The organism is Enterobacter cloacae complex sp. 2022EL-00981, assembly GCF_028737495.1.
Lineage (GTDB): Bacteria > Pseudomonadota > Gammaproteobacteria > Enterobacterales > Enterobacteriaceae > Enterobacter > Enterobacter cloacae.
This window is the reverse complement of the sequence record NZ_JAQZRK010000013.1, coordinates 57,115-112,072: the sequence shown is the minus strand read 5'-3', so window position 1 is coordinate 112,072 and position 54,958 is coordinate 57,115. Positions and strand designations below refer to the sequence as shown.

Annotated in this window: 63 protein-coding genes and 1 pseudogene (2 of these 64 running past the window's edge); 42 read left to right on the top strand and 22 right to left on the bottom strand. The window is 53.4% G+C overall.

Translation table 11 applies throughout. The annotated features are described in order from the left end of the window. The 4 genes from PUZ33_RS13440 to fimA form a co-directional block, all read right to left on the bottom strand. On the bottom strand, window positions 1–93 hold the start of the coding sequence (locus tag PUZ33_RS13440; protein ID WP_013095933.1) for a fimbrial biogenesis usher protein. Its footprint begins 2,472 nt before the window's first position; the window shows 93 of its 2,565 coding nt (coding positions 1–93); it begins with the start codon at window positions 91–93; its stop codon lies beyond the left edge, outside the window. Window positions 94–107: 14 nt separating this feature from the next. After that, on the bottom strand, window positions 108–800 hold the full coding sequence (gene fimC, locus PUZ33_RS13435; protein WP_013095932.1) for a type 1 fimbria chaperone FimC: 693 nt from the start codon (window positions 798–800) through the stop codon (window positions 108–110). A gap of 34 nt (window positions 801–834) precedes the next feature. Next, the gene (gene fimI, locus PUZ33_RS13430) at window positions 835–1,380 is read right to left on the bottom strand and encodes a type 1 fimbrial protein subunit FimI (protein WP_013095931.1); all 546 of its coding nucleotides are present in this window, start codon (window positions 1,378–1,380) and stop codon (window positions 835–837) included. 68 nt (window positions 1,381–1,448) lie between these two features. Continuing rightward, entirely contained in the window at window positions 1,449–2,012 is a 564-nt protein-coding gene (gene fimA, locus PUZ33_RS13425) for a type 1 fimbrial major subunit FimA (protein WP_013095930.1), read from the bottom strand. 310 nt (window positions 2,013–2,322) lie between these two features. Here fimA and folD point away from each other — a divergent pair, with 310 nt between their 5' ends. The 5 genes from folD to PUZ33_RS13400 all read left to right on the top strand — a co-directional run bounded on the left by folD (window position 2,323) and on the right by PUZ33_RS13400 (window position 6,834). Further along, window positions 2,323–3,189, top strand: a complete 867-nt coding sequence (gene folD / locus PUZ33_RS13420; protein ID WP_013095929.1) for a bifunctional methylenetetrahydrofolate dehydrogenase/methenyltetrahydrofolate cyclohydrolase FolD — start codon at window positions 2,323–2,325, stop codon at window positions 3,187–3,189. Between the two features lies 1 nt (window position 3,190). Further along, window positions 3,191–3,403, top strand: coding sequence for a ribosome-associated protein YbcJ (ybcJ, locus tag PUZ33_RS13415; protein WP_013095928.1), 213 nt, complete (start codon window positions 3,191–3,193; stop codon window positions 3,401–3,403). A 235-nt stretch (window positions 3,404–3,638) separates the two neighbouring features. Continuing rightward, window positions 3,639–5,138, top strand: a complete 1,500-nt coding sequence (locus PUZ33_RS13410) for a PTS transporter subunit EIIC (RefSeq protein ID WP_014830936.1) — start codon at window positions 3,639–3,641, stop codon at window positions 5,136–5,138. An 83-nt stretch (window positions 5,139–5,221) separates the two neighbouring features. After that, complete coding sequence (gene malI / locus PUZ33_RS13405) at window positions 5,222–6,238, top strand: Mal regulon transcriptional regulator MalI (RefSeq protein WP_058681159.1); 1,017 nt, start codon at window positions 5,222–5,224, stop codon at window positions 6,236–6,238. Window positions 6,239–6,312: 74 nt separating this feature from the next. After that, window positions 6,313–6,834, top strand: coding sequence for a metal-dependent hydrolase (locus PUZ33_RS13400; protein WP_029882624.1), 522 nt, complete (start codon window positions 6,313–6,315; stop codon window positions 6,832–6,834). 87 nt (window positions 6,835–6,921) lie between these two features. Here the strand turns inward: PUZ33_RS13400 and cysS are convergent, their stop codons facing one another. After that, on the bottom strand, window positions 6,922–8,307 hold the full coding sequence (gene cysS / locus PUZ33_RS13395; protein WP_040021481.1) for a cysteine--tRNA ligase: 1,386 nt from the start codon (window positions 8,305–8,307) through the stop codon (window positions 6,922–6,924). A gap of 174 nt (window positions 8,308–8,481) precedes the next feature. Here cysS and ppiB point away from each other — a divergent pair, with 174 nt between their 5' ends. From ppiB to mnmH, 7 genes are all read left to right on the top strand, one after another. Continuing rightward, window positions 8,482–8,976, top strand: a complete 495-nt coding sequence (ppiB, locus tag PUZ33_RS13390; RefSeq protein WP_020685026.1) for a peptidylprolyl isomerase B — start codon at window positions 8,482–8,484, stop codon at window positions 8,974–8,976. A gap of 3 nt (window positions 8,977–8,979) precedes the next feature. Further along, window positions 8,980–9,702, top strand: coding sequence for a UDP-2,3-diacylglucosamine diphosphatase (gene lpxH / locus PUZ33_RS13385; protein ID WP_029882625.1), 723 nt, complete (start codon window positions 8,980–8,982; stop codon window positions 9,700–9,702). A 140-nt stretch (window positions 9,703–9,842) separates the two neighbouring features. Further along, complete coding sequence (locus PUZ33_RS13380; RefSeq protein WP_013095921.1) at window positions 9,843–10,052, top strand: YdgH/BhsA/McbA-like domain containing protein; 210 nt, start codon at window positions 9,843–9,845, stop codon at window positions 10,050–10,052. Window positions 10,053–10,117: 65 nt separating this feature from the next. Continuing rightward, entirely contained in the window at window positions 10,118–10,303 is a 186-nt protein-coding gene (locus PUZ33_RS13375; protein ID WP_020685024.1) for a hypothetical protein, read from the top strand. A gap of 161 nt (window positions 10,304–10,464) precedes the next feature. Beyond that, window positions 10,465–10,974: a 5-(carboxyamino)imidazole ribonucleotide mutase gene (gene purE / locus PUZ33_RS13370; RefSeq protein ID WP_040021485.1), complete on the top strand. Its 510-nt coding sequence runs from the start codon at window positions 10,465–10,467 to the stop codon at window positions 10,972–10,974. Beyond that, window positions 10,971–12,038 carry a 5-(carboxyamino)imidazole ribonucleotide synthase gene (gene purK / locus PUZ33_RS13365; protein ID WP_038418826.1) on the top strand — a complete coding sequence of 356 codons (1,068 nt, stop codon included), beginning with the start codon at window positions 10,971–10,973 and terminating at the stop codon, window positions 12,036–12,038. Before purE ends, purK begins: the two co-directional genes overlap by 4 nt. 95 nt (window positions 12,039–12,133) lie before the next feature. Beyond that, entirely contained in the window at window positions 12,134–13,204 is a 1,071-nt protein-coding gene (mnmH, locus tag PUZ33_RS13360; protein ID WP_058681161.1) for a tRNA 2-selenouridine(34) synthase MnmH, read from the top strand. A 123-nt stretch (window positions 13,205–13,327) separates the two neighbouring features. On the opposite strand, the gene PUZ33_RS13355 is transcribed toward mnmH, so the two are convergent. From PUZ33_RS13355 to ybbA, 3 genes are all read right to left on the bottom strand, one after another. After that, window positions 13,328–14,473 carry a porin gene (locus PUZ33_RS13355; RefSeq protein ID WP_045292835.1) on the bottom strand — a complete coding sequence of 382 codons (1,146 nt, stop codon included), beginning with the start codon at window positions 14,471–14,473 and terminating at the stop codon, window positions 13,328–13,330. Between the two features lie 182 nt (window positions 14,474–14,655). Continuing rightward, window positions 14,656–17,070, bottom strand: a complete 2,415-nt coding sequence (gene ybbP, locus PUZ33_RS13350) for a putative ABC transporter permease subunit YbbP (protein WP_058681162.1) — start codon at window positions 17,068–17,070, stop codon at window positions 14,656–14,658. After that, a complete protein-coding gene (gene ybbA / locus PUZ33_RS13345) occupies window positions 17,067–17,753 on the bottom strand; it encodes a putative ABC transporter ATP-binding protein YbbA (protein ID WP_013095914.1) in 687 nt (228 codons plus the stop codon). Before ybbA ends, ybbP begins: the two co-directional genes overlap by 4 nt. Between ybbA and tesA the strand changes: the two genes are divergently transcribed. From tesA to PUZ33_RS13330, 3 genes are read left to right on the top strand one after another with little or no spacing between them, the layout of a single operon-like run. Further along, window positions 17,724–18,347: a multifunctional acyl-CoA thioesterase I/protease I/lysophospholipase L1 gene (tesA, locus tag PUZ33_RS13340; protein WP_058681197.1), complete on the top strand. Its 624-nt coding sequence runs from the start codon at window positions 17,724–17,726 to the stop codon at window positions 18,345–18,347. The two genes, ybbA and tesA, sit on opposite strands and share 30 nt — an antisense overlap. Window positions 18,348–18,375: 28 nt before the next feature. Then, window positions 18,376–19,146, top strand: a complete 771-nt coding sequence (locus PUZ33_RS13335; protein ID WP_058681163.1) for an SDR family oxidoreductase — start codon at window positions 18,376–18,378, stop codon at window positions 19,144–19,146. A 58-nt stretch (window positions 19,147–19,204) separates the two neighbouring features. Next, window positions 19,205–20,059, top strand: coding sequence for a co-chaperone YbbN (locus tag PUZ33_RS13330; RefSeq protein ID WP_058681164.1), 855 nt, complete (start codon window positions 19,205–19,207; stop codon window positions 20,057–20,059). Window positions 20,060–20,107: 48 nt separating this feature from the next. Here the strand turns inward: PUZ33_RS13330 and fetB are convergent, their stop codons facing one another. Further along, window positions 20,108–20,890 carry an iron efflux ABC transporter permease subunit FetB gene (fetB, locus tag PUZ33_RS13325; protein WP_020685020.1) on the bottom strand — a complete coding sequence of 261 codons (783 nt, stop codon included), beginning with the start codon at window positions 20,888–20,890 and terminating at the stop codon, window positions 20,108–20,110. Continuing rightward, entirely contained in the window at window positions 20,883–21,554 is a 672-nt protein-coding gene (gene fetA, locus PUZ33_RS13320) for an iron efflux ABC transporter ATP-binding subunit FetA (RefSeq protein ID WP_058681165.1), read from the bottom strand. The genes fetB and fetA overlap by 8 nt, the downstream gene beginning before the upstream one ends. A gap of 155 nt (window positions 21,555–21,709) precedes the next feature. On the opposite strand from fetA, the gene PUZ33_RS13315 reads away from it, so the two are divergent. Then, window positions 21,710–22,624, top strand: coding sequence for an SPFH domain-containing protein (locus PUZ33_RS13315; RefSeq protein ID WP_008499312.1), 915 nt, complete (start codon window positions 21,710–21,712; stop codon window positions 22,622–22,624). After that, window positions 22,621–23,073 carry an NfeD family protein gene (locus tag PUZ33_RS13310; RefSeq protein ID WP_020685017.1) on the top strand — a complete coding sequence of 151 codons (453 nt, stop codon included), beginning with the start codon at window positions 22,621–22,623 and terminating at the stop codon, window positions 23,071–23,073. Before PUZ33_RS13315 ends, PUZ33_RS13310 begins: the two co-directional genes overlap by 4 nt. Here PUZ33_RS13310 and cueR read toward each other — a convergent pair. The 3 genes and pseudogenes from cueR to PUZ33_RS13295 all read right to left on the bottom strand — a co-directional run bounded on the left by cueR (window position 23,070) and on the right by PUZ33_RS13295 (window position 24,956). Beyond that, window positions 23,070–23,480, bottom strand: a complete 411-nt coding sequence (gene cueR, locus PUZ33_RS13305; protein WP_013095907.1) for a Cu(I)-responsive transcriptional regulator — start codon at window positions 23,478–23,480, stop codon at window positions 23,070–23,072. The two genes, PUZ33_RS13310 and cueR, sit on opposite strands and share 4 nt — an antisense overlap. A gap of 86 nt (window positions 23,481–23,566) precedes the next feature. Further along, window positions 23,567–24,587: pseudogene (locus PUZ33_RS13300) on the bottom strand (phage integrase). 69 nt (window positions 24,588–24,656) lie between these two features. After that, window positions 24,657–24,956, bottom strand: coding sequence for a helix-turn-helix transcriptional regulator (locus tag PUZ33_RS13295; RefSeq protein WP_069733243.1), 300 nt, complete (start codon window positions 24,954–24,956; stop codon window positions 24,657–24,659). Between the two features lie 123 nt (window positions 24,957–25,079). On the opposite strand from PUZ33_RS13295, the gene PUZ33_RS13290 reads away from it, so the two are divergent. The 7 genes from PUZ33_RS13290 to PUZ33_RS13260 all read left to right on the top strand — a co-directional run bounded on the left by PUZ33_RS13290 (window position 25,080) and on the right by PUZ33_RS13260 (window position 31,741). Then, window positions 25,080–25,541, top strand: coding sequence for a hypothetical protein (locus PUZ33_RS13290; protein WP_224787880.1), 462 nt, complete (start codon window positions 25,080–25,082; stop codon window positions 25,539–25,541). A 214-nt stretch (window positions 25,542–25,755) separates the two neighbouring features. Continuing rightward, window positions 25,756–26,037 (top strand): hypothetical protein, encoded by a 282-nt coding sequence (locus PUZ33_RS13285; protein ID WP_250129079.1) that lies wholly within the window; start codon window positions 25,756–25,758, stop codon window positions 26,035–26,037. Window positions 26,038–26,117: 80 nt separating this feature from the next. Next, window positions 26,118–26,285: a hypothetical protein gene (locus PUZ33_RS13280; protein ID WP_191621069.1), complete on the top strand. Its 168-nt coding sequence runs from the start codon at window positions 26,118–26,120 to the stop codon at window positions 26,283–26,285. Further along, a complete protein-coding gene (locus tag PUZ33_RS13275; protein WP_274205338.1) occupies window positions 26,278–27,264 on the top strand; it encodes a DNA adenine methylase in 987 nt (328 codons plus the stop codon). The genes PUZ33_RS13280 and PUZ33_RS13275 overlap by 8 nt, the downstream gene beginning before the upstream one ends. 182 nt (window positions 27,265–27,446) lie before the next feature. Further along, a complete protein-coding gene (locus PUZ33_RS13270; RefSeq protein WP_274205337.1) occupies window positions 27,447–29,894 on the top strand; it encodes a replication endonuclease in 2,448 nt (815 codons plus the stop codon). A 193-nt stretch (window positions 29,895–30,087) separates the two neighbouring features. Continuing rightward, a complete protein-coding gene (locus PUZ33_RS13265) occupies window positions 30,088–31,233 on the top strand; it encodes a helix-turn-helix domain-containing protein (RefSeq protein WP_274205336.1) in 1,146 nt (381 codons plus the stop codon). Then, window positions 31,223–31,741: a hypothetical protein gene (locus PUZ33_RS13260; RefSeq protein WP_155022254.1), complete on the top strand. Its 519-nt coding sequence runs from the start codon at window positions 31,223–31,225 to the stop codon at window positions 31,739–31,741. The genes PUZ33_RS13265 and PUZ33_RS13260 overlap by 11 nt, the downstream gene beginning before the upstream one ends. A 220-nt stretch (window positions 31,742–31,961) precedes the next feature. Here PUZ33_RS13260 and PUZ33_RS13255 read toward each other — a convergent pair whose 3' ends face one another. From PUZ33_RS13255 to PUZ33_RS13245, 3 genes are all read right to left on the bottom strand, one after another. Then, window positions 31,962–33,326, bottom strand: coding sequence for a KAP family P-loop NTPase fold protein (locus PUZ33_RS13255; protein WP_274205335.1), 1,365 nt, complete (start codon window positions 33,324–33,326; stop codon window positions 31,962–31,964). Window positions 33,327–33,902: 576 nt separating this feature from the next. Continuing rightward, on the bottom strand, window positions 33,903–34,961 hold the full coding sequence (locus tag PUZ33_RS13250) for a phage portal protein (RefSeq protein WP_274205334.1): 1,059 nt from the start codon (window positions 34,959–34,961) through the stop codon (window positions 33,903–33,905). Further along, window positions 34,961–36,691: a terminase large subunit domain-containing protein gene (locus PUZ33_RS13245; RefSeq protein WP_274205333.1), complete on the bottom strand. Its 1,731-nt coding sequence runs from the start codon at window positions 36,689–36,691 to the stop codon at window positions 34,961–34,963. Before PUZ33_RS13245 ends, PUZ33_RS13250 begins: the two co-directional genes overlap by 1 nt. A 159-nt stretch (window positions 36,692–36,850) precedes the next feature. On the opposite strand from PUZ33_RS13245, the gene PUZ33_RS13240 reads away from it, so the two are divergent. The 17 genes from PUZ33_RS13240 (at window position 36,851) to PUZ33_RS13160 (ending at window position 48,093) form a co-directional block, all read left to right on the top strand. Next, entirely contained in the window at window positions 36,851–37,687 is an 837-nt protein-coding gene (locus PUZ33_RS13240) for a GPO family capsid scaffolding protein (RefSeq protein ID WP_175086644.1), read from the top strand. Between the two features lie 23 nt (window positions 37,688–37,710). Then, window positions 37,711–38,760: a phage major capsid protein, P2 family gene (locus PUZ33_RS13235; RefSeq protein WP_274205332.1), complete on the top strand. Its 1,050-nt coding sequence runs from the start codon at window positions 37,711–37,713 to the stop codon at window positions 38,758–38,760. A gap of 45 nt (window positions 38,761–38,805) precedes the next feature. Continuing rightward, window positions 38,806–39,663 carry a phage terminase small subunit gene (gene gpM / locus PUZ33_RS13230; protein ID WP_274205331.1) on the top strand — a complete coding sequence of 286 codons (858 nt, stop codon included), beginning with the start codon at window positions 38,806–38,808 and terminating at the stop codon, window positions 39,661–39,663. 98 nt (window positions 39,664–39,761) lie between these two features. Next, window positions 39,762–40,286, top strand: a complete 525-nt coding sequence (locus PUZ33_RS13225) for a head completion/stabilization protein (RefSeq protein ID WP_094948283.1) — start codon at window positions 39,762–39,764, stop codon at window positions 40,284–40,286. Beyond that, window positions 40,286–40,486: a tail protein X gene (locus tag PUZ33_RS13220; protein ID WP_045292873.1), complete on the top strand. Its 201-nt coding sequence runs from the start codon at window positions 40,286–40,288 to the stop codon at window positions 40,484–40,486. The genes PUZ33_RS13225 and PUZ33_RS13220 overlap by 1 nt, the downstream gene beginning before the upstream one ends. Next, window positions 40,477–40,779 carry a phage tail protein gene (locus PUZ33_RS13215; RefSeq protein WP_097471238.1) on the top strand — a complete coding sequence of 101 codons (303 nt, stop codon included), beginning with the start codon at window positions 40,477–40,479 and terminating at the stop codon, window positions 40,777–40,779. The genes PUZ33_RS13220 and PUZ33_RS13215 overlap by 10 nt, the downstream gene beginning before the upstream one ends. After that, window positions 40,763–41,308 carry a lysozyme gene (locus tag PUZ33_RS13210; protein WP_274205330.1) on the top strand — a complete coding sequence of 182 codons (546 nt, stop codon included), beginning with the start codon at window positions 40,763–40,765 and terminating at the stop codon, window positions 41,306–41,308. Before PUZ33_RS13215 ends, PUZ33_RS13210 begins: the two co-directional genes overlap by 17 nt. Beyond that, a complete protein-coding gene (locus tag PUZ33_RS13205) occupies window positions 41,305–41,742 on the top strand; it encodes a DUF2570 domain-containing protein (RefSeq protein ID WP_274205329.1) in 438 nt (145 codons plus the stop codon). Before PUZ33_RS13210 ends, PUZ33_RS13205 begins: the two co-directional genes overlap by 4 nt. Beyond that, window positions 41,639–41,851 (top strand): Rz1-like lysis system protein LysC, encoded by a 213-nt coding sequence (lysC, locus tag PUZ33_RS13200; protein ID WP_072189927.1) that lies wholly within the window; start codon window positions 41,639–41,641, stop codon window positions 41,849–41,851. Before PUZ33_RS13205 ends, lysC begins: the two co-directional genes overlap by 104 nt. A 101-nt stretch (window positions 41,852–41,952) precedes the next feature. Continuing rightward, entirely contained in the window at window positions 41,953–42,423 is a 471-nt protein-coding gene (locus PUZ33_RS13195; protein WP_046888922.1) for a phage tail protein, read from the top strand. Next, window positions 42,416–43,054 (top strand): phage virion morphogenesis protein, encoded by a 639-nt coding sequence (locus PUZ33_RS13190; RefSeq protein ID WP_274205328.1) that lies wholly within the window; start codon window positions 42,416–42,418, stop codon window positions 43,052–43,054. Before PUZ33_RS13195 ends, PUZ33_RS13190 begins: the two co-directional genes overlap by 8 nt. Further along, window positions 43,051–43,632, top strand: a complete 582-nt coding sequence (locus PUZ33_RS13185) for a phage baseplate assembly protein V (protein WP_274205327.1) — start codon at window positions 43,051–43,053, stop codon at window positions 43,630–43,632. Before PUZ33_RS13190 ends, PUZ33_RS13185 begins: the two co-directional genes overlap by 4 nt. Beyond that, on the top strand, window positions 43,629–43,997 hold the full coding sequence (locus tag PUZ33_RS13180; protein WP_094948286.1) for a GPW/gp25 family protein: 369 nt from the start codon (window positions 43,629–43,631) through the stop codon (window positions 43,995–43,997). The genes PUZ33_RS13185 and PUZ33_RS13180 overlap by 4 nt, the downstream gene beginning before the upstream one ends. Next, window positions 43,984–44,880: a baseplate assembly protein gene (locus PUZ33_RS13175; RefSeq protein ID WP_274205326.1), complete on the top strand. Its 897-nt coding sequence runs from the start codon at window positions 43,984–43,986 to the stop codon at window positions 44,878–44,880. The genes PUZ33_RS13180 and PUZ33_RS13175 overlap by 14 nt, the downstream gene beginning before the upstream one ends. Continuing rightward, window positions 44,873–45,400 carry a phage tail protein I gene (locus PUZ33_RS13170; protein WP_274205325.1) on the top strand — a complete coding sequence of 176 codons (528 nt, stop codon included), beginning with the start codon at window positions 44,873–44,875 and terminating at the stop codon, window positions 45,398–45,400. The genes PUZ33_RS13175 and PUZ33_RS13170 overlap by 8 nt, the downstream gene beginning before the upstream one ends. 11 nt (window positions 45,401–45,411) lie before the next feature. Continuing rightward, window positions 45,412–47,664, top strand: a complete 2,253-nt coding sequence (locus PUZ33_RS25235; RefSeq protein WP_274205324.1) for a phage tail-collar fiber domain-containing protein — start codon at window positions 45,412–45,414, stop codon at window positions 47,662–47,664. A 9-nt stretch (window positions 47,665–47,673) separates the two neighbouring features. Then, the gene (locus PUZ33_RS13160) at window positions 47,674–48,093 is read left to right on the top strand and encodes a tail fiber assembly protein (protein ID WP_218307564.1); all 420 of its coding nucleotides are present in this window, start codon (window positions 47,674–47,676) and stop codon (window positions 48,091–48,093) included. A 154-nt stretch (window positions 48,094–48,247) separates the two neighbouring features. Here PUZ33_RS13160 and PUZ33_RS13155 read toward each other — a convergent pair whose 3' ends face one another. Genes PUZ33_RS13155 through PUZ33_RS13130 form a run of 6 tightly spaced genes read right to left on the bottom strand, consistent with a single transcriptional unit; the run spans window position 48,248 to window position 53,949 of the window. Then, entirely contained in the window at window positions 48,248–48,736 is a 489-nt protein-coding gene (locus tag PUZ33_RS13155) for a phage tail protein (protein WP_218307563.1), read from the bottom strand. A 14-nt stretch (window positions 48,737–48,750) separates the two neighbouring features. Further along, complete coding sequence (locus PUZ33_RS13150; protein ID WP_274205323.1) at window positions 48,751–51,738, bottom strand: phage tail tape measure protein; 2,988 nt, start codon at window positions 51,736–51,738, stop codon at window positions 48,751–48,753. Continuing rightward, entirely contained in the window at window positions 51,725–51,880 is a 156-nt protein-coding gene (locus PUZ33_RS13145; RefSeq protein ID WP_032424037.1) for a GpE family phage tail protein, read from the bottom strand. Before PUZ33_RS13145 ends, PUZ33_RS13150 begins: the two co-directional genes overlap by 14 nt. A gap of 5 nt (window positions 51,881–51,885) precedes the next feature. Next, window positions 51,886–52,203 (bottom strand): phage tail assembly protein, encoded by a 318-nt coding sequence (locus tag PUZ33_RS13140; protein ID WP_045292898.1) that lies wholly within the window; start codon window positions 52,201–52,203, stop codon window positions 51,886–51,888. 48 nt (window positions 52,204–52,251) lie between these two features. Further along, on the bottom strand, window positions 52,252–52,767 hold the full coding sequence (locus PUZ33_RS13135) for a phage major tail tube protein (protein WP_181242292.1): 516 nt from the start codon (window positions 52,765–52,767) through the stop codon (window positions 52,252–52,254). Continuing rightward, on the bottom strand, window positions 52,768–53,949 hold the full coding sequence (locus tag PUZ33_RS13130; RefSeq protein ID WP_274205322.1) for a phage tail sheath family protein: 1,182 nt from the start codon (window positions 53,947–53,949) through the stop codon (window positions 52,768–52,770). It lies immediately after the preceding gene. Between the two features lie 153 nt (window positions 53,950–54,102). Here PUZ33_RS13130 and PUZ33_RS13125 point away from each other — a divergent pair, with 153 nt between their 5' ends. Further along, a protein-coding gene (locus tag PUZ33_RS13125; RefSeq protein WP_274205321.1) for a phage late control D family protein crosses the window boundary here: on the top strand, window positions 54,103–54,958 show its 5' portion. The gene runs 281 nt beyond the window's last position; only the first 856 of its 1,137 coding nucleotides appear in the window; it begins with the start codon at window positions 54,103–54,105; its stop codon lies beyond the right edge, outside the window.

The window sequence follows — 54,958 nt, the reverse complement described above, 5'->3', positions numbered from 1 at the left end:
GTTAAAGTAGCTTTCGCTCCAGCCCGACTGCGGCCAGAGCGTTGCCATCAGCGCCAGTGCAACCGGGCAGTAACGCCATTGATGATTATTCATCGCCCTGACTCTGCTCACAGGTTGACGCTACGCGCCGGAGTAATGGCACCGTAGTCATTGACGCTCTGCCAGGAGAGCGTACCGCCCGCACCAGCCGGCAGCGCCTGCTGTGCCGAATTTTTTGGCGCAATCATGATGTTATCCAGCGTCTGTCCGCCCAGCTTCAGATTGACCAGCGTGATGTAATACGGTGAGGCGTTGCTGATCTTCAGATGCGAGCCAACGCGCTCAAAGCGCAGCTGAGAGAGCGCCTCTTCCGGCTGCATTGCCAGGTTATTCGGGCGCACAAAAAGCTTGATACGCGACAGGATGGCCAGTTGCAGCACGTTGTTGTTTTCGGTTTTGGCTTTGTTCACTGACGGGATCGCTTTCACGTTCATGTAAAACAGCGATTCACGATCGGCGGGCAACGCAGGCCCGGCGTAAATAATGCGCAGCGTGTTTTCGCTGTCCGGCTCGCTGACAAACAGGGGTGGCGTGACGGCAAAGGTTTTTTCTTTTTGCCCGTTTGCGTTTTCGATCCACGCGTTAATTAAATAGCGTTCTTGCTTGTTACTGTTGGTGATCGCCAGTGAAGTTTGTTTAGCATCTGCCGGATAAATAACGCGCGTGGCTCCAAGTGCAATACCGCCGGACGCATTCGCGCTTGCAGAAACCATCATTAAAATAAACGATAAAATCAGTCCTGGTTTAATTAGGGTATTCATCAAAACCGTACCTTTAATAATGTGTTCGCAGGTGTTATGGATAAATCAACGTAAACCAGACATCCGACTGAATATTGCCTGGCACAAGGTGTTCGGAAATAGCCCGATATCGGGCGCTAAAATGAAACGCAAGCTCGCGGGTATCAATGGGCAGCCAGCTGACCGCCGTGGCGTTGGGGATTATCTGACGCTGCTGTTCGTCAAAGAGAGCCAGCCCCACCCCGCTGCTGATGGGTGTTTCACCGGGGCGCGATGTTGCCAGAAAAACCTGCGGGTCTTCCGCGGGCGTGATGCCCTGGAACTGGATCCCGACGGTGCGTGAGACATCCACGCTGCAATCCAGCAGCCGCACGGTAAAAGGCACATTAACGGTGGAAAAACTGCCCACCCCGGAAAACGAGTTGGTCCGGTATTGTCCCATATCGATGCGCATATTCTGGCTGTCCGGCGCCACGGCGCAGCCGCCGTTCACCAGTTCACCCCGGAGGTGTACTTTGCCGCCGTCAATCACCACCGTATGGGCGAATGCCTGGGAAGCCATCGCAAGGGTTAACAGCAGTAGTGTTCCTGTCCTTGTCATCCTTCGTTCCTGGCCTGAGCGTATGACGGGCCTCATCCCTGAGGCCAAAACATCCCTGTACGGAGGAATTATTCGTATTTCATAACGAAAGTGGCGTCAGCGTTTGCCTGGCCTGGTTCAGTGGTCGCAGCAGTGGCTTTATAACGCGCGCTGAAGTTCAGGGTGTTGGTGCCCTGGATCAGGTTCTGCGCAGCAGAGAAAGTGGCACCGTCTGGCGTCAGAACGCTGGATTTGCTGTCGAGGATCTCGATACCAACACCTTTCGCGGTGTTGTCGTTGCTACCTGAAGTCACTGCCAGCAGGGTTTTGTCAGTTGCGTCGATCTGACCGGTGAACGCCACAGCAGCCGTTTTCGCCACCAGCGGATCGCAATCGTTCAGTTCGATGGTGAATGGAATATTGGTGGTGGTATCACCCACTTTGGTGAATTTCGCGGTACGGTACTGACCGAGATTAACAGTCTGCTCGGAAGAATCGGTATTTACTGAACATGCAGCATTAACCAGTTCACCTTTAAAATGCACGGTACCGCCATTTACGGAAACTGGCGTAACCGGATCGGCAGCGTGAGCGGCACCCGCGACCAGGGCCAGTGAAGCAATAACAGTAGAAGCAATGTTGCTGAGTTTCATGTCTATTCCTTTAAAATGTAAATAACCCTTCCCGCGAATAATCGGGAATAAGAAATACGTTCAATTGAAAAATTGAAAGCTTATTTCGGAGGAGACAAAGTAGCTCAGGAAACTATTTTTAAATATGTCAAAACGCTGCCATTTTACCAGGTCACATCCTAATCCTGCCTAAGAAATTGACCATCATCCGGGAAGGGTCTTTACGCCCGCCGGAGGAAAACTCGCAAAGGGTGACTGACAGCGGCGCTCGCTTCTGACAAAATACAGGCCATCCCCCCTTTCAAACGTTACAGACGGAATCTTCTCTCTGATGGCAGCAAAGATTATTGACGGTAAAACGATTGCGCAGCAGGTGCGCTCTGAGGTCGCGGAAAAAGTGAAGGCGCGTAAAGCGGCTGGATTTCGCGCACCAGGGCTCGCCGTTGTGCTGGTTGGTAGCAACCCGGCATCGCAGATTTATGTCGGCAGCAAACGCAAAGCGTGTGAAGAGGTGGGGTTCGTCTCCCGCTCTTACGATTTGCCAGAAACCACCACCGAAGCAGAATTGCTGGAACTTATTGACACCCTGAATGCCGATAAAGAGATCGACGGTATTCTGGTCCAGCTGCCGCTGCCGGCAGGCATCGACAACGTGAAGGTACTGGAGCGTATCGCGCCGGATAAAGACGTGGACGGTTTCCACCCGTATAACGTTGGCCGTCTGTGCCAGCGCGCGCCGCGCCTGCGTCCCTGCACCCCACGCGGCATCGTGACGCTGCTGGAGCGTTATAACATTGACACCTACGGACTGAACGCCGTAGTCATTGGCGCCTCCAACATCGTGGGCCGTCCGATGAGCATGGAGCTGCTGCTGGCCGGTTGCACCACCACCGTGACCCACCGCTTCACCAAAAACCTGCGTCATCACGTCGAGAATGCCGATCTGCTGATCGTCGCGGTCGGTAAGCCGGGCTTCATTCCCGGGGAATGGATTAAGGAAGGGGCGATTGTCGTGGACGTCGGGATTAACCGTCTGGAAAACGGCAAAGTGGTTGGCGACGTGGTTTATGAAGATGCCGCAGCGCGTGCCTCTTACATCACCCCGGTACCGGGCGGCGTAGGCCCAATGACCGTAGCAACCCTGATTCAGAATACCTTGCAGGCATGCGAGGAGTATCACGACGTAGAGGACGCGTAACATGGCGACATTTTCATTAGGTAAACATCCACACGTTGAGCTGTGCGATCTGCTGAAGCTGGAAGGCTGGAGCGAGAGCGGTGCGCAGGCCAAGATTGCCATTGCCGACGGGCTGGTTTTCGTCGACGGCGTGGTAGAAACGCGTAAGCGCTGCAAGATTGTTGCCGGTCAGACCGTCAGCTTTGAAGGTCAGAGCGTGACCGTTACGGCCTGAGCCGTCTGATGCCCTCACCCTAACCCTCTCCCGGCCGGGAGAGGGGATAACAATCCCCGCACACCTATCACGGTTAATTATCGATCAACTTCAAATAATCACTATTTCATCTGTTGAAAAGTGAAAATTGAGTTGCGCGTTTTTCACGCTTTGCCCACGATAAGTAGAACGTTCTACTAAAACGTTCTACTTACAATAACAGCGCCAAAAAAAGCGCTTCTCGGGGGAAATCAGCATGAGTCTGATATCAGGGTTTGTTAAATCGCTGTCTAAGTTATCGATGATTGGTCGCGCCTTAATGCTGCCAATTTCACTGCTTCCCGCTGCGGGCCTGCTGCTGGCCTTTGGCGATAAGTTTCATCTGCCGCTGATGATGAACGCGGGTGGGGTTATCTTTGATAACCTGCCAATGCTGTTTGCCATTGGCTCCGCCGTGGGTCTGGCATCGGAATCCGGCATTGCCGCACTGTCTGCCGCCGTCTCGGTGTTTGTTACTAATATCACCATCAGCACCGTGCTGAGCATTACGCCGGAAATGGCCTCTCAGGGAGGCAAATACGCCATGGTGGTCGGCATCCCGACGCTGCAGATGGGCGTCTTTGGCGGGCTTATCTGCGGTATTCTGGCGGCGTGGTGCTATAACCGTTTCCACACCATGCAGCTGCCGGAGTTCCTTGGCTTCTTCTCCGGCAAACGCTTTGTGGCGATTGCCACGGCGTTTCTCTCGTTCCTGCTCGGTCTGCTGCTGCCCTACGTCTGGCAACACATTCAGGCAGGCATCGACGCGCTCTCCGTGGTGGTGAACGGCGATAATCAGGCCGCCTCAACCTTTATCTTCGGTCTGGTCGAACGCGCCCTCATCCCGCTCGGTCTGCACCATATCTGGTATCCCTCTTTCTGGTATTCATTTGGTGATTACACCACTCAGGCGGGCCAGGTGATCCACGGCGACCAGACCATCTGGTTCAAGATGCTGGAAGAAGGGGTGAAATCCTTCAGCAGCGACACCTACCAGAACGCCGGTAAGTTCATGCAGGGTGAATTCCCGCTGATGCTGTTTGCCCTGCCTGCGGCGTGTCTGGCGATGTATCATGAAGCGCATACCAAAAATAAAAAAATCGCGGCCGGTATTCTGTTCTCGGCGGCACTCACCTGCTTCCTGACGGGGATCACCGAGCCGGTGGAGTTCACGTTCATCTTCGTCGCGCCGATCCTCTACGTCTTTAACGCCATTATGGCGGGCCTGGCGTACATGACCATGTATCTGCTGCACGCCCATATCGCCAAGTCGTTCTCGGCAGGCTTTATCGATTATCTGTCATTCGGGATCCTGCCGTCATTCAACGGCTATCAGACCAACTTCCTCAATGCCATTATCATTGGTATTCCGATGGGCCTGATTTATTACTTCACCTTCCGTTTCGTGATCCGTCGCTTTGACGTGAAAACGCCGGGCCGTACCGAAGTGACCGCCAGCGCGGATGATAAATCCGATTCTGAACTCGCCACCGAAATCATTACCCTGCTGGGCGGTGCGCACAACATCGATTCCGTTGGCTCCTGTATCACCCGTCTGCGCCTGGAAGTGGCAAAAAGTGATGCGGTGGATAAAGATGGCCTGAACGGACTCGGCGCTCGCGGCGTGGTCTTCGTGGGTGATAACGGAATTCAGGTGATTTTCGGTGCCAGAGCACAGTTTATCGCCCAGACCATGTCCACCATGATTGGCAAATAATAAGATGCCGGAACGACACGTCTCCTGTAGGCTGAGAGACGTGTCGTATCTGGCTGATAATCGGTAAATTTCAGGGAGCGGTTTTGAAGAAAGTCAGCATCATTGATGTCGCAAAGCACGCGGGTGTGTCGGTCTCTACCGTATCGCTGGTGCTGCGCCAGAAAGGGAAAATCTCCGAAGCAACGATCGAGAAGGTCAATGCCGCCATCACGACGCTGGGCTATGTTCATAACGTTGCCGCTGCTAACCTTCGCGCCAACACCTCCAACCTGATCGGCCTGATCCTGCGTGATTTCAGCGACAGTTTTTCCATCAAAGTCATGGCGAGTATCGTCCAGGAGCTGGAGAAGCAGGGCTATATGGTTTTTCTCGGCCAGCCGCTGAACGATCGGGAGCATTTAGAGCGCACCCTGCTCTCCTTTAAGCAACAGGGCGTGGCGGGCGTGATCTATCTCGCGTCGGATACGCGCTCCCCAACCCTGCCGGAGCAGATCCGCCAGTGTCCTCTGCCGCTGGTGGTGGTCTCGCAGTCTCTGCTGGATGAAAAATGCAACCTGGTGATGCGCGATAACCGTCAGGCGGCGAACCTGGCCGCACGCTATCTTATCGAGCGCGGGCACCGCAACATCGCCTACATTGGCGGACGGGAAGGCTGCCTTATTCGCGAACAACGCCTGCTTGGATTTCGCAGCGCAATGACCCAGAACGGGCTGGTGTGGCGCGATGAAAGCTCCCCGGCCTGCAGCGATGACACGCAAGCCGCCGCAATGGCGACCCGCCAGCTGCTTGAGAAAAACAACACCATCACCGCCCTGCTCTGCCATTCACCGGATGCGATGATCGGCTGCATTAGCGGCATTCATCAGGTGGGCCGTACCGTGGGAAAAGACGTGTTTCTGACGCAGCAGGTCGCGCTGGTGGGCTTTGAAGATATGCTGCACGTCAACCTGACCTCGCCGTCGTTTACCTATGTCTCCTCCGCCAGTGACGAGACAGGCCGCCAGGCGGCGGGTCTTATCATCCGTAAGCTGAAAGAGCCAGAGCTGCAGACGCAGCGCATTACCCTCTCCGGCCAGCTTATCGCGCGGGAATCGGCGTAAAAATCGGAATTTAGCACAGGTCAGTTTCAGCGAAATCGCTGCTATATTCCCATGATTTGTCATGGAAAATTACGATGCCTACCGTTATCACTCACGCTGCTGTTCCGCTTTGCCTGGGCTTAGGCCTGGGAACCCGGGTTATTCCTCCCCGCCTGCTTTTCGCCGGTGTCGTGCTCGCGATGCTGCCCGATGCCGACGTGCTGGCGTTTAAGTTCGGCGTTGCTTACGGCAATGTTTTCGGCCATCGCGGCTTTACCCATTCACTGCTGTTTGCCTTCGTGGTGCCGATACTCTGCGTACTGGTCGGGCGACGATGGTTCAGGGCAAGTTTGACGCGCTGCTGGCTGTTTTTAACCGTGTCGCTGCTGTCGCACAGCCTGCTGGATTCCGTCACCACCGGCGGCAAGGGCGTCGGCTGGCTGTGGCCGTGGTCAGATGAACGGTTCTTTGCGCCGTGGCAGGTGATTAAGGTCGCCCCGTTTGCCCTGTCGCGCTATACCACGCCGTACGGGCATCAGGTGATTATCTCTGAACTACTGTGGGTGTGGCTGCCGGGAGTGGTGCTGATGGGGTTGTTGTGGTGGCGACGGAGGTAAAAAAGCCGGGTGGCGGCTACGCCTTACCCGGCCTACGGTCGTGCTTTTGTAGGCCCGGTAAGCGAAGCGCCACCGGGCGTTGCGGACTTACTTACGGCGCCAGGTGGTCCCCTGTGGGCCATCTTCCAGGATGATCCCCATCTCGGTCAGGCGATTGCGCGCCGCATCCGCTGCCGCCCAGTCTTTCGCCTGACGGGCTTCCAGACGCGCGTTAATCAGCGCTTCAATCTCTGCCACTTCGCCGTCATCCGCCTGCGCACCGCTCTGCAGGAAGGTATCCGGCTCCTGTTCCAGCAGGCCAAGCACGGAAGAGAGTTTACGCAGGTGAGAAGCCAGCGCATTCGCCGCCGCCATATCTTCTGACTTCAGACGGTTGACTTCACGCGCCATATCGAACAGCACCGAGTAGGCTTCCGGGGTGTTGAAATCATCGTTCATCACCTCAACAAAGCGGGCCTCAAACGCCTCGCCGCCCGCGGCCTCCACGGACTTGTCGGTACCGCGCAACGCAGTGTACAGACGCTCCAGCGCAGAGCGTGCCTGTTTCAGGTTCTCTTCACTGTAGTTCAGCTGGCTGCGGTAGTGGCCTGACATCAGGAAGTAACGTACGGTTTCCGCATCGTAATACTTCAGCACGTCACGCACGGTGAAGAAGTTGCCCAGCGATTTAGACATCTTCTCGCGGTCAACCATCACCATCCCGGAGTGCATCCAGTAGTTCACATACTCGCCGCCGTGCGCACAGGTGGACTGCGCGATTTCGTTTTCGTGGTGCGGGAACATGAGGTCTGAACCGCCGCCGTGAATGTCAAAATGTTTGCCCAGCTGTTTGCAGTTCATCGCCGAGCACTCAATGTGCCAGCCCGGACGCCCTTCTCCCCATGGAGATGGCCAGCTTGGTTCGCCCTCTTTGGACATCTTCCACAGCACGAAGTCCATTGGGTTACGCTTCACGTCAACCACGTCAACGCGGGCGCCAGCCTGCAGTTGGTCAAGATCCTGACGGGAAAGCGAGCCGTAGGTAGGATCGGTTGGCACTGAGAACATCACGTCGCCATTGTCCGCAACGTATGCGTGGCCGCGTTCAATCAGCTTTTCCGTGATCTCGATAATTTCGTGAATATGGTGGGTCGCACGCGGCTCGCTGTCCGGGCGCAAAATGTTTAACGCGTCGAAATCCTTGTGCATCTCAACGATCATACGATCCACCAGTGCGACAAAGCTTTCGCCATTTTCATTAGCGCGCTTGATGATTTTGTCGTCAATATCGGTGATGTTACGCACGTACTTCAGGTTATACCCGAGGAAACGCAGGTAACGCGACACGACATCGAATGCGACAAAGGTACGGCCATGGCCGATATGACAGAGATCGTAAACCGTAATACCACACACGTACATGCCGACTTCCCCGGCATGGATAGGTTTAAATTCCTCTTTCTGGCGCGTCATTGTATTAAAGATTTTTAACATCGAAGATTCCATGTAAACACGTGTGTGGACGAAAACCGGGTATTCTACCCGTAATTCAAACCCGAAGCAGCACACAATGCAAGGTGATCGCATCCTGTGGTTATGCTATAACAGGCCCCTATATCTGACCCGAACGCGGGTCGACGTACCACAATAACGGAACAGGATGCAAAAATGGTTACTTTCCACACTAATCATGGCGATATCGTAATCAAAACCTTTGATGACAAAGCGCCTGAAACAGTTAAAAACTTCCTGGACTACTGCCGCGAAGGTTTCTACAATAACACCATTTTCCACCGTGTGATCAACGGCTTTATGATCCAGGGCGGCGGTTTTGAACCGGGTATGAAGCAGAAAGAAACAAAAGAAGCGATCAAAAACGAAGCCAATAACGGCCTGAAAAACACCCGCGGCACGCTGGCGATGGCGCGTACTCAGGCACCTCACTCTGCCACCGCGCAGTTCTTCATCAACGTGGCTGACAACGACTTCCTGAACTTCTCCGGCGAAAGCCTGCAGGGTTGGGGCTACTGCGTATTCGCAGAAGTGGTTGAAGGCATGGACGTGGTCGACAAGATCAAAGCTGTTTCCACCGGCCGCAGCGGCATGCACCAGGACGTTCCAAAAGAAGACGTTGTGATTACCAGCGTGACCGTCAGCGAGTAATTCGTGGCGACACTCTTTATTGCAGATTTGCACCTGCAAACAGAAGAACCGGCGATCACCGCCGGTTTTCTGCGTTTTTTAGCGGGTGAAGCCAGACACGCCGACGCGCTTTACATCCTTGGCGACCTGTTTGAAGCCTGGATCGGCGACGACGACCCCAACCCGCTGCACCGTGAAATGGCTGCCGCCATTCACGCGCTGGTCACCTCCGGCGTTCCCTGCTACTTCATTCACGGCAACCGCGATTTTCTGGTCGGCCCTCGCTACGCCCGGGAAAGCGGCATGACGCTGCTGCCAGAAGAACAGGTGCTTGACCTCTATGGTCGAAAAGTCCTGATCATGCACGGTGACACGCTCTGTACGGACGATACCGGCTATCAGGCGTTTCGCGCGAAGGTCCACACCCCGTGGATCCAAAAGGTGTTCCTTGCCCTGCCGCTGTTTATCCGTAACCGTATCGCCGCCAGAATGCGCGCGGGCAGTAAAGCCGCCAACAGCAGTAAGTCGATGACCATCATGGACGTCAACCCGCAGGCAGTGGTCAACGTGATGGAGAAACACCACGTCCAGTGGTTAATCCACGGTCATACCCACCGTCCCGACGTGCATACGTTGGTCGCCAACGGCGAACCGGCTCACCGTGTGGTACTGGGCGCGTGGCACAGCGAAGGATCGATGGTGAAAGTCACGCCTGAAGGTGTGGAACTGATCGCTTTCCCGTTTTAATCTCTCCCGCAAAACTCATTCTATTTTTTTGAACAATATCGGCAAATTGTTTCGATTTTAATCAGCCCGTGGTCGGCCTATCATTTATCACATCAGGGCAACACGCCCTATCCCAAACAAAACACTTAAGGATTACGACCATGAAATCTATCAAAACTTTCGTTGCAGTTGCCGCTCTGTCTCTGATCTCTTTCGGTTCTTTCGCACAAAGCGTTAGCGCGACAGCCTCAACTCTGGATCGTGCAGAAGCGAAAATTGCCGCTCAGGCTGCTGAACAGGGCGCGTCTTACAAAATCACCAGCGCACAGTTCAATAACCGCGTGCACATGACTGCAGAACTGACTAAATAAGATCGCCGTTTGCCGTGCCGCCAGTAGATCCGCGACAGCGACAAGACGATGAGTAAGGAAAGAGAATGAAAAAAATCAGCATCGTAAGTGCCCTGCTGCTGGCCGCTGGACTGTCCGCTGGCGCGATAGCAGCAGAGAATGGCTTCTGTGTACCGGAAGCCGGCTCGAATATCGACACCAGCATGGTGAATCATATTGATGTCAGCCACGCATTCGACAAAGAGAACCTGACCGCAGGGGATCTTCAGTAACCTCTCAAAACAGACCGCCTGAATGCGGTCTGTTTTGTTATTCCCTGTGCACCACAACGGCTCGGTTTTTAACCGCGCAACCGTTTTCCTTGCCCGTATTACATGCTATTCTCTGTGCCCTCGAAAGCAGTGTGTTTCGCACCACAGGAGTTTTAAGACGCATGTCTTCCCGCAATAATCCGGCGCGTGTCGCCATCGTGATGGGGTCCAAAAGCGACTGGGCTACCATGCAGTTCGCCGCCGAAATCTTTGAAATCCTGAATGTTCCTCACCACGTTGAAGTGGTTTCCGCACACCGCACGCCGGATAAACTGTTCAGCTTTGCCGAAAGCGCGCAAGAGAACGGTTACGAGGTGATCATTGCTGGTGCGGGTGGCGCAGCACATCTGCCGGGCATGATTGCCGCCAAAACGCTGGTGCCGGTACTGGGTGTTCCGGTGCAGAGCGCCGCACTGAGCGGTGTCGACAGCCTTTACTCCATCGTGCAGATGCCGCGTGGTATTCCTGTGGGTACGCTGGCCATCGGCAAAGCGGGCGCGGCAAACGCGGCTCTGCTGGCGGCGCAGATCCTGGCGACGCACGATAAAGCCTTACTTCAACGTCTGGCGGACTGGCGTAAAGCCCAGACCGACGAAGTGCTGGACAACCCGGACCCGCGGGGTGCGGCATGAAGCAGGTTTGCGTCCTCGGTAACGGTCAGTTAGGCCGCATGCTGCGCCAGGCCGGTGAACCGCTGGGTATTGCCGTCTGGCCGGTCGGTCTGGATGCCGAACCCGAAGCCGTGCCGTTCCACCAGAGCGTCATTACCGCTGAGATTGAACGCTGGCCGGAAACCGCGCTGACCCGCGAACTGGCGCGCCATAACGCTTTTGTGAACCGCGACGTGTTCCCGATCATTGCAGACCGTCTGACGCAAAAACAGCTGTTCGACAAGCTCGGACTGGCGACCGCGCCGTGGCAGTTGCTGTCTGATAAAAGCGAATGGAACGATGTCTTCGCAATGCTGGGCGAACTGGCGATTGTAAAGCGTCGCGTCGGCGGTTATGACGGCCGCGGACAGTGGCGTTTGCGCGCGCACGAAACCGCCGAACTGCCGGAAGAGTGCTACGGAGAGTGCATCGTTGAGCAGGGCATCAACTTCAGCGGTGAAGTGTCGCTGGTTGGCGCTCGCGGCCACGACGGGCGTACCGTATTTTATCCTCTGACCCATAACCTGCATCAGGACGGGATCTTACGCACCAGCGTCGCCTTCCCGCAGGCCAATGCTGAACAGCAGGCCCAGGCGGAAGAGATGCTCTCGGCCATTATGCATGAACTGGGTTATGTGGGCGTGATGGCGATGGAGTGTTTTGTAACGCCGTCTGGTCTGCTGATCAACGAACTGGCACCGCGCGTTCACAACAGCGGTCACTGGACGCAAAACGGCGCATCAATCAGCCAGTTTGAGCTGCACCTGCGCGCCATTACTGACCTGCCGCTGCCGCAGCCGGTGGTTAATAGCCCTTCAGTGATGCTCAACCTGATCGGTACCGACCTGAACTACGACTGGCTGAAGCTGCCGCTGGTGCACCTGCACTGGTACGACAAAGAGGTTCGTCCGGGGCGTAAAGTGGGTCACCTGAACCTGAACGACAGCGACGCAGGCCGCCTGAGCGCTACCCTGGAAGCGATGATCCCTCTCCTGCCGCCGGAATACGCAAGCGGGATTGTCTGGGCGCAATCAAAGCTCAAATAAGCGATAATTGCCGGGGAGTTGATCTTCCCCTTCCCCGGCCTCTCCTCACGCGCGTAAAATCCCCCTCCATTGCTGTTTTGATTTCTGGAATAACCATGAACGATGGAACGGATTATCGCGCGATACTCGCGTCCGATACCCCTTTGATTGACGTTCGCGCGCCGATCGAATTTGCGCAGGGTGCGATGCCTGCGGCAATCAACCTGCCTTTAATGAACGACGACGAACGCGCCGCCGTGGGGACCTGCTACAAACGCCAGGGGCCCGACGCTGCGCTGGCGCTCGGCCATAGTCTGGTGAACGGCGACACGCGGGAGGCCCGGATCAACGCCTGGCGCGAAGCCTGTCTTGCCCGTCCTGAGGGCTTTATCTGCTGCGCGCGCGGCGGACAGCGCTCGCATATCACGCAGGCCTGGCTGAAAGAGGCGGGCGTGGATTACCCGCTGATCCGCGGCGGCTATAAAGCCCTGCGTCAGACGGCGATTCAGGTCACCATTGAGCAGTCACAAAAACCGATGGTGCTTATCGGCGGCTGTACCGGAAACGGTAAAACGTTGCTGGTGAAGCAGCACGCGCAGGGGATCGATCTGGAAGGGCTGGCGCACCATCGCGGCTCGTCGTTTGGCCGCACGCTGACGCCACAGCTTTCCCAGGCAAGCTTTGAAAATCATCTGGCCGTCGAGCTGTTGAAAAAAGATGCCGCACGTTGGGTGCTGGAGGATGAGGGCAGGATGATTGGCTCTAACCATCTGCCGGAATGCCTGCGCGACCGGATGGCCGAAGCCCCTATCGTGGTGGTAGAGGATCCGTTTGACATTCGTCTTGAGCGCCTGCGCGAAGAGTATTTCGACCATATGTGGGCCGATTTTTCTGCCGCCTACGGCGAAGAGGCAGGCTGGAAGGAGTATAGCGAGTACCTGCACCACGGTCTGTTCGCCATTCGCCGCCGTCTGGGGCTGCAGCGTTATGCGGAATTCACCACGCTGTTAGATTCCGCACTGCTGGAACAACAACGCTCTGGCAGCACTGACGCACACTTTAGCTGGCTTGCGCCGCTGCTCAGAGATTATTACGACCCGATGTACGGCTATCAGCTGGAGAAGAAGGCAGAAAAGATTGTATATCGCGGGACGTATGGCGAGGTCGCTGACTGGCTTGATCGCTAAAAGAAAGCCGGGTGGCGAGGTAAAAGCAAAACGACAACCTGGTTGCCGTTTTTAATGTTTGTACCCTCTCCCTGTGGGAGAGGGTCAGGGTGAGGGCATCAGACCGCACCCTGTGCTTCGACCTTAGAAGTCGTAACGCAGACGCACCAGGTTCATATCGCCCAGGTTGTCGGTGCTGGAGGTGAACACGTGTTCGTAATCCACACGGAAACCGTAGTCCAGCTGGAAGCTGATACCCACACCGTTGTCGATGCGCTGGTAGTTACGGCCGTTCACGTACTCGATACGGTCACCCATGAAGTATGGCTGGATGGATTTAACCGCATACTGATTGATTGGGAATTTGTACCCTGCGAAGTATTCGATACCCCATGCGTCACCGGCAAAGTAGTCGTTAACAGACACTTTTTTGGTGGTCAGGAAGTTCTGGTACCAGCCGCCGCCAGCAGAGAAGGTCCAGTTATCCGGTGTCCAGCTGAGCGCGGTACCGAGGATGTTCTGGTCATAGGTTTTGCTGTCGCCGTTGTCCGGGTTACGCATATCCGCACGGGTGTAGTTCCATGCCGCGCCCCAGGTCAGATCGGTGGTCAGGTGGTAATCGATACCCAGGGAACCGCCGCCTTTACGCTTGTAGCGCAGACCGTTGCCCGGCAGGTATTCGCTGTCTTCAAACAGGTAAGAGGCGTAGATATCAGCATCGCCAATGGTTTTCTTATATTTCAGCATATTGCGTGAACGATAAGAGCCATCGTAGTCGCCGTTGATACCGTTACCTGGTGCCTGACCGATCATGTCGTAGTCCCAGATATCGGTTTTCACGCCCACCACATCATAGTACACGCTGTTCTGTTGACCGAAGGTCAGCGTACCCCAGGTGTCGCTCTTCAGGCCGGTGTAGAGCATACGGCGCGTGGTGTCGTGAGCACCTTCAGCATAATGATGATCCCAGTTGAACTGGGCAGGGATATTCACACCCAGTTCGTAGTAGCTGATCCAGCTGATGTCGTCGAACAGATAGTAATCTGCCGCAAAACGGAAACGGGTGCCGCCGTCGAAACCGTTACGTTTGTAGCTGTTTTTACCGTCGTCGCCCGTCATGTTCTGGAACTGAGGACGAATACTGCCGCCAACGGTAAAGTTCAGACGGCTCAGCGGGTTACCCGCCTGAGGATCTTGCTTAAGAACCGTGATTTCCGCCTGAGATGCGAAGGAGGTTAATGCCACTGCTGCGCCAATAGCTGTCGCCAGCGCGGTTGTTTTTATAGTCATTATTTTTCCTTAATAGACACGCTGCTAAATATTTAGCGTCTGAATATTAACTGGAAATAATCGGGCTGTGTGGGCGGGTTTTTAATGTTTTGTGCTACTAAATGAGTGGGTATTATCGATTTGTGCTGTTAACGGGCTGCGCACCAGCATTTAAACCGGTACGCAACCATCACGTCTGTGAACTAACTGACAAACTGGCGGAACAGTGCTTTGCCTTTTAACAGCCGCGTTCCGAGCCAGCCGCCGCAAAGTGAAAGCAAAAGCGCACCGCACACCGGCAGCGTCAGCCACAGGCGCCAGTCTGGCTCCCACGGGAAGTCGAAGACTTTCGACTGCAGCACTGCCAGCGCCGCCTCAGCACCAATGGCGGCCACCAGGCCTGCCACCAGCCCCAGCAGGGCGAACTCGCTCCACAGCGTAGCCCTCAGCAGGCGCTTGCCGGCTCCCAGCGTACGGTAGACCACCAGCTCCTGATGACGCTGACGCATGCCAACCTGCACCTGTGCCAGCAGCAACAGCACGCCGCAAATCGTCACCAGTACCACCATCACCTCCAGCGCGCGGCTGACCTGCTCCAGCACCTGACTGACCTGTTTCAGTATCGCGCCAATATCCAGCAGGCTGACCGTCGGGAATTCCCGGTTAAGCTGCGTCAACATGCCGTTGCCGTTTTCCCAGCGGAAGCTGGTGAGCCAGCTCTGCGGCTGTCCATCCAGTGCCCCGACAGGGAAGATAAAGAAGAAGTTTGGCCGCAGGCTTTCCCAGTCCACTTTGCGCAGGCTGGTCACTCTGGCGCTGAAATCCTGCGTGTCGCCGGTAAAGGTCACGCTATCTCCCAGCTTCACATTCAGACGCTTTGCCAGCCCCTCTTCCATCGACACTTCCCCGGCCTTTGGCGGCCAGCTTCCGGCGGTGATCGGGTTGTGATCCGGGCGCTTCTCCTGCCAGGTCAGGTTTAGCTCACGGTTGAGCGACTCATCTTTATTTCCCTCCGTCGACTGACCGTTGATCTGCGTCAGGCGCGCACGCACGATCGGATAGAACGACTCGGGAATAATGTGATGCTCAGAGAGAAAACCCTTCAGTGGTGTCACCTGTTCTGGAGCAATATTGATCAGAAAATAGTTCGGACTTTCCGGCGGAAGCTGCTGTTGCCAGCGATCCAGCAGATCGCCGCGCAGCACCAGCAAAAGCGCCAGCAGCATAAACGAGAGCGAAAACGCCGAAAGCTGGCTCAGCGTTGACCACGGCTGATGCAGCAGACGGTTCACCGCCAGCCGCACGGGAAGGGATTTAATCGTCATCCTTTTCAGAACAGTGAGCAATACCCAGCCCAGCACGCCACACAGCAGCGCCAGAACCACCGCCCCAACCAACACGGCCCACAGCAGGGTACTCCCGCCCATCAGCCAGGCAAGGAGCCCGATCACCACGGCTATCATCACCGGCAGGTAGTATTTAAGCGGCCAGACGCTGGCCACCACATCGCGGCGCAGCACGCGCAGCGGCTGGGTGGCGAGCAGGAGCCGGTACGGGCGCAACCCCACCAGCAATGAAATCACGGTCATCGCGCCAATCGCCCACAGCCACGGCCAGAGGCTTGCTGGCGGCAGCGCGGCAGGCAGTACCGGTTTCAGGAGCATCATCAGCAGCTTTTCAAACAGCAGACCTGTCGCCCCACCGGTGACGGCCGACAGCGCCAGCACCATCAGCCACTGGCCGACAATCAGCCTCCGCAATTGCGCCCTGCCCGCGCCAAGGGTTTTGAGGATCGCCACCAGATCGTAACGGCTGCGGCAGTAGTGTCCCATCGCCACGGCAACCGCCGCGACGGCCAGCAGCAGGGTTAACAGTGCCGAGAGCAGCAGGAACTGCTGAGAGCGTTCAAGAGACTTGCCGAGCGCGCCCTCATCCTGCTCAAGCCCGTACCAGCGGTGCTCCGGTTTTAACTGCGGCAGAAGCCATTTTTCATACGCCTCCAGCTGCGCAGGCGTGCCGCCAAACTTATAGCGCCAGGTGACGCGGCTCCCCGGCTGGACGGCGTTGGTTTTCGCCACGTCTGCGGTGTTCATCAGCAAGCGTGGGGCGAGCTGGAACGGGTTGAAGCCGGAATCGGGTTCCTGAACCACCTCCCCGGCAATGGTCAGCGTCGCGTCCCCCACGTCGATGCTGTCACCTGTTTTCAGGTTCAGCAGCGCCATCAGTCGCGGTGCCAGCAGCACCGTACCGGCTTTCGGTTTGACGCCTGGCGGACTGGTCTGCAGTTCACCGTACATCGGGTAGATATTATCCACGGCTTTGACGCTGGCCAGCTGCGGCGTGTCACCGGCAAAGGTCATGGTCTGGAAGCTTATCTGCTCCCCGACCTTGAGCCCCCGCTTGCGCGCTTCGTCGATCCAGCCCGGCGGGACGGCGCGCGAGCTTTGCAACGCCCTGTCGCCCGCCATAAATTCGCGGCTTTGCTGGCTAAGCCCTTTCTCCATGCGATCGCTGACGCTGCCCAGCGCCAGCACGCAGGCTACCGCCAGGCTTAACGCCAGCCAGACGATCAGCAGCGAAGGCGAGCGCCACTCGCGCCAGAACCAGCGGGCAATCATGCTTCCTCCTGCAATTCACCGTTGACCAGCCGCAGGCGGCGATCGCAGCGGGCGGCCAACTGCGGATCGTGCGTGACCAGAATCAGCGTGGTGCCATGTTCCCGGTTGAGCGAGAACAGCAGATCGGCAATCTTATCGCCGGTTTTACGGTCCAGGTTCCCGGTGGGTTCATCGGCAAACAGCACCTCCGGGCGACCATTAAATGCGCGGGCCAGCGCCACGCGTTGCTGCTCTCCACCGGAAAGCTGCGCCGGAAGATGGTCAAGGCGTTTCCCCAGCCCCAGCTGTTCCAGCAATGCCTTCGCATGATCGCGGCTTTCACGGCTGCTTTCTCCGCGCAGCAGCGCGGGCAACTCAACATTTTCCAGCGCGTTCAGGGTGGGGATCAGCATGAAGGACTGAAACACAAAACCGATGTGACGGGCACGTAGCGCGGCACGCGCCTCTTCATCAAGCTGATGCAGCGGCTGTCCGACCAGGTTAACCTCGCCGCTGCTGCCGTCGTCCAGTCCGGCCAGAATAGCCAGAAGCGTGGACTTACCGGAACCGGATTCGCCAATCAGCGCAATGGTTTCGGCAGGTTTGACAACGAGTTCAACTCCGGTGAGGATGGAAAGCTCGTGTTCCCCCTGACCGACGGACTTCTTAAGACGATGAACTTCAACAATGTTTTCCGCTGGCATTTGCCCTTCCTGTTTTTGATTCTGATGACTTTCCGCGCGGCGGCAGCGGACACGTTACTGGTTCTCGGCGACAGCCTCAGCGCAGGCTATCGTATGGCGGCCAGTGCGGCCTGGCCGGCTCTGCTCAATGACAAATGGCAGAGCAAGACGTCTGTTATCAACGCCAGCATCAGCGGTGATACCTCGCAACAGGGCTTGTCGCGCCTGCCGGCTTTGCTCAAACAGCATCAACCGCGATGGGTGCTGGTGGAGCTGGGCGGTAACGACGGATTGCGTGGCTTCCAGCCTCAGCAAACGGAACAAACCCTGCGCACCATCCTGAAGGACATTAAAGCGGCGAACGCCCAGCCGCTGCTGATGCAAATTCGCCTGCCCGCCAACTACGGTCGTCGGTATAATGAAGCCTTTAGCGCGATCTACCCTAAGCTTGCCAACGAGTTTGATATTCCGCTGCTGCCATTTTTCATGGAAGAGGTCTATCTCAAACCCAACTGGATGCAGGATGACGGGATCCACCCCAATCGCGATGCACAGCCGTTTATTGCCGACTGGATGGCAACGCGGCTGGCTCCTTTAGTTAACCATGACTCCTGATTAAGCGGAGATCCTGACAGGTAAAGTTATGCAAAAATCGGTCCTAATTACAGGATGTTCCAGCGGAATTGGTCTTGAAAGCGCGCTCGAATTAAAGCGTCAGGGATTTCAGGTGCTGGCGGCCTGCCGTAAACCTGACGATGTGGAACGCCTCAACGGGATGGGGTTCACCAGCGTGTTGCTGGATCTGGACTCACCGGAAAGCATTGAACGCGCCGCAGATGAGGTGATCGCCCTTACCGGCAACCGTCTGTACGGTCTGTTCAATAATGCCGGTTACGGTCTCTATGGCCCGCTGAATACGATCTCCCGCGAACAGCTTGAACAACAGTTTTCCAGCAACTTTTTCGGTGTGCATCAGCTCACCATGCGCCTGCTTCCGGCGATGCTGCCTCACGGTGAAGGGCGTATCGTGATGACCTCCTCGGTGATGGGGCTGATTTCTACCCCCGGCCGCGGCGCGTATGCCGCCAGCAAATATGCGCTGGAAGCATGGTCGGACGCCCTGCGCATGGAGTTGCGTCACAGCGGGATTAAGGTGAGCCTGATTGAACCCGGCCCCATCCGCACCCGTTTTACGGATAACGTCAACCAGACGCAGGCAGACAAACCGGTCGAAAACCCCGGCATCGCCGCACGTTTTACCCTTGGGCCGGAAGCGGTTGTCGCGAAAGTGCGCCATGCTTTTGAGAGCGATAACCCAAAAATGCGCTATCCGGTAACGCTGGTCACCCATGCCGTAGGCTGGTTAAAACGTCTGCTGCCGGGCCGGATGATGGACAAAATTTTACACGGTTGAGTTGAAGCGACGACGCTCACCCCCATGTAAATAACAAACCGATAAAAGAGAATGCCGCATGTCCGTACAGAATATCGTCAATATTACTGAAGCAAACCTGCAACAGGTCCTTGAACAGTCGATGGTTAAACCGGTACTGTTCTACTTCTGGTCTGAACGCAGCCAACACTGTCTGCAGCTGACGCCGGTCCTCGAAAGCCTTGCCGCACAATACAATGGCCAGTTCATTCTCGCCAAACTGGACTGTGATGCAGAACACATGGTGGCCTCACAGTTTGGCCTGCGCGCCATCCCCACGGTCTATCTTTTCCAGAATGGACAGCCTGTTGATGGCTTCCAGGGACCGCAGCCTGAAGAGGCGATCCGCGCCCTGCTGGATAAAGTGCTGCCGCGTGAGGAGGAGCTAAAAGCGCAGGAAGCCATGGCGCTGATGCAGGAAGGTAAATACGACGAAGCCCTGCCGCTGTTGAAAGACGCCTGGCAGATCTCTAAGCAGAACAGCCAGATTGGCCTGCTGCTGGCTGAAACGCAGATTGCCCTGCACCGCTCAGAAGATGCCGAAGCCGTGCTAAAAACGATCCCGTTGCAGGATCAGGACACCCGCTATCAGGGCCTGGTGGCGCAAATTGATCTGCTGAAACAGGCGGCGGATACCCCGGAAATCCAGCAACTCCAGCAGCAGGTTGCCGATAACCCGGCCGATGCAGCGCTGGCAAGCCAGCTGGCACTCCAGCTGCACCAGGTGGGTCGAAACGAAGAGGCGCTGGAACTGCTGTTCAGCCACCTGCAAAACGATCTGGCTGCCGCAGACGGTCAGGCGCGGAAAATGTTCCAGGAGATCCTGGCCGCGCTGGGTACCGGCGATGCGCTGGCCTCGAAGTACCGTCGTCAGCTGTACGCGCTGCTCTACTAAAAAAAATGCCCGGTGGCGCTCACGCTTACCGGGCCTACACAAACAGGCTTAATCCGCTTTTTTTAGCTGTGTGACCACCAGCTGGTGGCGGGCGTTGTAGAACTTCCTATACGTCAGATAACAGGCAATGATGGTCGACAGGCTCGCCGTGGAGAGCAGCATAAAGGTCACCATGATCTGATATTTGATCGCTTTCACCGGATCAATGCCAGCGAAGATCAGCCCTGACATCATCCCCGGCAGACTCACCAGCCCCACCGTTTTCGCCGAATCCACCGTAGGGATCAGCGACGCGCGGATACTCTCACGAATCAGCCGCGCCGACGCCACTTTTGGCGTGGCCCCCAGGCTTAACTTCTCCTGCAGCTTCTGTTGCTCACTGCTGAAGCGCTGGCCAAGGTTGTTGTAGCACAGCCCTACCGCCACCATGGCGTTCCCGGCGATCATCCCGGAGATGGGGATCACCTGCATCGGCGTAAACTCAATAGAGCCAGATAGCACCAGCACCGCCAGCGTCAGCGCGGTCCCGGTCGTAATGGCAATAAATGACGAGACAAACGCCTTATCGATATATTTGCTGCGCTTCTGCGCATTCCACGCTGCGTTGAAGCAGATAAACAGCACCATCAGCAGCGTCAGCACCGCGTGGTTGACGTTAAAGATGTACTTCAGCACATAGCCAACGATGATGAGCTGAATCACCGCGCGGCAGATGCTCCAGAGGATATCTTTCTCCAGCCCCAGCTTTTCCCGGTAGCTGACTAAAATCGCCACCAGTACCAGCACCATCGAAAACGCCAGCGATGCGTTGGTGATATTATGCTCACCCATGGTTTGCCTCCTGCCATTTTCCACCCTGCGGCTGCAGCGTGATGACATCATCCGCATGGGCAATTTCATTTGCGTCGTGCGTCACCCACAGCACGGCAATATTCTGTTCACTGGCGTAGCGATGGATGATGTCGTTCACGTTGCGCTTGTTGGCCTCATCCAGCGCGCTGGTGATCTCGTCCAGCAGCAGCACCTTCGGTAAAAACTGCAGGTTACGAATCAGCGAAACGCGCTGCTTTTCGCCCCCGGAGAGCTCATTAATGGATTTGGTCAATGTCTCCTGCGCCAGGCCAAAACGGGCCAGGTCAGCGATAAATTTATTCGGCTCCGGCGTTTGCTGGCGAATCTGCCACGGGAAGATCAGGTTGTCATAGACCGTTTCGCCGAACAGTGAAGGGGTCTGTACACAATAAGAGACCTGCTGGCGATAGCGTTCCGGGGAGAGGGTCGCAATATCGTTGCCCTCAAACAGAACGGTTCCCTCCGTAGGACTTAGCAGTGAAGCCACAATTTTCAGCAACGTGCTTTTGCCGCAGCCTGACGGCCCGGTGATTAATTTAAACTCGCCCGGTGAAAGGCAAAATTCGACGTGCTGAAGGATCGTGTTATTCCCGACACGAAATCCAACATCCCTGAGGTGTAATACGTTTGTTTTATCGCTCATTCCGCTTCCATTAACCGCGTCTTGTAAGAATCGTCTGTAGCATAATCTTTTTCCAGCCTGTTTTCAGAGGCGAATTTCAGCCCGATAGCCGATATACTGATGAACAATAAACATGCACTTTCACTCATCAACAGCATGCAAAACAGGAGGTTTTTATGCTTATCGTTGTTCCTGTCCTTATATTCGTTGCGCTGGTTATTGTGGGCGCCGGGGTCAAAATTGTCCCGCAGGGATATCAGTGGACCGTTGAACGCTTCGGCCGCTACACCAATACACTCCAGCCAGGTTTGAGCCTGATTGTTCCCTTCATGGACAGAATTGGTCGCAAGATCAACATGATGGAACAAGTGTTGGATATCCCCTCGCAGGAAGTTATTTCGAAGGATAACGCCAACGTCACCATCGATGCCGTCTGTTTTATTCAGGTAATTGATGCGCCCAAAGCCGCCTATGAGGTGAGTAACCTGGAGCTGGCGATTGTTAATCTGACGATGACCAACATCCGTACGGTACTCGGCTCTATGGAGCTGGACGAAATGCTCTCTCAGCGTGACAGCATCAACACCCGTCTGCTGCACATTGTTGATGAAGCGACAAACCCGTGGGGCATTAAAGTCACCCGCATTGAAATCCGGGACGTTCGCCCGCCTGCGGAGCTTATCGCTTCGATGAACGCCCAGATGAAGGCTGAACGAACCAAGCGCGCCTATATTCTGGAAGCCGAAGGGGTGCGTCAGGCGGAGATCCTGAAAGCCGAAGGTGAAAAACAGTCGCAAATTCTGAAAGCGGAAGGGGATCGCCAGTCTGCCTTCTTGCAGGCAGAGGCGCGTGAACGTTCTGCCGAAGCAGAAGCCCGCGCAACCCAGATGGTATCCGAGGCCATTGCCGCCGGTGACATCCAGGCCGTGAACTACTTTGTCGCGCAAAAATATACCGATGCGCTGAAAGAGATCGGCTCGGCAAATAACAGCAAAGTGGTGATGATGCCGCTGGATGCCAGCAGCCTGATGGGCTCCATTGCCGGGATTGCTGAACTTATCAAAGACAGCGGAAACGAGCGCAAAAAATGATTGAGCTGATCGTCGCACATCCTCATGCTTTCTGGCTAAGCCTGGGTGGCTTACTGCTGGCCGCAGAGATGCTTGGTGGCAACGGTTATCTGCTCTGGAGCGGTGTGGCCGCGGTGATTACCGGGCTGCTGGTCTGGCTGCTCCCCCTGGACTGGGCGTGGCAGGGCGCGCTGTTTGCCGTGCTGACGCTGGTGGCCGCCTGGCTGTGGTGGCGCTGGCTGAACCGTCAGGTTAACGAGCAAAAACCGCTGGATACCCATCTCAATCAGCGTGGACAGCAGATCGTCGGCCAGCGCTTTACGCTTGAGACCGCGCTGGTGAACGGCCGCGGACATATGCGCGTGGGCGATAGCTCCTGGCCGGTGGTGGCCGACGATGACCTCAGCGCCGGGACGCGGGTTGAGGTCATCGCGGTGGAAGGGATTACGCTTCGGGTGAAAGCCTGCTAAGCCTGCGCCTTACGATGACAGCAGCCGGCAAGATTATCGATAATCGGGCAGTCGGCGCTGTCATCTCCCGGACAGGATTCCGCCAGCGCCAGCAGCTGCTTGCGCATCGCTTCCAGTTCCGTAATGTGCCGTTCAATCTCCGCCACTTTTTCCAGCGTCCGTTTTTTTACATCTGCGCTGTGGCGTTTTGGATCGTTGAACAGATTCACCAGCTCACCGCACTCTTCAAGGTTAAAACCCACCTGACGCGCCTGACGCAGTAAGGTCAGCTCGTCCAGATGCAGTTGCGTGTAGCTACGGTAGCCGTTTTCGCTGCGCAGCGGCGGCGTCACCAGCCCCTTCTCTTCATAAAAGCGGATTGCTTTGCTGGTCAATCCGGTTTTTTTCGCAACATCGCTGATATTCACATTTCCCCCTTGACCTTCCCCTTGATGGTGGGATTCTGACAGGCGCAGCCCCTTACGGTACTGCGCCGAATCAGTATTTTACAGACTTAACTAACCCGCAAATCCCCCGCTTTGCCTCCAGAGTGTGGACACAATGTGGACATTCCGCTGAGAGGATTATAGCTCACAGCGTCCAGTAAATAATCTGGAGCGAAGTGCGCGTAAACCATCGTTTGCGAAATATCCGCATGACCCAAGATTCTCTGTAAGGCAATGATGTTGCCCCCCTTCATCATGAAGTGCGTCGCGAACGTGTGCCGCAAAGCATGGGCGGCCTGTCCATCTGGCAAATTGGGTTTTGCTTCTTTCATCCTCAAGCGGAACGTTTTGTAACTCACCCGGAAAAGTCGACCTGATTCCCTGTGTTTAATTATCCTAGCGATATCATCCGATATCGGAACAACGCGCCTTTCACCGTTTTTTGTCAGGGTAAACATGACTCTGTTACCGACAATATTTTCCGCTTTCAAATTGTATGCCTCCCCCCACCTTGCACCGGTAGCCAGCAGCAAAATCGCTATGCGGTAGTAATCACCGGAACATAGCGACAAGAGCCGATCAACCTCGGTCTGTGTCAGATATGACATTTCGGTTTTGGGCTCTTTCAACGCGGCAATCGATGTCACGGGATTTTCCCCGTGGAACTCGTCGATCCCCCATTGACTTGAAAATTCCACTCAAGGCGAAAAGGTCATGATTTATCGTTGAAGCCTTAATCCCCTGCTCCAGCCGGTATGCTCGGTAATCAATAATGCAGCGTGCATCAAGCTGGTAAAGCATAGGGTCGCCCATATCCTTGCAGATGCAATTAACCGCGCTTAGTCTGCGGTTCGCATAGTTTTTGTTTCGTCCAATCAACTGCCACCAAAGCGCAATAAACTCGCTTAGATTTCGTTTATCAGCCGGTTTATTCAGATAATCATGATTCTGAAATTTGGCAATGATACTGCGCTCAAATGCGTGCGCTTCTGCCTTTCTGTCAAACTTCCGCCGAATGCGTTTTCCATCGCGCCCGCGCGGCCTTACATCCACTTCATAGCGACCATCTTCGAGCTTCTTAACGGACATAAGAAGACCCTCCGATTGTCAGTTCACTATCTTGGTAACAAATAGTGAAAATGTAATGTTTATATAAAGTTAACCAATCTGTTTCCCGGAGTGGTCTGATTGCGTTGTCTGTTGCCCAAAGTGTGCGAGAGCCGGTGCGATCTGGCCCCGGCTTGGGTCGATCCGGTCATACATAAACCAGTCTTGATACTTATGAAAACGAGGGTGTCCAAAAATACTCACTGCTGCTTCGAGCGTCATTTTCGTCTTATCACGCTCATATCCCCCATAACTTGAATAATTTAAACCTGTTAATTCAGACATTTGCCTTTTAGTTAAACGTTCAGAGTCGCGAATAAGCGCCAGTTTTTCGCCTTGCGTCATTGACATAATGATAAGATCTCATCACAATCATAAGAATTAAGCACACAGGCAACATTTGCCCACAGTGCCACCAGAAGCCGATTAGTGCTCATTAAGCCTCAAATGACCTCAACGTATGGAGTCTAACAAATGACACAATTACGAGAAATTGATTTAACGGCGGGATCTCAACATTTACGCCAATTCCCGTTAGACAATGCTCGCGTTGCTCGCACGTGCAAAATGACCACCGCGCAGGCTGAAAGCATCCGGGATATGAATACCGAAGAACTGCAAAAACAGATTTTCGTTACGCCGGTCGAGTTTGCTTATCTGACTGGCCGCACGTTAAAGAGCGTTCGCAACCTGATGGACCGCGCACAATTGCCAGTTCATCGCGAAGGGATGCCCGGTTCTAAACGTCCTAAGCGTTTCATCATGCTGCAAGAATATTGGAATGCTGTTGCTCATTGCCGCGCACTCATTACTCCAGAAGAAAAGCACTTCATTGATCGGTTGATGCGAGATAAGAAAACATATCGCCGTGTAACTGGTAACCAGCATTCAACGCACAAGCGCAACAGTCACAGCCAGCAACGCCGCATTGCATGACAATAGCGGACCTACAGGTACAGGGATTGAAAATGCTTATCCAGATAAATAGCAAAACAGCAATCTATCGCGGCTTCACAATCCTGAAGTTGCCACGCAAAAAGCCGTATTCACGTCAGCGATATCAAATAACTAAAGATGGTAATTATCTGGGGCTGGACTTCGGATTGTCTCAGGCTCGACAGACTATCGATCAGCTACATCGGAGGCACTAATGGCAACTTCAACAGCAGCAGTTATCGAAGCGCGAAATCGTTTGAATGCGACAAGGCAAAATGGTGCACGCGCTTTATCGCGTAGCGGTCACGGCCCCGATCATCAATACAGCAGATCGCGTAATGTTGTTCAGGGTATGGCTCTTTCCGATATTGCGCGAAATGGTTTTGAGGTGCGTTGTAAAGAAACAGGTATTCAATTTTCAATTCTTCCGGGTGGCTCAATTTGCGAATTATTCGCCGCAGAATTAGAAGCGTACTGGAATAGCGGCGCGCGCTAATTTAATAACGACAACATGAACTTTTTTATATACGGCGTTTTTGCCGGGGCTTCGCTTTATCTTTTTTCAGGGGATTGCACATGACAATTCAAACAAATGACCGCGCACATCTGCTTGGGTTGTTGCGTATCAAATTAAACCTGATGAAGAAAGAAAAGCTTTCCACTAATGAAATTTACCGCAGCCTGGAAGATTGGGTCGCCAACAGAGAACAGGTCGCAGTAAACAAGGAGCGTAAAAATGGTTAACTCCCCTCTTATCTGGGCGGGCGGCAAGTCTCGCGCTATGCCGCATGTGCTTGATGCTTTGCCCCACGGTGATTGCCTGGTTGAGCCTTTTGTGGGCAGTGGTAGTGTTTTCCTGAATACTGACTATAAGACTTATATTCTGTGCGATAGCAATGCCGCGCTTATCAATTTTTATTCGATTCTTAAAAGTAACCCTGAAGGTTTGTTGAATGCCGCCGCTGAACTTTTTGAAGGCGGGAATAATAAAGAATCATATTATCAGTATCGAATTGAATTTAATGTATTCAATCGTGATTTTCGTTCCTGCACTGATAATAAAGGTAGCGATAACAGGCTGTATTATCCTGAAGAGTTAATAAGATTCGCCGCCTTATTCCTTTATCTGAATCGTCACTGCTATAACGGTTTATATCGTGTAAATGCAAAGAATGAATTCAACGTACCTTTTGGACATCGCCGCAAGCCAATTTTCCCTGTGGCGGAGATTCAGCACTTTGCTAAAAGGGCATATGAAAAAGGGGCTCAGTTTCTTTGTGCGGATTTCCGCTACACCATTCCCGTTGCCAGCCGTATATTTGAAAACACAGTAATTTACTGTGATCCGCCATACCTGCCAGCCAGCGCAACGGCTGATTTCACCGCTTATGGAAAGCCTTTCACGGCGACTGATCACCGTGACCTGGTTGGGGCATTAATCACCGCTCATAACAATAAAGGTTGTGTGTCCGTTTTTTCAGGTAGTGACACCGCGGACACGCGCCAAATTTATTACCCGTTCACCTTTAAGCCTTTTGAAGTTCGGCGCTCAGTTGGGGCTAAAACTCGCAATCTGGCTGGCGAGGTGATTGGCACTTTGCGTGTCTGTGATTGCTGTGGGCAGGTAGGCGGTGGCTGTCCTGATTGTGGTGCCGTAATGGGCGATACGACTTATTCAGAAATGGTGGCTTCTGGTGCTTTTGAAGATCAGGAGGTGTTCTGATGAATACAGTTGAGGCGGTAGTAACAAAGGTTCTGGACGTTCGCCCATACCGTAATTTTTGGATCACGCGCGTTGAGGTTCTTAGTGAGGGTGGTTACAGCAACACCGAGATAATCAGTTATTCCGAACGTGACGCGCGGGAAGTAAGGCCCGGCGACACTGTGACAATCTAGGGTGAGCCGGTGACTCAGGCACGTCGTGTTCACTCCATGACTCCGGATAAACCGGGCAGCTTTAACGAGGCGGCCCGGTACGCCTATCCGTGGAATGAACCCAAACAGGCCATTGCTGTCGATAAGACTCCCGCTGTTGATCTATATGAATTGGGTCAAGAGCAGGAGTTTTTCGCGTGGGTTGAAGATATCCTCAAGCCACTACCTACATTTATCCGCCGCCGCGTTTCCTACCGCATAAGTGCCGTACACGCTGACAAAGGGCGTCACATCGCAAAGTTAACCCTTCGCAATATCGTGGCGCGCGACCTTCCCCACGTGCGAGCAGTTACAGAGCAATACGCCGTGCCTGTTGGCAGCGACTGGATCATTTCTTCCGAATTAAACCCACTGTTTCATACGTTTGAAAACCTTCGCGAGATAACGCGCCGGTTCAATCAGTTGGCTGACAGTACGGACGAAGACATTGATTTACTTGCTCAGGATATCGCGATTTATGCAAATGCTGCCTTAGCTGAAGTGAGTGAAACCTGTGCTGTACTTAGCCCTGAGGAATACAGCAAGCGAATGCTTCGTGAAGGCTCAAGGCTGGTTGCTTATTTCGGGTTAATCGCGCCCTGGGCTTCTCGGCGCAAAATGCCACTTGATGAAATGGCAGCTTCAATTCGAAAAATTCTTGATGATCGTTTTTGGTCACGCCTGCTGCGAAAGTACGCACGCCGCTGGCGTGAACATCTGCATATTGCCTTTGGTGATGTGCGTCGCGATGTTTCCCCCTATTGCAGCAAAAACCACGTTAAACAGTGGGATGCGCGTCGCAAGCGTAGCAGGGAAATCATGAGCCGCCTGGAGCTTGAAGATCAGGTTACGGGTGAGCGCATGTCGCTTATAGAGCAGATTGATAAAAGCGTATCGAACCCTGAAAAACGCCGCGTAGAACTTATGACGCGTATTGGTGGCTTTGAGAAGGTGGCAACGGAAAGCGGTTATGCCGGAAGTTTCTTTACGCTAACCGCCCCGTCTAAATATCACGCCTATACCGCGTTTGGACACCGTAACCACAAGTGGAACGGGGCAAGCCCACGCCGATCACAGCGTTATCTCAATCAAATATGGCAACAGATTCGCGCTGAACTCTCACGCCGCGAAATTCCTATTTTCGGTCTTCGCGTCGCTGAATCCCATCATGACGGTACTCCGCACTGGCACGGCCTGCTGTTTACAGCCCCAGAGCATACTGCGGAGTTGAACGAGGTCATGGAAGACTACGCAACGCGTGAGGATGCGGAAGAGTTAACTGGTAAGTCTGGTAAGCAGCCCCGCTTTGAACTTAAGCCGATTGATCCGGCTTTGGGTAGCGCTACGGGTTATGTCGTCAAATACATCTCAAAAAACATTGATGGTTACGCCCTGGAAGGCGAGAGCGATCACGAAAGTGGACGCCCACTGAAGGAAACCGCGAAGCACGCAACGGCCTGGGCGTCATGCTGGGGCATACGTCAATTCCAGTTTTTAGGGGGCGCGCCGGTGTCAGTCTGGCGTGAACTGCGCCGCCTGAAAAATCAGGATTTAGCCGACAGGGTTAGTCCTGTTTTTGGTGAGCTGCACCGCGCGGCTCACGCGGGAGATTGGCAGGGGTACATCACTTTGCAGGGTGGCCCTTTTGTTTCCCGTTCCAAGCTGGTGCTGCGCGCCTGGTATCAATACAAAAACGAGCCAAGCAGTTACGGCGAGTATCAGAAAGCTATCAAGGGTCTGGTTATGCCAGCATCCAGCATTCCGCCCGTAGAAACGCGCCTCCATTCTTATCGTATTGTGAAGATGAAGCCTAAATCTTCAGACCGCGCCGATCCGGGTTTTGACCTTAAGGGCGCGTCTGCGCCCTCTTGGACTCGTGTCAATAACTGTACTGAGTATAAAAAAAATACAGATTCACCGCCTGTCTATTCGCCAGATCTGACTATGACTACTGGCGAAGAACAGCCAGAACAATTTGAAATCGGTCAATTAAGCCGAGATCAGAGAAAACAGATTGCGGAAGACATCAGAAACCACAAATCAAATCAGCGTGTTTCACCTGCTGATCAGTTTGAGGCGCTCGCTTTAAGCATCACTGCCGGTGATTGTTCCGACTATGACAGAACAAGGGCCGAAAGCTATATGAAAGCCGCTCATGCTATACGTCAGGAACAAAGTGCAGTGAGCGATGAAGTTGAATCCTTAGTTAAAGAAATCTTGAGCTGGGCGAGGTTAAGAAAAATACAAATCAATCCAGTTCAAGCATTGAAACTAGCTCAAGGTCGAGAGGTTACAGTACTTGATACGACATATCGTGCCAACCTCGTAACCGGTGAATTGATTGTGACTGGTTCAGATATGCACTGGAGGAAGACGCTGGCGCGTCACAAAGCAGAGTTTTTGATCAACCGCTGGCGTCAGGCTGCAAGCGACTTATGAATAAAGACCACGATGTTAACTCATTGATAAAAATGGAATAAATATATATTCAAATAGTTTTTCTTGGTTGGTTAGAATTTTATGGAATTAGCACAATATTGACTATGATTTTTGTGACGCTCCGTCCATAATGTTAGTAATAATTAACCTATATAACTTTAGAAGAGACACCGTTGTTAAACGAAGGTGACATATGAACATTCAACAGCATATAGCCGAACGCTTAGTACAAGCCAGAAGTGAGGCGGGAATGAGCGCAATTGCTGTCGCAGATGCGATCGGTGTTGTCCGTCAAACCTACAGTAAATTTGAGCAAGCTCAGGGCGTTCCAAGCGTTACGCAACTCATTATGCTCTGCAAGATTTTCGACAAGCCTATCGGGTATTTTTATGATCAAGATGAAGGCGAGTTTCGTTTTGCAATGCGAGCAGATAGCCCAGATTTGTTGGACGCGAAACTCCGCAATGAGTTGATTGAAAAGTTGAAAAACATCAACGCAATTGAGGAGGCTGCTGAGGCGAATTTGCCTGAAGATCTTCCTAACTCAATGCCTATCTTCACTGCAAGAGAAGAAGACTTGCGAAGAGTAGAAGATAAGGCTATGGAAGAGCGTTTCCGTCTGGGTATCGGTAACGCTACCTGCGTTGGTGATATTGTTGCTATTCTGGAAGCGTCTGATATCCGTGTTATTCCTTTCAATCGCGAGGAAAGTGATAAAGGAATGGTGTTCGGATTTTCTGCGTTTTCGAACAATTACGGCACTGCAATTTATGTGAATGTTCATGACAGTATTTCCGTAGAACGCCAAATTTTCAGTATTTGCCATGAATATGCACATCTTATCTTCCATCGTGAAGAGTATGACGGTCCTGCCAAAAGTTATAAAACCAAAGGTAGAGCGACTTCTCCAGAAGAGAAGGTTGCAAACCACTTTGCCGCTTGTTTCTTGGTGCCAGAAAGCGCATTAAGAAAACAATTTGTCATGCAAGGTGGTGGTTGGGCTTATGAAGAAACCGTTTTAAGGCTAAAAAGCATTTTTAGAGTTTCGGCTACTTGCATTATTGATCGCCTCAGTAAATGCAAGTTAATCAATCAACAAAACACTGGTTATCTATGGGCAACTGCCAATCGTAAAGGTTGGATGAGGTATGAACCGAATCCTATTAGAGAAGCACTAAATTACAAAGGCCGTTTAACCGTTTTGTCGCGTAAAGCATGGGAAGCCGGTTCCGCGTCGGAAACCTTCATATCTGAACTTTTAGAACTGGATAGAAAAGCTCTCAGTAATCTTCTGGATGAGTGGTACGACGAACAGGAGGCTGGAGAGGATGCCATTTGATTGCCCCAGATGTGTTATCGACACGAATGTGTTATCTGATTTTTATGAAGGCGGATGTTTAGGGTTAATTTGGCAAGTTTATCCGGGAGGCGTTTGGATAGATCCCTATGTCTGCGAGGAACTAAAAGCTAAATACAATCTTAATGTCCAAGAAGAGTTAGCCAGACTTCAGCTTGCATACAATTTTACAAATGATTATGAACCAGAGCATTTAGTTGAGATGGCAGAAATTAAAATCAGAAGGAGAGCCTTAAAATATGCTGATATAAGCTGCGTTGTCAATGCAAGCATCCATGATGCGACATGTTTGTCCGCCGATAATGCTGTTTATAAAACATGCGAAGAGCGTGGTGTTAAAGTCGCTCGTCATGGTGGATTGCTTCAAGAAGCTGTTCGTCGTGGAATTATTGACAAACATCAAGCACTCGCATATTTTCAGTTTTTCTTAGATAATGGGTTAACAATGAAATCTACTATTCGTGAACAAATCATAGCTAGTTTTTCATGACTCAAACTATCCTTTGAAAAATGTTAGAAAAGAGTCGCACGTGCGATTCTTTTTCCTTCTAGGTTGTCTATTCGGATATAATACTGAATGTAATTTTCAAAAAACCTCCATTGATTAGCGCACTCGAACATGGTTTATCACAATCCACATTAAGTTATCGCTCCAAATATGGTCCGGAGCAATAACTTAATCAAGTTTATATTGGGAACTTTATTTTTACTTAACTTATTATCATATTATTTATTGATTTAGCAATATCTGCGATATGATTGTGCTCCCATCCAAAATCACCTTCAATCTGTTGAACGAAACTCCCCTTTTCGTTTCTTAATGTAACCAAGCTATCTTTATCAAGATAATGATAGGTTAAAAGGTTTTTGAAAAATCGGCCTTCCGGCTTGAGAAGAAAATCTTGATTACTTGCATTCAATATCTCTAAAATATCATGATAGTTTCCCTCCTTTCTTAACAACTTGTTAAGGATAGTAGGAGATGTCACTTTTAAAAAGCAAACTAGTGCTAATGCAGCCATATAGTAATTATCACTATTACGAGCAATAACCTGATGATTATCAACAACTACCATTGTAGAAAGACAACGTTCAGCCTCTCGTAAGGAGCAGTTATTTACTTCAATTAAATAAGATATTACTTTCGAAAAAACTCCATTTGAACTAATACCTAGTGAGTTATTTGCTCTTAAAAGTTTCTGAACATAATCATAAATTGTAGTGCCGCCATGATTATAATTATTATTCAAATCATGAAGATTAACTTTTGGTAATGTAAACCAATAATGTATAAACTTATTAAGATATAAAGTTGTATTTATATCACCATATCTATAAGCTATACCCTTTTCAAATTGGTCACGATTCATAACCAATAAAAATATCAAACCTCTTACAGAAAAAAGATGTTTTATCTTCTCAAGCAGCTCTAAAGAGTAATCCGGTCTAGCGCGATCCAACTCATCTATAATAATTAATGTTTTTCTTTCAGTGCTGACATATATCTCCTCCAAGGATTTTTTAAAATCAATTATCGCTTTTTTCTCACTCTCCATATGTTTTATTTTATTTTCGACAAAGGATTCAACTTCACTATTAATGGAATCGCTAATAACATCAGCAGCCTTATCAAGCACAGTTCCATTAACAACACCTGCCGTCAGAGTAGTAATTGCTATTTTTGCGCCACCAACTAAAATCTTAGCGCCTATTTTCTTTCCAGCCTCAACAATCTTCTCTGCAACAACCTCAGCTTCTTGCCCTTTAGATTTAAGTAAAGAATATAATTCAGCAGATATTGAAATAAAAGGATCGGACTGATAGTCATTTTCAAAAGCATCAAAATAAACAACATCAATATCTTTACTGTTAGTTGATTCTATTTCAGACTTGAGCATTTTAACGAATGATGTTTTACCGCTTCCCCAAACATCATCCAAAGCAAAAACCAAATTAGCATCAGGAGAATTTACTATAAGACGCTTCATTTGATCAAACAAAGGTTTCCGATTAAAAATATCGGAATTTTTATCGAATCCATTTTTAAATTCATTTAATTCTGATGTTATATTCATAAATTACCTTTGGCATTTTAAAATTAATCAAAACAATTTAATCTAGTTAAATATGAATTTATATCATATCGTCCAGAGTCACCAAAAACATGTAGTTAAATATTTAAGCGTTGAGGCATAGATAAAGAGGTGATTTCATCAATTATTCATAATTAAAATTATACTTACCGCTAGTGAGGTAGTCTGCAAGAAAGTGCACAAATTTGCACAATTTTTTTGAAGCTATTTATGCTTTTTGCACCCAGTAGCGGCACTGTCTGACTCATGATCGGCAAATGCACAAAAAACGAAGCAAATGTCGCGCGCAGGTGACGGGGGAACAGCCCACGCGACAGGGGTTAGGAGGGGATGCCTTTAAATGCCATGCTTCGGCCTTCCCTGCTTTCTGCGCGCGCTTTCTTGATTATGGGTGCGTGCCGGTCGATTGCAGTTTGCGCCAGCCAGAATGGCGCGCATGCGCACTGAGTGAGGGGCGTTACAGATCGTACTGGGCGGTGTTCGGGTGGTGGCCAGTCATGCGAAGATTGAAAATTACTGAAGGATAACCGCCGCAGGATGTGCGGCGGGTGGTGCGGATCACTCGTCTACGAGCAGAGCGTAGGGATTAAAGCGGATCACTTCCTGACCGAGCCAGTCATTGACGCCCTTCATGGCTTCCATCACGGGCAACATTTCGTTGATGGCGAAGACGCGTGCGGCCTTCTCAACATCACCGAGCGATCCGTTGCCTTCCGGCATTGCGCCCATCAGCTGCGGAGGGATGCGGTGAGCGTCGCGCAAATCGTTGCGCGTTGCTGATTTGATGTTAAGAAACTCATCCTTTGCCGATATCTGGCTGAACGGCAAGAGCTGAACGCCGTCTTTACCGCCGCCCGGTGCGTGGATCAGTACGTTTTTGAAAGAGCCTTTCCCTCTGGCCTGCGACAGCGTTTTCTGCACCACCTTTATGCTTTCCTGATCCACCTTCTCCGAACCGACATAAAGAATACATCCGGCGTGAGAGCCGTTGTCATAGTAGAGTTTGCGGAACCTGTCGGCAGAATGGGACAGGCTGGCGGACAGCAGCGCACCCATGTATTCCGGCATACCGTAGATTTCCTGATGAATATCCGGGTTCATGATGTGGCAGATCTGCCCCGTCTTAAACTCGTATTCATCTTTCCACTGCCGGATAAACCAGTAAGTATCAAGGTCACTCCCCCGCCGTGTGTTCAGGGCCGGAACATGCTGGAGTTTGAGCGGTGCACCCAGGAGGTTAGAGCGACGTTCAAGGTAGGCATTGCCGAAGACAAACCAGTCCAGCGCAAAAGCAGAAAAGGCCTGCCGTGACAGTAATGGGTGAGGGATATAGCAGCCGGTCAGCACATTACGCTTGAAGTAAAGCGCCGACTGATGCAGCGGGGATTGTGCGAACGCACGGGTTAACCCCTTCCAGTCTATTGGTGTTTCGTAGTACCGTCCGTTATCGACGCAGCACATGCTGTCCAGCAGATCATAGCCGTCTGTTACTGAATATGGCCCGTCAAACGTGAAGGCGCTGAGCGCCGGATCGCTTCTGAGCGCGTCAGAGATATCAGGCTGTCCGGCACTGTCATTGCTGGCGGTGTGATTGTTTTTGTATGTGCGCTTCTTCATCAGAACTCCATAGCAAACCCGCCGCTGCCGCTCTCCTGGCCCAGCGGTTCGTTAATAATGGCGAGCATATTCGCCCAGGCTAAATCACCGTGGCTGATGCCGCGCGAGCGGTCAGTGTCATAGGTGATGAATCCGCCAGGCGTTTTTACCTTGCGAACAGAGTTAAACGCGTTGATCAGGGCGCGCTCGCTGCGGTCATATTCCCATCGCCCGGCGCGGATCAGCTGCAGCATTTTCAGCACCAGGGCGCGCTTTGACGTCATTGACATGGTGTAGGGCATTGCCATCGGGAAAAACTTCTTCACTATCTGGTAAACAGCCTCTCCGTTACCGCCTGTCACGTCGATGCCGACATGCTGCACGTTGTATTTGAGGGTGAAGTTTTCGATAACTTTCGCCTGCTCTTCAAACTCAAGGCCGCGCACCTGTTCCGTTTCCACAGTGCGGAATTTACCGCCCGGCACCAGTGGCGGCACCACAACGCAAATCGCGCCGCTGTCACCGTTGCCGCTGCTGCCGTTGGCGTCATAGCCAATCCATACCGGGCGGTTACCCATCGGCCTGGACGCGAAAGGCTTCCAGTCCGGCCATTCGTCGTAACCATCTGCCCCGCAGCCAATCAGGGCGTTAAGGTTGAATGCAGACTCGCCATCGCGAACGAACTCGCACATGTAAAGGTTGCGGAATTCATCCTCACTGTTTTCATCCTGGATCTCTTCCAGGTCGGTGTATTCCCAGCCGTTTTCTATCACATCCTTCAGGGTGACAATCTGGCGCCAGGTTTTATCCGGGCATAACAAGCCACTGTTCAGCGTTTTCCAGCCAACATCAAACGCTTTGCGCTGAGCCTTTGTGCGTTTCTCATTCCAGCGATCGCCCGTCCAGAACGGATAAGCCTCATGGGTTTCACCTGACGGCGTGGAAAAGTAGGTACGCGTTAGCCCCTTCAGCGTTGCCATCGCCCCAGCAACCTTTCGCAGGTTGGTAAAGTTGCTGACCCAAAAGAATTCGTCAAACTTCAGGTTGCCCGTATAGGACTGCGCCGTCGCCGCAGACGTGCCGAGGAAATGCAGCTCTGCGCCGTTACTCAGTACAATTTTGTCACCCCCCTTAAGCTCAACATCTACCTCTTCGGCAACTCTCTGAATGAATCCCCTGAACTGGTGAGCCTGGCGGCGGGATGCAGACAGAAATATCTGGTTGCGCTGGTACGGGTATTTCACATCGTCACGCAGCGCATCAAGTAACGCCTCGCGGGCAAAGTACCAGGTTGCGCCAATCTGGCGGGACTTCAATATCATGCGGTTTCGGTGGTGGCGTTGCTCATACCAGCCACGTTGATGCCACGACAGCGAATCCAGTATTTTCTCCCGCAGCGCGACGATCTGTTCTTCGGTGAAGTGATTTTTCAGCTTGCGCTTGCGCGGCTTTTTGCCCGCTCCAGTCTCTGCCTGCTGTCCGTCAGACAGCTTTTTCAGTTGCCGGGTAAGCAGATCAATCTCTTTGAAGTCTCCCCCTGTCTTGTCTTTCTTGTCCGTCAGTTGGATGAGGCGAGCATCCATAGACTGGCTGACGCGCTGGACGGGCGGCGTTTCATCCCATTCATCGCGTTTTTTCCATGAATAAATTGTGTTCTGATTAATTCCCATCAGACGCGCGATCTCCGCTGGCGGGTAGCCCTGCCAGTAAAGTTGTTTTGCTCTCTGACGTACAAAAGCGTCCTGTATCATCTGCCCTCCACCGTTGATGTGGTGAAGATTACCCCGCGCGCGATCCCCCTATCGCCCACTTTAAGGTCTCGCCTTCCTCCGACAACAAAACCTCGTTGAGACAGCAAGTTACGCTCTGCCATCATGACCGTACAGAAACCACTCAACAGGATTATCGACATGGCCAGCGCAGCTAAACCAGCCCGTAAGAAATTCCGCGTTGCTGTCTCCGGTGCCACCGTTGACGGGCGTGAAATTCGCCCTGAGCACCTTCGTGATGCAGCAGCAAACTACAGCCCGGACGTGTACGGCGCACGCGTCAACGTGGAGCACTACCTTTCGCCGTTCCCCGGCAGTGACTTCGGCGCAATGGGGGATGTGACAGCGCTGAGTGCTGAAGATATCAGTGAAGGCCCGCTCGCCGGACGCACCGCGCTTTACGCCGAGATCGAACCTTCTGAGCGCATGAAGAAGCTGACGGAAGAAGGTAAGAAAATTTACTCCAGCATTGAGCTGCACCCGCAGTTCGCGCTTAACGGCAAGGCTTATGTCATGGGGCTGGCAATGACCGATACCCCGGCGAGCCTCGGCACCGAGCGCCTGAAGTTTGCCGCGCAGCAGCGTCAGCAGGTTATGTCCTTCAACAATCAGCAGGGTGAAGCCCCGCTGTTCACCGATGCCATTGAGGCAGAAATCATCGAACTGGCTGAGCAGCGCAGCGATGAGGGTAAACAGTGGTTCGCGCGCGTCATGGGGATTATCGGCAAAGGCCGTAAATCTGACGGTGAGCAATTCAGCCAGGTGCGTGACGCCGTGGAGAACGTCGCCCAGTCCCATGCCGATCTGCTGGACAGCTTCAACGACCTGAGCCGCGCCCGCGAGCAGGACAGCCAGGCCATTCAGAAGCTGACCTCCGACCTTGCCGCGCTGACCAGCAAGCTGGGAAGCACAGACGGCAATTTCAGCCAGCGGGCACCCGCGAGCGGTGGCGCTAACGCGCAACTGGCTGATTACTGATATTCACAAAGAGAGCAGAGAACATGGATAACAATACCCGCCAGCTATTTGATCAGTACATCGCCCGGCAGGCACAGCTCAATGGCGTATCAACCGCCGCCGTTGCTGCAAAATTCGCCGTAGATCCGACGCGTCAGCAGCGCCTTGAGCAGGCCGCACAGCAGGATGATTCTTTCCTGAGCAAAATTAACGTGTTTGGCGTCAATCAGCAGATCGGTCAGAAAGTCCTGATCGGCAGCAAAGGCCCGATGGCTGGCGTAAACAACAGTGTTACCAGTCGTCGTAACCCTGGCTCAAATCATTCAATGGAGCCGTTCGACTACATGTGTCGCAAGGTCAACTATGACTACGGTATCAGCTATGAACAGCTTGATGCGTGGGCGCACATGCCGGAGTTCCAGCCGCTGATCAGTAAGGCAATGGCCCGCCAGATGTCGCTTGACCGCATCATGATTGGCTTTAACGGCGTTAAGTACAGCGACCCGTCTGACCGTGCCGCTAACCCGCTGTTGCAGGACTGTGGCATTGGCTGGCTGGAAAAAATCCGCCAGGAAGCGCCGCACCGCGTCATTTCCAATGTGACGATCACCTCGCGCGATGAAGATAACAAGATTGTCGCAAAAGGCACCTACGGCAACATTGGCGCTGCGGTGTACGACGCCAAAAACAGCCTGATGGATGAATGGCACAAACGTAACCCGGATAACGTGGTGATTCTGGCGGGCGACCTGCTGACGAGCAGCAATTACTCGGCCATCAACGCATTAAGCCAAACCAACCCGAATACCGAAATGCTGGCCGGTCAGCTTATTGTCGCGCAGGAGCGCGTAGGCAATATGCCGACCTTTATCGCGCCTTACTTCCCGGTAAATGGCGTGCTGATCACGCCGTTCAAAAACCTGTCGGTGTACTACCAGCGTGGCGGTCTGCGCCGGACGATCAAAGAAGAGCCGGAATACAACCGTGTCGCAACGTATCAGTCGTCAAACGATGACTTCGTCATTGAAGATTACGGCAATGTTGCGTTCATTGACGGCATTCAGTTCGCCCAGGCCGAACCGGCAGGCGAGTGACAGAAGCGGCGGGGCATTGCCCCGCCATGACGCGGAGAAGTGACGATGTTAACACCGGCACAACGACATTTTCAGAAGGTCATGGCAGAACGCCGGGGCCAGGCGGATGAAGAATCCGATATCCAGCGCACCGCGCATGAGCAAATTCTGCATCGCCTGCGTATGGACTTGTCCCGCCTCAGCGGCGTGCAGTCCGAAGAAACCAAAGCCGAAATGAAGAAATCCATGCTGCCTGAATACGAGGGATGGATTGAAGGCACGCTCGACGGCGACAGCGGGCGGCAGGATGAAGTCATTACCAGACTGATGGTCTGGGCGATTGACTGTCGTGACTATGCGCTTGCGTTGAGGATGGGGCGCTACGTGGTACGCCACGGGCTGACGCTGCCGGATAACTTCAACCGCACGGCAGCGACCTTCCTGACTGAAGAAATGAGCAAGCCACTGTTGACGCTCGCGGCTGCTGATGCTGACGCTGATTTGTCGTCCGGTATCGCAGTGCTTGACGAAGTGGCGGGAATTGTCGCCGACAGTGATATGCCGGATGTGGTGCGCGCCAAGTTGTGCAAGGCCCGTGCACTTGCCCGCCGTGGCGCGACTGAGATCACGGCCAAAGCGGAAGCGCTGGCGCTGTTCCGTGAGGCGCTGACGCGCAACCCCAACGCCGGGGTGAAAAAAGAGATCGCCACGCTTGCCCGTGAAGTTAAGAAGCTGTCTGCGGATAGCGGCACAGGTGAAAGCGACGCGGCCAGCACCGACAAAACTGATGTTACTGCTGAGCCTGTCCCTGAAAAGAGCACCACCGCCAGCGCAGCAGGTAAAGCGACGACGCGTAAAACCATGACCAGGGCGGCAACAGGCAAAGCGACAAAGCGCAAGCCTGCCAGCCAGAAAAAGAATTAACGACTTCGGCCCCGTCCGACAGGCGGCGCGGGTGGATATCTGCCCGTTTACGGTCTTTTAACCACCCGCCCACCGCCTGATTTATGGGAGATGAATGCATGAGCAGCCTTGTGGCAAATAAGCGCGTGTTGCCTGCCGACAGCGATACGCCCGATGTTGATGATGGTGATACCACCGTCAGTGCCGGGGGCTTCTGGCCGGTGATTAAACTGGCCGATCTTCGTCTGGCCGCGCGCATCACTGGCGGCATCACCACGTCCAGGCTGATGCACGTCACCACGGAAGCGGTAGCCCATGTCACTGCGCAGTTGCTTGACTGGCGTGCCGGTCAGGTCAAAGCAGGTTTTCAGACGCTGGAAGATGTGCCTTCAGCCCTGCCATCAGGTGAGATGGAAAAGCTGGTTATCAACGGCGAAAACGTGAAGGTGTACCGCTTCCGCCGCGCAGTCTATTCGATTGCCAGGGCGCTGGTACTTGAAGGCTATCGCGACGTTGATACCACGGCGAAAGGCGATAAAGACGCCGCCGCGCTTGACCTGCAACGGGATGATCTCTGGCGGGATGCCCGCTGGAGTATCGCTGACATTCGCGACACCCCGCGCCTCTATGCGGAGCTTTGCTGATGAAAGTGAAGGCATTGCAGGGGGATACGGTGGATTTGCTTTGCTGGCGTCACTACGGCACCACGCAGGGCGTGACCGAAAAAGTGTTATCTGCCAATCCCGGACTGAGCCAGCAGGTTTTTCTTGATGCCGGTCAGGAGATTGAACTGCCGGAAATCGCGCGTAAAGCGACACAGGAGATGGTGCAGCTATGGGATTAAGTTTCTTTCACCGCCTGAATGACTGGCTGACATTCACCATGTCAGCAATGGTCACGAGTATTGGCGTTATGACACTGAGCGAAAAGATTGCGCTGGCCGGTCTTCTCGTCGGGATGGTTTTTGGTGCCCGTGGATGGCTCTATCGCGCCCGCATCGAACGTGGGCAGAAGCGTCGCAACGAACTGATTAACCAGATCCTTGAGCAGGCAGAACACAGGCAGATGAGTGAGTCAGAGCGCCGGGCGCTCGACCTTCTGCAACAGAATGAGCCGGAAGATGAAACAGCTTATTAAAAAATGCTCCATTGCGGCCATTGTGGCGCTGGGTATCACGCTCAGTCCTGGCGCGTTGCGCACAACGCCTGAAGGCCAGCAGAAGATTGCTGGCTGGGAAGACTGCCGAAATACGCCCTACTACTGCACGTCTGGCGTGCTGACGGTTGGGATTGGTTCGACGGGACGTGTTGAAAAGCGGGAGTACAGCGACAGCGAGATCGCCGGTCGCTGGATTAACGATATGCGGCACGCTGAAAACTGCATTAATCAGAATTTTGAAGGCGGGCATATGCCACAGTACGCCTTTGAGGCTATGACGGATGCCGCTCTTAATGTGGGATGTACTGGCCTGATGTGGTTCACGGACGGCCAGAAGCGAAAGCAGCGCACGACCATCTGGAAGAAGGCGCAGGCGCATGAATGGCAGGCGATGTGTAACCGGCTGACGGACTTTGTGAACAGCGGCGGTAAACGCAGCCAGGGGCTGGTTAACCGGAGAACGGATTTTAAGGCGTGGTGCCTGCGTGACGTGGAGGCTGTTAAGTGAAGATTACAGCCATCTTATGTGCGCTACTGGCGCTGGCCTCTGGTGGCCTGCTCTGGCAGACGCATCAACGCGGTAAAGACTCCGTTCGCACTGAAGCACTTTCACGCGAGGTAAAAAGTAATGGTGAGGTGCTGGATGAGCTGCGGGCACTGACTACTGACGCCCGCGAAGTCCTTGCACAGTTTCGGGCAGCCGAACAGCAAAGAAACGCCGAGGGAGAAAAGCGACGTGAATACATGCGCGATGCCATCAAAGACGATACGTGTGCCAGTACTGTTGTGCCTGCTTCTGTCAGTAACAGCCTGCAACACCGTACCGCCGCAGCCGCAAATGAAAATCGTGCACGAACCGGTGCCGGAAAGCCTGACGGCAGCAACGCCAGCGCCGGAACTGACCGCCCCGGTAACGTGGGGCGCGATAGCCATCTGGAGTGACCGCCTGCGCGATGCGCTGGATACCTGCAACGCCGATAAGGCGGCGATAGCCGATCTCGATCTGCGCCGCCTGAAAAGACTGACTGACCACGCGAGGGCAACACCATGACTTTATTCGACTACCTGAGCGCTCACCCTTACTGGACGCTTATTTATCTGCTGATCATTGCGGGCGCGATTGAACGTTTCGGGCGTTAAGAAGGTATCACCATGCTGAAAGCTGACTCACTGCGAGAGACCCTGACGCGCGCTAACAAATGGTGCAGGGCCAATCCTGAGGCCTTCACCGTATTTGTGGAAGAAGGGAATATCGAGACGACCGGCGAAACACCGTCGTTTATGTACCGCTATACCCTGGTGCTGTTTGTGATGAATTTTGCCGGTGATATTGATGATTTCACGTTGCCTTTAATGGCATGGCTCTGGCACAACCAGCCCGATCTGCTGCTGAACCCGGAGAAGAACCGGAACGTTAAATTTACGACCCTTATCAACAACGACGATACCGCCGACATTCTTTTTGAAATGCCGCTGCACGAGCGCGTAAAGGTCACTCTGGACGCAAAAGGCATCCCCAGGGCGGAGCATTTACCGGAACCTAAACCGCGCATACCGTCAGCGGACGGCGACTGGAGCACCATCTTTGAAGATGTAACGTGGGAGGCTGACGTGCATGAGTAACGATCTCTTCCGTGAGCTGGATCAGGTATTCAGCGACATACTCGCGGGCACCTCTCAGGCCGGACGTGTTCGCACCGCCCGCGCGGTTGGCCAGGCACTGCGAAAGAGCCAGCAACAGCGCATCAAAGCACAGCAAAACCCCGAAGGTTCGCCGTATCCTGCCCGACGCCGCAGGGTGCTGCGCTCTCAGCAGGGCATTGTGTTTGTCTGGCAGGGTGAGATCCGTCGCCTGAAAAACTGGCACGGTGGCCGGGGGAAATACGGGCGCACCATTACCGGCTTTGACGAAGAGCGCAACGATATTCGCACCTTTTACCGCAGCGATATTGAGCGTTACATCGAGATCAATACGCGCTCAGTGCGCCGCAGCACTGCGAAGAAGGTGCCGATGTTTCAGCGGCTGCGCAGTTATCGCTTTCTCAAAATGCGCGCTGATGCAGGGGGCACATCCGTGGGTTATGACGGCGTGGCGGCACGCATTGCGCGTGTGCACCAGTACGGCCAGCGCGATCAGGTCGGGCCGGGTGCTTTTGCTAAATATCCGGTGCGTGAGCTGCTGGGCTTTACCGCTGGCGATGAGCAGATGATTACGGAACAGGTGCTTAACAGCCTGGGGAGTGCCGCGCGATGAGTGCTGAACTTATCCGCCTGCTGGAAAATATCCTCCGCGTTGGCGTCGTTATTGCCGTTGATGAAGAGAGCTGGCGCGTGCGCGTGCAAAGCGGCGAACTTAAGACCGACTGGCTGCGCTGGAACGCCACGCGCGCCGGGGCATTCAGTATCTGGATGCCGCCTTCCGTGGGTGAGCAGGTCTGGCTGGGCTGTATCGGTGGCAATCCTGAAACAGCGGTCATTATCGGCAGTCTTTACAGTAGTGACCACCCTGCACCGGGCAGCAGCCTGCAAGAGATTGTACTGACAGCACCAGACGGCGCGTCTTTCCGCTATGACGCGGAGGCCAGCGCGCTGGAAGCTCAGGGCATGAAAACAGCACATATCAAAGCCTCTGCCAGCGTCACGCTTGAAACGCCGGTGGTGGAATGCACTGAACACCTGAAAGCGCGGACGTTCGAACTGACGGAGGGCGGCACGATGAAGGGCACAATCACTCATTCAGGCGGATCGCTTTCGTCTAATGGGGTGACGGTTCATTCGCACGTGCATGGTGGTGTGCAGGGTGGCAGCAGCAACACCGGGGGGCCGAAATGACAGTCCGCTACACCGGCATGAACCCGGACGGCACGGGCCAGCTTACCGATACCGATCAGCTGTGGAATTCAGTACGCGACATACTGACCACGCCGCTGGCAAGCCGGGTGATGCGCCGGGATTACGGCAGTATGCTCCCCGATCTTCTGGATGAACCGCAAAACGAAGTGACGCGCCTGCAATGTATGAGTGCGGCGGTGATCGCCCTGACGATGTGGGAACCGCGTATTGCCCTGAACGGCATCAGTATCAGTTATTCAAAGGATGGCGCTGTCACCGCTGAACTGGTCGGCATTATCACCGAAACTATGCAGACGGCAGGCAGTTCGTTGACGCTCAGGAGTGGCAGTAATGGCAACAGTTGATTTATCGCAGCTACCGCAGCCGCAAATTATCGAAGTGCTGGACTTTGAAGTCATTCTCAGCGAGGTCAAAGCCGTCATGCTTGCAGCATTCCCGCAGGAACAGCAGCCGTCAGTTGCCGCCGCGCTGGAGCTGGAATCTGAACCGCTGAACGTGATCGCCCAGGTGGTTGCCTACCGTGAAATGACGCTTCGCCAGCGCATCAATGAGGGCGCAGCGGCATGTATGCTGAGCCATGCCGTATCGTCCGATCTTGATAACCTCGCGGCCAACCTGAATACCGAACGTCTGATCATCACCCCGGAAACGACAACGGCTGACGCGGAAACGGAAAGTGATACCGCGCTGCGCCTGCGTGCTCAGTCTGCATTTGAAGGCCTGAGCGTGGCCGGTCCCACCGGGGCATATGAATATTTTGCAAAGAGCGTCAGCGGAAAAGTGGCGGACGCGAGAGCAACCAGCCCGTCGCCCGCTGTCGTGATCGTTTCTGTGCTTTCCACTGAAGGTGACGGTACGGCATCGGCAAAGTTACTGAATGACGTCAAAAATGCCCTCAATGACGAAAACATACGACCAGTCGGCGACAGGCTCACTGTGCAAAGTGCTGCAATTATTGATTATCAAATCAGGGCGCAGCTTTATTTTTATCCCGGTCCTGAATCTGAGCCGATCCTTACCGCTGCGCAAAATGCCCTTCAGTCCTGGCTGAATCAGCAGGGCAAAATTGGTCGCGATGTCGCCCGTTCGGCCATCATGGCGGCCTTGCATGTTCAGGGTGTGCAGCGGGTGGAGTTGCAGGAGCCTGCCAGCGATATTGTGATTGATGATACGCAGTCGGCGCGCTGCACGTCCTTCGCTATCAGCAAAGGGGGAACCGATGAGTAACAGCCTGCTGCCCACATCAGCAAGTGATTTCATGCGAAACGCGGAGAAGGTGACGGAGAAGATTACTGATATTCCGGTAATGCTTCGCACCTTGTGGAACGCTGATACCTGCCCGGTGAGTCTTCTGCCTTATCTGGCATGGGCGCTTTCAGTCGACAGGTGGGACAAGGACTGGCCGGAGCAAACCAAGCGGCAAGCTATCCGTGACGCCTGGCTGATACACCGACACAAAGGCACCATCGGCGCATTACGCCGAGTCGTGGAGCCACTCGGATACATCATTAATGTTACAGAATGGTGGGAAACCAACGATCCTCCAGGCACATTTCGCCTTGATATCGGTGTATTAGAGTCTGGTATCACCGAGGAAATGTACTACGAAATGGAGCGGCTCATTGCCGATGCCAAGCCCGCCAGCCGCCATCTGATCGGGCTTAATATTATTCAGGACATTCCCGGCTACCTCTACACCGGTGCCCTGACCTATGACGGCGACATCATCACGGTTTACCCCGGATAAGTGAGAACAGAATGGCAGTGAAATTTAAAACAGTTATCACCAAAGCCGGTGCGGAAAAACTCGCGGCAGCAACCGTTCCGAACGGAAAAAAGGTGAACTTTACGGCGATGGCCGTGGGCGACGGTGGCGGTACGCTGCCGACCCCTGATCCGAACCAGACAAAACTTGTCAAAGAGGTCTGGCGTCACGCGCTGAACAAAATCAGCCAGGACAAAAAGAATAAGAATTATGTCGTGGCGGAGCTGGTTATCCCGCCTGAGACTGGCGGTTTCTGGATGCGTGAAATGGGGCTTTATGATGACGCCGGCACGCTGATCGCGGTCGGCAATATGGCCGAAAGCTACAAGCCAGCACTGGCGGAGGGTTCAGGCCGTGCGCAGACCGTGCGGATGGTTATCATGGTAAGCGACATTGACTCTGTCGAACTGACCATTGATACCTCTACGGTGATGGCAACGCAGGATTACGTTGACGACAAACTCGCGGAGCATGAACGGTCCCGCCGCCATCCTGACGCCACCCTTAATACGAAGGGTTTCACTCAGTTAAGCAGTGCGACCGACAGCGCGTCTGAGGCTGTCGCAGCTACGCCGAAAGCAGTTAAGGCGGTGTATGACTTTGCCAAAGGGAAATACACGGCTCAGGACGCCACCACGGCGCAAAAAGGTATCGTCCAGCTAAGTAGCGCGACCGACAGCATGTCTGAAAGCGTTGCTGCGACGTCGAAAGCCGTCAAAGCGGCTAACGATAATGCCAACGGACGTGTCCCACAGACGCGAAAGGTGAACGGTCATGAGCTTAAAAATGATTTTAATATCATCCCTGACGATATTTTCAAACTCTCAACGGGTATTGGTAGCAACGCTGATTTAAACGATTTCACCGCCCCTGGTTTGTATTACCAGCCAGCGAACGCGCAGGCTCAAACGGGCAAAAACTATCCAGAGGCAATAGCCGGTTCGCTGGAAGTCTATAAGCATGCCGGTATCACGCAGATTTACCGGATTTATAACAGTTCCCGCTCGTACATTCGCACGCTTTACAGCGGGACGTGGTCAGCCTGGACGAAGCAGTATGATGCAGCTAATAAACCTTCCCCGGCTGATATTAATGCCGTAAACAAAGGCGGCGATACAATGACCGGGCCGCTTAAGATCCGCTCTGCTGATGCGCTGCGTATCTACGATACGGCATACGGTATGATTTTTCGTCGCTCAGAAAATAATTTTTATCTTATCCCGACCGCAAAAGACCAGGGCGAAAATGGCGGTATAAGTGGACTACGCCCGCTTTATATCGACCTCACCAACGGCAGAGTGACGCTGGGTAATGGTGCAGTCGTAAACGGCGGTCTTGGGCTGGGAGTAGTCAGCGGCCTTGGAGAGAACTCTATTGCCCTGGGGGATAATGACACCGGCTTCAAACAGAACGGAGATGGTGTTCTGGATGTTTATGCCAACAGCAAGCAGGTAATGCGATTCCTGAACGGTGGTATAACGAGTTATATGCTCTTCAACATGAATGCAGGCGCATCAGTGAGCAGCACTCTTACCTTTAAAAACGGTAGCAGTATCATGTCAGAGAAAACTGGTGCCAACCCCCGAAACGGTCGAATTTATTGGGGCGGTGATGCGAGTCGCGGCAACAGGATAGAATTTGCAGATGATGCTGGCTGGAAAGCCTACATTGAGCGCCATCCCTCGAATGGTGTGCAGTTAGTAGTAAATGGTCGAATCAATGGAAGTATTATTTATTCCAGCGGTGAGGTACAGGCGGGAGGAGGTAAGGCACGCCTTGCTACTGACGGAAATATCTATGGTGAGAAATGGGGCAATCAGTGGCTTGATGTATATCTGAGAAACACCTACCAGCCCAAAGGCAGTTACACCCCGGCAGGACAGGCATATACCAAAGCTGAAAGCGATGGTCGTTACTACACCAAAGCGCAAAGTGATGCTGGGTACAATGCCAAAAACACCGCCTCACTTTCCACTGCTGGAGGGTGGCTGCAGGATGGAACGACCGGCCTGATAATTCAGATGGGAACCGTAAACCGAACGGGCTACAACACAGCTGTCAATTTTCCTAAGGCGTTCCCTAATTTCTGCATGGGCGTCCTGCTTACGCTCAGCGATGCAGGCACAGGTAACCTTTCCGACTCATCAAGCAACATCAGATCGTTAAGCCACAGTAAAACTGGTTTTAATTATGGTGCGAACGGCAATCCTGAAAAAAAGGCGTTCTGGGTGGCATTTGGTAAATAGGATAAAAATATGAAAGACAGATATTTCTGGAGTGCAAAAGAGAACGGCTTTTATCCTGAGTCAATGAAAGAACTTTATGAGAACAGCCCTGATGGCTGGCCGGGAGACGCCGTAGAAATCAGCGAAGAACTTTATAATTCACTTCTGGAGGGGCAAGGCAGGGGAAAAGTGATTACCTCTGGCAGCGACGGTAAGCCACTACTTTCGGATCCGGTTATTGACCACATTGCGATTGCGGAAGCTGAAAAAAACCTTCTTGTGAGCGAAGCTGAAGAAATGATTTTACCTCTACAGAGGGCCGTCAAGTACGACATAGCCTCAGATGAAGAAAAGCAGCGGCTTAAAGCATGGGAAATTTATAGTGTAAAACTCAGCCGTATTGATACTTCTGCGGCACCAGAAATTGAATGGCCTGAAAAACCGACATAAATGGTCATTCCGGCATGCACTGCCAGTCTTGACCGTGCTGGCCATATGTATCGATTACGGTCATTTTTGACGGTGCTGCAGCACTGTCAGTTATGGCGGTGTGTTCCTGAAGATGAAGCGGGCAAATGCCCGCTTTAGTTTTATGGGGATGTCGTCAGAACAGGTCCGATAGCGTACTACTGGCAGAGTTGTAGGCGGACGTGGCTTTATCCTTTAGCCCTGAAAGCAGATCGCCAACGGATGAGGCCTGTAAGCGTTCGCGTAAATCTTCATCACAGCGCTGAAAACTGATCGAGAACTCTATTTTTTTCGCCTTTCCGTAACGGTCAAACTCCGTATGCGTGGCCTGTAGCCCGGTCAGCACGTACATGCCGTAAATCTGCCCCGCTCCGCTAATTAAAGGCCAGGGACGCCCGGTGTATGCCTGAGTAGCCAGGACGGTAAGAGACACGTCGCCGCCCGTAATTTCAGGGTAAAGCACCCCGTCCAGATTGATTTGCGTCTCTCCTGCGCCGATGTATTGCCATTTCGCCGATCGGTTAATACGATCGTTTTTCACATGTCGCCAGTTCAGCGAATGGCGCAACTGCTGATAAGGCAGTGTCTTCAGTTCAAAAACGAACATCCCGTATATCATCATCATAATGTTGCTTCCCCTTAATCTCTGTCTTTGAAGCTGCCACGGTTGAGCCGTTCACGGCGAGCCAGTTCGGCACTTACTTGATCGGCGACAATCCTGCCAATTTCGCGCGCGTCCTGCCGGTCAACGCCGTGCAGATGTACGTGGATTTCGCCCGTAAAGCCGCCACTGGCAACCGGGATATTGCTGGCGCTTCGGCTGACTGGCAGAAGTTCAGCCTGTTTAACGGGAAGCGATGCCGCTACCACTGCGGGACGTGCGCTTAACCCGTTGTTCCTGACCGTGCTGGCCAGCTGCGACTCTTTCCATTCCCCACGAACGGCCAGCGCACGCGGCAGGTTTTTAAACACGATATCGCCGGGGCCGATCTTCTTCGTGTTGTCGGCTGTCGTTTTGGTGTTGCTGTCGATACTCTGCAACCTGCGCATAGTGCCGTTATCGCCGGTCAGCGGTGATGTGGGTTGCGGTACTCCCGGTGGAGGGGTGTTCCCGGTATTGTTTTTACCTGTTGAGGCAGGTGACCAGTTCCAGCCCTTTTGCACCATTTTTTTCTGTTGCGGATCCCACTCCCACATAACAGGATCTTTTTTAAGGCTTTCAGCTTTCAGGCGTGCAGCTTCCAGACCAGAAGGGATAAGTTCGAGTTTTTCCAGAACCCAGCCAATGCCTTCCATGAGGGTTGTCAGCGGTAACAGCAGCAACTGAAGTGCCCCCCCCAGAACTTTACCGAAGGTTTCCCCTGCTGATGCGCATTTATCAAGGGATTCGCGGCTACTTTCTACAGGTGTTAAGAGTTTTGAAAACCAGTCCCAAACCTTGCTAACAGCATCACCAATTGCAGAGAAGACCAGCGTTAAAGTGAAAAAGGCGTCGCGGAAAGGAGCCAGCTGCTGCATAACCCCATTAAAAAAACCGGTGAAAAAAGCTTTTATCGGTTCCCAGTACCGCCAAATCAGTAGCCCGGTAGCAATAAACGCCGCTACTATCAGGCCAATCGGACTAAACAGCAGTGACAGCGCTGTACCCAGCATAGACACCGCAGCAGTGATCATGCTCCATATGGCCGGTAAGCCTGTCAGGCGAAGAGCGAGCATTCCGAGGTTTTTAGTCAGCACTCCCAGCGCGGTACCTGGTGCAAGAAATACGCCCATAAGTGCGCTACCCATAGCGGGTATGATGGCCGAAACGCCCCGCATTTTCCCTGCTAACGAGCCAAGAACTGGCACCCATCCGCGCACGCTTGCTATCGCCGGGCCGGAAGCCGTGCCTAGCGTTCTCAGAGCGGCAATCGTTCCGGCTATGCCTCTGCCCCCTGTCAGCAGGGTAAAACCTAACTGGAGTTTAGCCAGTGGACCCATCAGCAGGCCGATCGCCAGCGATGTGCCGACAATCGCGGCGGTCAGTACCAGAACGCTGCCGCCGACAATCAGCAGGGATTGTGCAAGCTTTGGATTCTCCTTCGCCCACTGCGTCATATTCCCCACAACATTACTCAGCCCCTGGGTCAGGGCGCGAAGCTGGTTATCAACGAGATCGTTAATCTGGATACGGAAGCCTTCCCATGCGCTGTCCAGATTTTTGAGATCGCCATCAAGGTTATCCGCCATTATTTTGGCGGCTTTCTGTGCCTCTCCTTTGGCATTTTTCAGTGCTTCCAGTAACTTCTGGAGTTCTCCGCTCCCTGCCGACATAACCAGAGCCTGCAATGACTTTGACGCCTCTTCACCAGCAATATCTTTGAAGAAAGAGAGCTTATCGGTGTCGCCGTATTTGCTGATTTTTTTATAGAGTTCAGTAAGAACCTCTTCAGCAGGGCGCATTTTCCCCGTTGCGTCAGCAACGTCTACGCCCAGTTCTTTAAGCGCAGTTTTTGCCCTGCCGGTTGGCGCGGCAAGGCGTGAAAACGCGGCCTGTAAACCCGTACCGGCGATACTCCCGCGCAGACCCACGTTTGCCATTACGCCGATCATGGCTGTTGTCTGCTCTACGCTGACGCCAAGACTGGAAAGGCCTGTCCCGGCGTACTTCATCGCCTCACCGATATTTTGCAGATCGGTGTTGGTTCGGGTAAATGCGCCGGTTAATACATCACTGACGCGATCCATTTCTTTGGGATCCAGGCGGAACTGAGACAGGATGTTTGAGCTGATATCGGCGCTTTCGCCTAAATCCATGCCACCGGCCAGCGCCATATTGAGTACGCCAGGCAATGCAGCCTGAATAGCCTTCGGAGTGAAACCGGCCATCGCAAGAAATGCCTGTCCGCTGGCGGCGTCAGTTGTGGTGAACTGTGTTTCAGCGCCCAGCTTTTTGGCCTGATCGCGGAGTGCGGAAAAGTCAACGGAGCTTTTATCTATGCGGGTTAGCGCCTGCACGCGGGACATTTCCCGATCAAGCCCAACAGCCGGGGATAAGAAGCGTCCCGCTGCGTAACCGGCAGCAGCTGCTCCTGCAACAGCCATCGTGCCACCACCGCGAAGTTTACCCGCTGTTTGCTGCATATGGTCATAACGCGCCCGTGCCTGCGTGACAGCGGCAAGTTGTCGCCGTTCCCGCTCAAGAGTCTGGTTGTACTGTTCGGTTCGGCGTATCGCGCTCTGAATGGTGCGATCGCTGCCGACCAGCGAAACGCCGTGGCTGCGCAGCGCCTGTGAGGCGGCGCGCAGCTTAACCATTTCCTGCGTGCGTGCAGAATTAAGGCGCTCAAGCTTTGCGGCCAGCGCTGCCATATGTGCTTTTTGCTTGTCTGTAAGCTGTGTGCCTTCACGCTGTGCCTGATTCAGCCCTTCAAGCGTCCGGCTGGCGTCGTCAATTTTGCGGGAGGTCTTTTGCACGCTGTCGCGCAGACGGTTGAACGTGCGGGACTGGCTGTCCAGATCTTTAATGCTGGATTGCGTTTTTTTGAGGGATTCTGACAAACCGCCCGCACTCTGGCGGGCGGCATTGACCGGGCGGGTAAGTTTATCGATCGCGCTGAACGCGACGCGGATATTAAGGCTTTTCACTGTCACTGGCTCCACTTCGGACAGCCGCCCGCTCACGCCAGGCTATGACTTCGCCCAGTTCCATAGTGAAGACTTCAGAGGGCGGCCAGTTGAAAACAACCGCGATATCAGCAACCAGATCGTCGATCAGGTCGAACCGCAGGAGTGTTACTGATTCTCCGTCTCCGCCTCGCTCGACGCTCCAGACCCCGCAGGTGTCAAAAAAGGGACGAGCGCTTCAGACAGGCTGACAAAATCGCGGGTATCCATTTCGTTGATTTCGGTCTGTTTGAGGCGCGGTGATGTGACGCGGGTCAGCAGTACCGCCACCGAATCCACATCCATATTCATCACGTTGACCAGCTTCAGACCGCGCAGGGAGCCAGCCTGTTTGATCTCATCCGTGATCGTTACCTGAGTAATTTTCTCATCGCCGCGAACAACGGGTTTTGCCAGAGTAATGGCGTTATCGTTTTTTTTGCTCATTGTTGAATGCTCCGGGCGGCAAGGCTGTGCCGCCACTTATCAGGTTAATCAGTTACCCATTCCCAGCGCAGACGTGATGCGGTCAGGGTAGATATTCTTGCCGTCTTTCTTGTAGATGAAGTTCAGCAGATCAAACTCAAACAGTGGCTTATCGTCGATGGTGAGTTTGTAATAAGTGTTCTTCATCGTGTAGCTGACGGAGGTGTCTTCTCCCTGCTTGCTTTCGCCGCCGTCCATTTCGGTGATGCGGCCGCGCAGTTCGACCTCAACCAGCATGCTTTCACCATCGGTGTAATACTCCCCGGCGAAGCGGAAACGGGTTTCGTCGATATCGCCGCAGTAGTTCAGCAGTAACGACTGAACCAGACCGCCAACCACCATCGTGGTGTCCAGCGCGCCACTGTCCAGACCGAGATCCACCGCAGCGGAGCCAATCATCCCGCCCCCCTGAAAATCTTCAGTTTTACGGGTCAGTTTTGGCAGCGTCACGGAAGAGACTTTGCCGATGCAGTTGCTGCCGTTCACAAAGCAGGTGAACAGGCGTAGTTTGTGAGGAACCGCCATTTATGCACCTCCCAGGGAAGAAAACGCCGATTCGAAATACTCGTCCGTGAAGGTCTGGTAGAGCGTCAGATCTTCCATTGGCGGAACCGGTGTATATTTATAGCGAATGCGTACCTGACCCTGACGGAGACCGGTTGTCGGGTTATCCAGGATATCAAACCAGCATTCAGCACCAATTAGCCGCCCCTGCGTCACCAGCGAATTGAGTTTGCCGCTGATGCCGCTGACCACGTCCTTGACGTTGGCCGGGGTTAGCGGTTCGTCCACTGATTCAAATTGCGCCTCAGCGATACTGTCAGCCAGAATCTGTGCCGTACGGGTGTAAACCTCAAAAATATAATCTTTGGTGTCCGTAACGCGGTTGCCCCAGAACCGGAAACCGTTACGCTTGATGAGCGTCGTGATCTCCTTGTTGTTCAGTTCGTTCGCGTCGCTGTCTTCGGCCTGAAGCGACCAGAAAACATCCTGTGAAATACCCAGCACGTTCTTGACCGCCACGTTGGAAAGCGATTTATGCCAGCCCTGATTGTTGTCAATCAGCGCGCGGAGCCCGCAGGCATAGGCCGGGGCCGGGAAGATTTCATTTTCTCCGGTCTGCGGGTTGTATGCGATGAAGTCAGGCCAGATAAGCATTAGCTCACGATAAGCGAAGGTTGCGCGGTAGGCGATAGCTTCTGCCATCGTCGTGCAGCCGTAGCAACTGGCATAAACAAACGCGCGCAGGTTCTGTGCAATGACACACAGAGCGGAGGTCACTTCTTCCGTGTCGTAGTCTGGTGCGGCCAGAATGCGCGGACGATAGCCTACCCTCTGTTCAGCAGTCAGAAATGCATACATGCCGGTATAGCTGCCGTCTTCTGCCGTGCCACCCATGATGAGCTGCGACTGCGTTTTACCGCCTTCTTCTTCGGTAGCTGCTGCCACCCGCACAACGAGGACCTTCGGGCTGGTCTGGTCAGCGATGGCTTTAAGCGTTTTGTACAGGGAGCCAGTTTTACCCGCCTTACCCAGTACATTGTTAACCCGCGTCAGTAAAACGGGGGTATTCAGGGGAAAGGTATCCGCGTCGGCATCATCCGCCACGGCAACGACCCCAATGACACTTGATTCAATGTCATTGATGGCCGTTACCAGGTCGGTATTCTCCCGGACGCGTACACCGTGGAAACGTGTCTCTGACATGTTAGCCACCATTACGTTATTGAGTTCGCAGTGATAATCCCTCATGTCTGAACACCACTCACGCTATTGTGGGTCTGGCCGGACGGCGACAACAAAAACCGATTTAGTCTCTCCCGCGCGCGTGGGATCCTTCGCCGAAAGAAGGGGGAAAGCGTGGCACTTACTGACCTGACAAAATCACTTAACGACGCCATCAGCAGTTATAACGATTCACTTACCGAGGCGGTAAAAAGTCCGGGATTCAGCATAACGATGGGCGGTAAGGTACGGACGCAGCTTGATGATCGGATCATGTCGCTGTCACTGACGGACAACAGGGGATTCGATGCCGATCAGCTGTCCATTTCTATTGATGACAGTGACGGTATGGTTGCTCTGCCTCCGCGTGGCGCTGAGCTTGCGGTATCAATTGGCTGGCTGGGTGAGTCGCTGATTTACAAGGGACTGTACACGGTTGATGAGGTATCCCATGAAGGGCCGGGTGATATCATTGGTATTACTGCCCGCAGCGCTGATTTTCGTGAAGAGTTCAACGTAAAGCGCGAAGTCTCATGGCATGGCGTGACCGTCGAGCGCGTCGTGTCGGCCATAGCGCACCGTTACGGACTAAAGGCACAAATCAGTGAAATGCTCATGGATATTGAGATTGATCACGCCGACCAGACGCAGGAAAGCGATATGTCTTTCCTTACCCGCATGGCGGAAATGCTGGGTGCAATTGCCACCGTAAAGAACGGCAGTCTGCTGTTTATCCTGCCGGGTGGCGGTGTAACCGCTGACGGGAAGGCAATACCCTCTGCCAGCATTGACCGCACGAGTGGCGACCGTCACCGCTTTCGTATTGCCGATCGGGATGCGTATACCGGCGTCAGGGCTTACTGGCTGGATCTCAATTTCGGCAAAAAGAAAAAGGTCAGCGTAAAGCGCCGTAAGCCAGCAAAGCCCAAAAAAGAGAAGAGCAGCAGCCGTGAGGGCGATTACATGGAGGGCGCAGACGGTAACGTCTATG

Bases quoted from the DNA above. Each gene is read 5' to 3' on its own strand.
- purK (WP_038418826.1), top strand. From the start codon at position 10,971: ATGAAGCAGGTTTGCGTCCTCGGTAACGGTCAGTTAGGCCGCATGCTG.
- PUZ33_RS13410 (WP_014830936.1), top strand. From the start codon at position 3,639: ATGAGTCTGATATCAGGGTTTGTTAAATCGCTGTCTAAGTTATCGATG.
- PUZ33_RS13195 (WP_046888922.1), top strand. From the start codon at position 41,953: ATGCTGAAAGCTGACTCACTGCGAGAGACCCTGACGCGCGCTAACAAA.
- ybbA (WP_013095914.1), bottom strand. From the start codon at position 17,753: ATGCCAGCGGAAAACATTGTTGAAGTTCATCGTCTTAAGAAGTCCGTC.
- PUZ33_RS13295 (WP_069733243.1), bottom strand. From the start codon at position 24,956: ATGTCAATGACGCAAGGCGAAAAACTGGCGCTTATTCGCGACTCTGAA.
- PUZ33_RS13155 (WP_218307563.1), bottom strand. From the start codon at position 48,736: ATGATGATGATATACGGGATGTTCGTTTTTGAACTGAAGACACTGCCT.
- ppiB (WP_020685026.1), top strand. From the start codon at position 8,482: ATGGTTACTTTCCACACTAATCATGGCGATATCGTAATCAAAACCTTT.
- gpM (WP_274205331.1), top strand. From the start codon at position 38,806: ATGTTAACACCGGCACAACGACATTTTCAGAAGGTCATGGCAGAACGC.
- PUZ33_RS13245 (WP_274205333.1), bottom strand. From the start codon at position 36,691: ATGATACAGGACGCTTTTGTACGTCAGAGAGCAAAACAACTTTACTGG.
- fimI (WP_013095931.1), bottom strand. From the start codon at position 1,380: ATGACAAGGACAGGAACACTACTGCTGTTAACCCTTGCGATGGCTTCC.
- folD (WP_013095929.1), top strand. From the start codon at position 2,323: ATGGCAGCAAAGATTATTGACGGTAAAACGATTGCGCAGCAGGTGCGC.
- PUZ33_RS13240 (WP_175086644.1), top strand. From the start codon at position 36,851: ATGGCCAGCGCAGCTAAACCAGCCCGTAAGAAATTCCGCGTTGCTGTC.
- PUZ33_RS13335 (WP_058681163.1), top strand. From the start codon at position 18,376: ATGCAAAAATCGGTCCTAATTACAGGATGTTCCAGCGGAATTGGTCTT.
- PUZ33_RS13265 (WP_274205336.1), top strand. From the start codon at position 30,088: ATGAACATTCAACAGCATATAGCCGAACGCTTAGTACAAGCCAGAAGT.
- fimC (WP_013095932.1), bottom strand. From the start codon at position 800: ATGAATACCCTAATTAAACCAGGACTGATTTTATCGTTTATTTTAATG.
- PUZ33_RS13400 (WP_029882624.1), top strand. From the start codon at position 6,313: ATGCCTACCGTTATCACTCACGCTGCTGTTCCGCTTTGCCTGGGCTTA.
- PUZ33_RS13215 (WP_097471238.1), top strand. From the start codon at position 40,477: ATGGGATTAAGTTTCTTTCACCGCCTGAATGACTGGCTGACATTCACC.
- PUZ33_RS13255 (WP_274205335.1), bottom strand. From the start codon at position 33,326: ATGAATATAACATCAGAATTAAATGAATTTAAAAATGGATTCGATAAA.
- PUZ33_RS13290 (WP_224787880.1), top strand. From the start codon at position 25,080: ATGACACAATTACGAGAAATTGATTTAACGGCGGGATCTCAACATTTA.
- PUZ33_RS13170 (WP_274205325.1), top strand. From the start codon at position 44,873: ATGAGTAACAGCCTGCTGCCCACATCAGCAAGTGATTTCATGCGAAAC.
- fetA (WP_058681165.1), bottom strand. From the start codon at position 21,554: ATGAGCGATAAAACAAACGTATTACACCTCAGGGATGTTGGATTTCGT.
- PUZ33_RS13220 (WP_045292873.1), top strand. From the start codon at position 40,286: ATGAAAGTGAAGGCATTGCAGGGGGATACGGTGGATTTGCTTTGCTGG.
- PUZ33_RS13275 (WP_274205338.1), top strand. From the start codon at position 26,278: ATGGTTAACTCCCCTCTTATCTGGGCGGGCGGCAAGTCTCGCGCTATG.
- mnmH (WP_058681161.1), top strand. From the start codon at position 12,134: ATGAACGATGGAACGGATTATCGCGCGATACTCGCGTCCGATACCCCT.
- purE (WP_040021485.1), top strand. From the start codon at position 10,465: ATGTCTTCCCGCAATAATCCGGCGCGTGTCGCCATCGTGATGGGGTCC.
- PUZ33_RS13310 (WP_020685017.1), top strand. From the start codon at position 22,621: ATGATTGAGCTGATCGTCGCACATCCTCATGCTTTCTGGCTAAGCCTG.
- PUZ33_RS13280 (WP_191621069.1), top strand. From the start codon at position 26,118: ATGACAATTCAAACAAATGACCGCGCACATCTGCTTGGGTTGTTGCGT.
- PUZ33_RS13175 (WP_274205326.1), top strand. From the start codon at position 43,984: ATGGCAACAGTTGATTTATCGCAGCTACCGCAGCCGCAAATTATCGAA.
- PUZ33_RS13380 (WP_013095921.1), top strand. From the start codon at position 9,843: ATGAAATCTATCAAAACTTTCGTTGCAGTTGCCGCTCTGTCTCTGATC.
- PUZ33_RS13190 (WP_274205328.1), top strand. From the start codon at position 42,416: ATGAGTAACGATCTCTTCCGTGAGCTGGATCAGGTATTCAGCGACATA.
- PUZ33_RS13315 (WP_008499312.1), top strand. From the start codon at position 21,710: ATGCTTATCGTTGTTCCTGTCCTTATATTCGTTGCGCTGGTTATTGTG.
- PUZ33_RS13355 (WP_045292835.1), bottom strand. From the start codon at position 14,473: ATGACTATAAAAACAACCGCGCTGGCGACAGCTATTGGCGCAGCAGTG.
- fimA (WP_013095930.1), bottom strand. From the start codon at position 2,012: ATGAAACTCAGCAACATTGCTTCTACTGTTATTGCTTCACTGGCCCTG.
- lysC (WP_072189927.1), top strand. From the start codon at position 41,639: ATGAAAATCGTGCACGAACCGGTGCCGGAAAGCCTGACGGCAGCAACG.
- PUZ33_RS13135 (WP_181242292.1), bottom strand. From the start codon at position 52,767: ATGGCGGTTCCTCACAAACTACGCCTGTTCACCTGCTTTGTGAACGGC.
- PUZ33_RS13160 (WP_218307564.1), top strand. From the start codon at position 47,674: ATGAAAGACAGATATTTCTGGAGTGCAAAAGAGAACGGCTTTTATCCT.
- PUZ33_RS13225 (WP_094948283.1), top strand. From the start codon at position 39,762: ATGAGCAGCCTTGTGGCAAATAAGCGCGTGTTGCCTGCCGACAGCGAT.
- PUZ33_RS13260 (WP_155022254.1), top strand. From the start codon at position 31,223: ATGCCATTTGATTGCCCCAGATGTGTTATCGACACGAATGTGTTATCT.
- cysS (WP_040021481.1), bottom strand. From the start codon at position 8,307: ATGTTAAAAATCTTTAATACAATGACGCGCCAGAAAGAGGAATTTAAA.
- PUZ33_RS13180 (WP_094948286.1), top strand. From the start codon at position 43,629: ATGACAGTCCGCTACACCGGCATGAACCCGGACGGCACGGGCCAGCTT.
- PUZ33_RS13185 (WP_274205327.1), top strand. From the start codon at position 43,051: ATGAGTGCTGAACTTATCCGCCTGCTGGAAAATATCCTCCGCGTTGGC.
- PUZ33_RS13130 (WP_274205322.1), bottom strand. From the start codon at position 53,949: ATGTCAGAGACACGTTTCCACGGTGTACGCGTCCGGGAGAATACCGAC.
- PUZ33_RS13210 (WP_274205330.1), top strand. From the start codon at position 40,763: ATGAAACAGCTTATTAAAAAATGCTCCATTGCGGCCATTGTGGCGCTG.
- PUZ33_RS13375 (WP_020685024.1), top strand. From the start codon at position 10,118: ATGAAAAAAATCAGCATCGTAAGTGCCCTGCTGCTGGCCGCTGGACTG.
- PUZ33_RS13285 (WP_250129079.1), top strand. From the start codon at position 25,756: ATGGCAACTTCAACAGCAGCAGTTATCGAAGCGCGAAATCGTTTGAAT.
- tesA (WP_058681197.1), top strand. From the start codon at position 17,724: ATGAACTTCAACAATGTTTTCCGCTGGCATTTGCCCTTCCTGTTTTTG.
- PUZ33_RS13250 (WP_274205334.1), bottom strand. From the start codon at position 34,961: ATGAAGAAGCGCACATACAAAAACAATCACACCGCCAGCAATGACAGT.
- PUZ33_RS25235 (WP_274205324.1), top strand. From the start codon at position 45,412: ATGGCAGTGAAATTTAAAACAGTTATCACCAAAGCCGGTGCGGAAAAA.
- PUZ33_RS13235 (WP_274205332.1), top strand. From the start codon at position 37,711: ATGGATAACAATACCCGCCAGCTATTTGATCAGTACATCGCCCGGCAG.
- PUZ33_RS13330 (WP_058681164.1), top strand. From the start codon at position 19,205: ATGTCCGTACAGAATATCGTCAATATTACTGAAGCAAACCTGCAACAG.
- ybcJ (WP_013095928.1), top strand. From the start codon at position 3,191: ATGGCGACATTTTCATTAGGTAAACATCCACACGTTGAGCTGTGCGAT.
- PUZ33_RS13140 (WP_045292898.1), bottom strand. From the start codon at position 52,203: ATGAGCAAAAAAAACGATAACGCCATTACTCTGGCAAAACCCGTTGTT.
- ybbP (WP_058681162.1), bottom strand. From the start codon at position 17,070: ATGATTGCCCGCTGGTTCTGGCGCGAGTGGCGCTCGCCTTCGCTGCTG.
- fetB (WP_020685020.1), bottom strand. From the start codon at position 20,890: ATGGGTGAGCATAATATCACCAACGCATCGCTGGCGTTTTCGATGGTG.